This is a genomic window from Deltaproteobacteria bacterium (genome assembly GCA_020845895.1).
Lineage (GTDB): Bacteria > Lernaellota > Lernaellaia > JACKCT01 > JACKCT01 > JADLEX01.
Window position 1 is genome coordinate 1 of the sequence record JADLEX010000053.1, and the last position, 57,671, is coordinate 57,671.

45 protein-coding genes and 1 tRNA gene (1 of these 46 running past the window's edge) are annotated in these 57,671 nt (G+C 62.4%); 11 read left to right on the top strand and 35 right to left on the bottom strand.

Going from position 1 to position 57,671, the window contains the following annotated elements; translation table 11 throughout:
* Window positions 1-339 (bottom strand): MBL fold metallo-hydrolase (locus IT350_06610; GenBank protein ID MCC6157708.1); only part of this gene is annotated, 339 nt, incomplete at its 3' end.
* Between the two features lie 189 nt (window positions 340-528).
* Here IT350_06610 and IT350_06615 point away from each other — a divergent pair.
* Window positions 529-1,461 carry a branched-chain amino acid transaminase gene (locus IT350_06615; GenBank protein ID MCC6157709.1) on the top strand — a complete coding sequence of 311 codons (933 nt, stop codon included), beginning with the start codon at window positions 529-531 and terminating at the stop codon, window positions 1,459-1,461.
* A gap of 58 nt (window positions 1,462-1,519) precedes the next feature.
* Window positions 1,520-2,608, top strand: coding sequence for a hypothetical protein (locus IT350_06620; protein ID MCC6157710.1), 1,089 nt, complete (start codon window positions 1,520-1,522; stop codon window positions 2,606-2,608).
* Between the two features lie 49 nt (window positions 2,609-2,657).
* Here IT350_06620 and fusA read toward each other — a convergent pair whose 3' ends face one another.
* Window positions 2,658-4,736, bottom strand: coding sequence for an elongation factor G (gene fusA, locus IT350_06625; GenBank protein ID MCC6157711.1), 2,079 nt, complete (start codon window positions 4,734-4,736; stop codon window positions 2,658-2,660).
* 550 nt (window positions 4,737-5,286) lie between these two features.
* Here fusA and metG point away from each other — a divergent pair.
* On the top strand, window positions 5,287-7,485 hold the full coding sequence (gene metG / locus IT350_06630) for a methionine--tRNA ligase (GenBank protein ID MCC6157712.1): 2,199 nt from the start codon (window positions 5,287-5,289) through the stop codon (window positions 7,483-7,485).
* A gap of 84 nt (window positions 7,486-7,569) precedes the next feature.
* On the opposite strand, the gene IT350_06635 is transcribed toward metG, so the two are convergent.
* Window positions 7,570-9,336 (bottom strand): OmpA family protein, encoded by a 1,767-nt coding sequence (locus tag IT350_06635; protein ID MCC6157713.1) that lies wholly within the window; start codon window positions 9,334-9,336, stop codon window positions 7,570-7,572.
* Window positions 9,337-9,464: 128 nt separating this feature from the next.
* Window positions 9,465-10,826, bottom strand: a complete 1,362-nt coding sequence (locus IT350_06640) for a hypothetical protein (GenBank protein MCC6157714.1) — start codon at window positions 10,824-10,826, stop codon at window positions 9,465-9,467.
* A gap of 675 nt (window positions 10,827-11,501) precedes the next feature.
* Here IT350_06640 and IT350_06645 point away from each other — a divergent pair.
* The 4 genes from IT350_06645 to IT350_06660 are packed head-to-tail and all read left to right on the top strand — an operon-like array spanning window position 11,502 to window position 14,374.
* Window positions 11,502-12,707, top strand: coding sequence for a bifunctional 3,4-dihydroxy-2-butanone-4-phosphate synthase/GTP cyclohydrolase II (locus tag IT350_06645; GenBank protein MCC6157715.1), 1,206 nt, complete (start codon window positions 11,502-11,504; stop codon window positions 12,705-12,707).
* Window positions 12,708-12,735: 28 nt separating this feature from the next.
* On the top strand, window positions 12,736-13,209 hold the full coding sequence (locus IT350_06650; protein ID MCC6157716.1) for a 6,7-dimethyl-8-ribityllumazine synthase: 474 nt from the start codon (window positions 12,736-12,738) through the stop codon (window positions 13,207-13,209).
* An 8-nt stretch (window positions 13,210-13,217) separates the two neighbouring features.
* A complete protein-coding gene (nusB, locus tag IT350_06655; protein ID MCC6157717.1) occupies window positions 13,218-13,838 on the top strand; it encodes a transcription antitermination factor NusB in 621 nt (206 codons plus the stop codon).
* Window positions 13,835-14,374, top strand: a complete 540-nt coding sequence (locus tag IT350_06660) for a hypothetical protein (GenBank protein ID MCC6157718.1) — start codon at window positions 13,835-13,837, stop codon at window positions 14,372-14,374. Before nusB ends, IT350_06660 begins: the two co-directional genes overlap by 4 nt.
* A gap of 21 nt (window positions 14,375-14,395) precedes the next feature.
* Here IT350_06660 and IT350_06665 read toward each other — a convergent pair whose 3' ends face one another.
* The 6 genes from IT350_06665 to IT350_06690 all read right to left on the bottom strand — a co-directional run bounded on the left by IT350_06665 (window position 14,396) and on the right by IT350_06690 (window position 23,147).
* Entirely contained in the window at window positions 14,396-15,508 is a 1,113-nt protein-coding gene (locus IT350_06665; protein MCC6157719.1) for an HD domain-containing protein, read from the bottom strand.
* Entirely contained in the window at window positions 15,508-16,713 is a 1,206-nt protein-coding gene (locus IT350_06670; GenBank protein MCC6157720.1) for a response regulator, read from the bottom strand. The genes IT350_06665 and IT350_06670 overlap by 1 nt, the downstream gene beginning before the upstream one ends.
* Window positions 16,714-16,716: 3 nt before the next feature.
* Window positions 16,717-19,389 (bottom strand): response regulator, encoded by a 2,673-nt coding sequence (locus tag IT350_06675; GenBank protein ID MCC6157721.1) that lies wholly within the window; start codon window positions 19,387-19,389, stop codon window positions 16,717-16,719.
* 363 nt (window positions 19,390-19,752) lie between these two features.
* Window positions 19,753-22,086 (bottom strand): GH92 family glycosyl hydrolase, encoded by a 2,334-nt coding sequence (locus tag IT350_06680; protein MCC6157722.1) that lies wholly within the window; start codon window positions 22,084-22,086, stop codon window positions 19,753-19,755.
* 45 nt (window positions 22,087-22,131) lie between these two features.
* Window positions 22,132-22,725, bottom strand: coding sequence for a hypothetical protein (locus IT350_06685; protein MCC6157723.1), 594 nt, complete (start codon window positions 22,723-22,725; stop codon window positions 22,132-22,134).
* Window positions 22,722-23,147: a TfoX/Sxy family protein gene (locus IT350_06690; protein ID MCC6157724.1), complete on the bottom strand. Its 426-nt coding sequence runs from the start codon at window positions 23,145-23,147 to the stop codon at window positions 22,722-22,724. The genes IT350_06685 and IT350_06690 overlap by 4 nt, the downstream gene beginning before the upstream one ends.
* Window positions 23,148-23,223: 76 nt before the next feature.
* Here IT350_06690 and IT350_06695 point away from each other — a divergent pair, with 76 nt between their 5' ends.
* Window positions 23,224-23,889, top strand: a complete 666-nt coding sequence (locus IT350_06695) for a class I SAM-dependent methyltransferase (protein MCC6157725.1) — start codon at window positions 23,224-23,226, stop codon at window positions 23,887-23,889.
* On the opposite strand, the gene IT350_06700 is transcribed toward IT350_06695, so the two are convergent.
* From IT350_06700 to IT350_06760, 13 genes are all read right to left on the bottom strand, one after another.
* Window positions 23,886-25,565: a dihydroxy-acid dehydratase gene (locus tag IT350_06700; protein MCC6157726.1), complete on the bottom strand. Its 1,680-nt coding sequence runs from the start codon at window positions 25,563-25,565 to the stop codon at window positions 23,886-23,888. The two genes, IT350_06695 and IT350_06700, sit on opposite strands and share 4 nt — an antisense overlap.
* A 31-nt stretch (window positions 25,566-25,596) precedes the next feature.
* Window positions 25,597-27,033: an NAD-dependent succinate-semialdehyde dehydrogenase gene (locus tag IT350_06705; protein ID MCC6157727.1), complete on the bottom strand. Its 1,437-nt coding sequence runs from the start codon at window positions 27,031-27,033 to the stop codon at window positions 25,597-25,599.
* A 23-nt stretch (window positions 27,034-27,056) separates the two neighbouring features.
* Window positions 27,057-28,946: a thiamine pyrophosphate-binding protein gene (locus tag IT350_06710; GenBank protein ID MCC6157728.1), complete on the bottom strand. Its 1,890-nt coding sequence runs from the start codon at window positions 28,944-28,946 to the stop codon at window positions 27,057-27,059.
* Window positions 28,947-29,057: 111 nt separating this feature from the next.
* Complete coding sequence (locus tag IT350_06715; GenBank protein MCC6157729.1) at window positions 29,058-29,594, bottom strand: PilZ domain-containing protein; 537 nt, start codon at window positions 29,592-29,594, stop codon at window positions 29,058-29,060.
* A 95-nt stretch (window positions 29,595-29,689) separates the two neighbouring features.
* Window positions 29,690-31,876 (bottom strand): hypothetical protein, encoded by a 2,187-nt coding sequence (locus tag IT350_06720; GenBank protein MCC6157730.1) that lies wholly within the window; start codon window positions 31,874-31,876, stop codon window positions 29,690-29,692.
* Window positions 31,877-31,899: 23 nt separating this feature from the next.
* On the bottom strand, window positions 31,900-34,200 hold the full coding sequence (locus tag IT350_06725; GenBank protein MCC6157731.1) for a GH92 family glycosyl hydrolase: 2,301 nt from the start codon (window positions 34,198-34,200) through the stop codon (window positions 31,900-31,902).
* A gap of 10 nt (window positions 34,201-34,210) precedes the next feature.
* Window positions 34,211-35,137, bottom strand: a complete 927-nt coding sequence (locus IT350_06730; GenBank protein ID MCC6157732.1) for a hypothetical protein — start codon at window positions 35,135-35,137, stop codon at window positions 34,211-34,213.
* A gap of 115 nt (window positions 35,138-35,252) precedes the next feature.
* Window positions 35,253-35,324, bottom strand: a tRNA-Gly gene (locus tag IT350_06735).
* A gap of 80 nt (window positions 35,325-35,404) precedes the next feature.
* On the bottom strand, window positions 35,405-36,604 hold the full coding sequence (locus IT350_06740; protein MCC6157733.1) for an NnrS family protein: 1,200 nt from the start codon (window positions 36,602-36,604) through the stop codon (window positions 35,405-35,407).
* Window positions 36,605-36,770: 166 nt separating this feature from the next.
* Entirely contained in the window at window positions 36,771-37,331 is a 561-nt protein-coding gene (locus IT350_06745) for a hypothetical protein (protein MCC6157734.1), read from the bottom strand.
* A 63-nt stretch (window positions 37,332-37,394) separates the two neighbouring features.
* On the bottom strand, window positions 37,395-37,709 hold the full coding sequence (locus IT350_06750; GenBank protein MCC6157735.1) for a hypothetical protein: 315 nt from the start codon (window positions 37,707-37,709) through the stop codon (window positions 37,395-37,397).
* 272 nt (window positions 37,710-37,981) lie between these two features.
* Entirely contained in the window at window positions 37,982-39,112 is a 1,131-nt protein-coding gene (locus IT350_06755; protein ID MCC6157736.1) for an aspartate--ammonia ligase, read from the bottom strand.
* Window positions 39,113-39,282: 170 nt separating this feature from the next.
* Entirely contained in the window at window positions 39,283-40,593 is a 1,311-nt protein-coding gene (locus IT350_06760; GenBank protein MCC6157737.1) for a glycosyltransferase family 39 protein, read from the bottom strand.
* A 38-nt stretch (window positions 40,594-40,631) separates the two neighbouring features.
* Here IT350_06760 and pepF point away from each other — a divergent pair, with 38 nt between their 5' ends.
* Window positions 40,632-42,518, top strand: coding sequence for an oligoendopeptidase F (gene pepF / locus IT350_06765; GenBank protein ID MCC6157738.1), 1,887 nt, complete (start codon window positions 40,632-40,634; stop codon window positions 42,516-42,518).
* A gap of 95 nt (window positions 42,519-42,613) precedes the next feature.
* On the opposite strand, the gene IT350_06770 is transcribed toward pepF, so the two are convergent.
* From IT350_06770 to IT350_06820, 11 genes are all read right to left on the bottom strand, one after another.
* On the bottom strand, window positions 42,614-43,279 hold the full coding sequence (locus IT350_06770) for a DUF2290 domain-containing protein (GenBank protein MCC6157739.1): 666 nt from the start codon (window positions 43,277-43,279) through the stop codon (window positions 42,614-42,616).
* The gene (locus IT350_06775) at window positions 43,276-45,441 is read right to left on the bottom strand and encodes a DEAD/DEAH box helicase (GenBank protein ID MCC6157740.1); all 2,166 of its coding nucleotides are present in this window, start codon (window positions 45,439-45,441) and stop codon (window positions 43,276-43,278) included. The genes IT350_06770 and IT350_06775 overlap by 4 nt, the downstream gene beginning before the upstream one ends.
* A gap of 291 nt (window positions 45,442-45,732) precedes the next feature.
* Entirely contained in the window at window positions 45,733-47,394 is a 1,662-nt protein-coding gene (locus tag IT350_06780) for a hypothetical protein (protein MCC6157741.1), read from the bottom strand.
* A gap of 118 nt (window positions 47,395-47,512) precedes the next feature.
* On the bottom strand, window positions 47,513-48,535 hold the full coding sequence (locus tag IT350_06785) for a hypothetical protein (GenBank protein MCC6157742.1): 1,023 nt from the start codon (window positions 48,533-48,535) through the stop codon (window positions 47,513-47,515).
* A complete protein-coding gene (locus tag IT350_06790) occupies window positions 48,532-50,478 on the bottom strand; it encodes a glycosyltransferase (protein MCC6157743.1) in 1,947 nt (648 codons plus the stop codon). The genes IT350_06785 and IT350_06790 overlap by 4 nt, the downstream gene beginning before the upstream one ends.
* Window positions 50,475-51,437, bottom strand: coding sequence for a radical SAM protein (locus IT350_06795; GenBank protein MCC6157744.1), 963 nt, complete (start codon window positions 51,435-51,437; stop codon window positions 50,475-50,477). Before IT350_06795 ends, IT350_06790 begins: the two co-directional genes overlap by 4 nt.
* A gap of 11 nt (window positions 51,438-51,448) precedes the next feature.
* Entirely contained in the window at window positions 51,449-52,189 is a 741-nt protein-coding gene (locus IT350_06800) for a metallophosphoesterase family protein (GenBank protein MCC6157745.1), read from the bottom strand.
* Window positions 52,189-52,665 (bottom strand): GNAT family N-acetyltransferase, encoded by a 477-nt coding sequence (locus IT350_06805; protein MCC6157746.1) that lies wholly within the window; start codon window positions 52,663-52,665, stop codon window positions 52,189-52,191. The genes IT350_06800 and IT350_06805 overlap by 1 nt, the downstream gene beginning before the upstream one ends.
* Complete coding sequence (gene clpX, locus IT350_06810) at window positions 52,662-53,702, bottom strand: ATP-dependent Clp protease ATP-binding subunit ClpX (GenBank protein ID MCC6157747.1); 1,041 nt, start codon at window positions 53,700-53,702, stop codon at window positions 52,662-52,664. Before clpX ends, IT350_06805 begins: the two co-directional genes overlap by 4 nt.
* Before the next feature lie 20 nt (window positions 53,703-53,722).
* Window positions 53,723-54,169 (bottom strand): hypothetical protein, encoded by a 447-nt coding sequence (locus tag IT350_06815; GenBank protein MCC6157748.1) that lies wholly within the window; start codon window positions 54,167-54,169, stop codon window positions 53,723-53,725.
* Window positions 54,170-54,171: 2 nt separating this feature from the next.
* Window positions 54,172-54,807, bottom strand: a complete 636-nt coding sequence (locus tag IT350_06820; GenBank protein ID MCC6157749.1) for a hypothetical protein — start codon at window positions 54,805-54,807, stop codon at window positions 54,172-54,174.
* 113 nt (window positions 54,808-54,920) lie between these two features.
* Between IT350_06820 and IT350_06825 the strand changes: the two genes are divergently transcribed.
* Together IT350_06825 and IT350_06830 are read left to right on the top strand one after the other, a co-directional pair.
* Window positions 54,921-56,183: a hypothetical protein gene (locus tag IT350_06825; protein ID MCC6157750.1), complete on the top strand. Its 1,263-nt coding sequence runs from the start codon at window positions 54,921-54,923 to the stop codon at window positions 56,181-56,183.
* Complete coding sequence (locus IT350_06830) at window positions 56,180-57,565, top strand: hypothetical protein (protein MCC6157751.1); 1,386 nt, start codon at window positions 56,180-56,182, stop codon at window positions 57,563-57,565. The genes IT350_06825 and IT350_06830 overlap by 4 nt, the downstream gene beginning before the upstream one ends.
* Window positions 57,566-57,580: 15 nt before the next feature.
* On the opposite strand, the gene arcC is transcribed toward IT350_06830, so the two are convergent.
* Window positions 57,581-57,671 carry the 3' portion of a carbamate kinase gene (gene arcC, locus IT350_06835; GenBank protein MCC6157752.1) on the bottom strand. Its footprint extends 869 nt past the window's final position, so 91 of the gene's 960 nt are visible here — the last part of the coding sequence; the start codon falls outside the window, past its right edge — the gene reads right to left on this strand; it ends in the stop codon at window positions 57,581-57,583.

Below are 57,671 nucleotides of genomic sequence, written 5' to 3' on the forward strand. Positions count from 1 at the left end.
GCGCGACCAGTTGTCTGCCGCGAGCGGCTCGTCGCAAAAGCGCGGCGCGAGCAGATCGACGACGCCGAAGGTGTCGGCGGTCATCTCGGGCACCCAGATTTCGCACCCCTCGAAAATGACGTTCTGGCGGCAGTGATCGATGTGGGAGTGCGTGTTGATGACGCGCGCGGGCCGGTAGGTGTCGCGAAGCCACGTCGCGACCTCGGGGGAAAATCCGGTATCCACGATCGTGACGGGATCGGTGTCGATGAGAAAACTGAAGGCGTCCGGGAATTTGCCGTGAAACGGCCCGACAATCAGGAAAATCGCATCGCCCAGGGGAACCAGAACATCCAGCATTTCAAATCCCGAATCCAAATCCGCCATGGGCGGTTGCGCCGCTCTTGTCGCACGTCGAACTGCGTTTTTAAAGGGCAACCCCGATCCCTTCGAGTCGCGTTTTCTTGATTTTGTCGGCCGATTCCCATAAGTTCCTCGTGCGCGTTGCGCTTTGCTTTTTCTTGTGCGCCCTGCGTTTCGGAGGGGATCATGACGGCATTTTCGGATATTCCCGGCAGCACCAAGGTCTGGAAAAACGGCCAGTTCATCGACTGGAAGGATTCGACCGTCCACGTGATGTCGCACGCCCTGCACTACGGGTCGAGCGTGTTCGAGGGCATCCGCTGCTACGAGACGAAAAAGGGCTCGTCGGTCTTTCGACTCCCCGAGCACGTCCGGCGGCTCTACGATTCCGCGAAGATGTACCGCATCGAGATTCCTTTCGCGCTCGACGACCTGAAAAACGCGATGATCGAGACTGTGCGCGTCAACGGCTTCAAGTCCTGCTACCTGCGCCCGATCGTCTTTCGGGGCACGGGGCCCTTTGGCGTGAATGGCCTTCAGAACTCGGTCGAGACCTTCATCTGCGCATGGGAATGGGGCGCTTATCTCGGCCCGGACGCGCTGGAAAAAGGCGTCAACGTGATGTTCGCGACGTGGAATCGATTCGCTCCCAACACGATGCCCGCGATGGCGAAGTGCGGCGCGAACTACGCGAATAGCCAACTCATCAAGATGGAAGCGGTACTCAACGGCTACGCCGAGGGCATCGCGCTCGACACCAACGGCTACGTCAGCGAAGGATCGGGCGAGAACATCTTCGTCGTGCGTCAGGGCCGTGTTCTCACGCCCCCGTTGGGGAACTCGGTGCTGCCGGGCATCACGCGCGACAGCGTCATCATCATCCTCAAGGAACTCGGTTACGAGGTCGTCGAGGGCATGATCCCGCGCGAGATGGTCTACATCGCCGACGAGGTGTTTTTCACCGGCACCGCGGCCGAGATCACCCCCATCGCGAGCGTCGATAAGATCCCGATCGGCACGGGCAAGCGCGGTCCGATCACGAAGGCCATTCAGGAGCGATTCTTCGCCAACATCCAGGGCGACCTGCCCGACACGCACGGCTGGCACACGTTCGTATAAAGACGGTTACATCGTCGCCAAACGTGGTATCATGCACCAAAGCCATGCGAGGTGCGTGATGCGCGCGGTTATTCTCGCGGTCTTGGTCGTTGGGTTCGTGACGGCGTTTGGCGGAGCCGCTCCGCGATCGGCCGGGGCGGATCATCAGGCCCAGCCCCGGTACGGAATCATCCCATCCGATCCCGACATTCCGTACTGGGAACTGTTCAACCTCGTCCTCGACACGCTCGTCTCGGATTATTGGAGCCCCGACGGCAACTGGGACGGGGACATGATGGACGACGCGACGACCTTCGCGCCCGAAGCCTTGCTCGCTTGGGGATACGAGAGCGGGGACGCAGATTTGGTGGCGATGGGCGAGCAGACCTGCCTGTGGGAACTCGAACTGCTGGACGCGGGTTTCGGCGGCGACGTCGACGCGCTCCAGGAAGCGGCAATGGGTGCGCTGGCGCTGTGGTGGGGTTATCGCTTCGACGTCGATCCCGCGTTCGATCTCTACGCGCGGCTGCTGCCGCCGATCGTGAACCTGATCGCGATTCCCGTCGCCGAGGCCATGGCCGACGAGTACTGGCCCGCCTCGACGATCGTCGGATTCATGGCGCACATCGACAACGAGGTCGCGCGATACAAGCGGGCCGACGAGCGGCAACAGGCGCTCGACTGGGCGAAGGAATTGATCGACTGGGCGTACGCGGAGCAGTACGACGTGGGAAAGGGGCTCTTCGACGACGGCTACCTCATGTCGAACGGCGTGATGCTCGCGGCGACGGCCCAGTACGCGCGACTCGCCGATGACGCCGCAATGGAGCAAAAAGCGCGCGACCACTTCGACGCCATGATGGCCGAACTGCACGACGGCGACCGGGGCGCCTTCTGGAACGAGCCGGGCGACAACGTGAAGCATTTTTCGAAAAATTTGATGGCGCAGCGCGGGCTGATCGCGCTCTTCGAACTCACGGGCGAGACCGTCCATCGCGACGCGATTCTCGACAGCCTCGGGTGGATGAAGCGGGATCTCCTGGGCGAGGGACTGCTGGAACACCACTGGACGGAAGGCGTCGGCAAGGCCGGCTACGTGTGCACCGGCTGCAACTTCCTGTTCCTCGACAACATGCTGCACTGGCGTCGCGCGCTCGCGGCACAATAGAAAAACGCCGGCCACCCGGGACCGGCGTTCTTCGTCGATCTCGTTCGGATCAGCGGCCTTCGGCCTTCATGCGCTTGTGCGCCTCATCCAGCACCTTCGTCTGCATGTGCGCGGGCAGCGCGTCGTACCGATCAAGTTCCATCGAGTAGTTCGCGCGACCCGACGACACCGAACGCAGCGTCGTCGCGTAGCCGAACATCTCCATCAATGGGACTTCGGCCGAAATCTTCTGCGCGCCCTTGCGGAATCGGCGCATGTTATGGACCTTGCCGCGCCGCCGGTTCAGATCGCCCACGACGTCGCCGATGTAGTCGTCCGGCGTCGCGATTTCCACGGACATGACGGGCTCCATCAGCGTCGGCCGCGCCTTCATGAATGCTTCCTTGAAGCAGATCGACGCGCAGGTGCGGAACGCCATTTCGGAGCTGTCCACCGCGTGGAAGCTGCCGTACGTCAGGACGACGCGGACATCGACGACGGGATAATCCGCCATGATGCCGTTGTTGATCGCGTCTTCCACTCCGGTCCTGCACGCGGGAATGAACTCGGACGGAATCGCGCCGCCGACGATGTGATTGACGAATTCGAAGCCGCCGCCCGGGTTCGGCTCGACGCGCATGACCGTGTGTGCGTACTGGCCCTTGCCGCCCGACTGCTTCACGTGTTTGTACGCGTGCTCGCACTCGGTCGTGATGGTCTCGCGGTATTCGACCGACGGCGCCCCGACGACGGCACTGACTTTGAAGTCGGTCTTCAGGCGGTCGACGATGATTTCGAGGTGCAACTCGCCCATGCCCGAGATGACCGTCTCGCTCGTGCGGTCCATGACGCGCACGCGAAACGAAGGATCTTCCAGCGACATCTTGCGCAGCGACTGATGGAGCTTCTCCAGTTCCTTCGGCGTCTCGGTCGAGACCTTCACGCTGATGACCGTTTCGGGAATCGTCACCGTTTCCAAAAGCAGCGGCGAAACCGTATCGCACAGCGTGTGGCCGGTGTGGGTGTCCTTCATTCCGATGAGCGCAACGATGTCGCCCGGGCCGACCTCGGGGATCTCCTGACGATCTTTGGCGTGGATGCGCATGATGCGCGCGACGCGCTCCTTGGTGCCGTTCGTGGCGTTGAGCAGCGTCTGCCCTGCCTTGAGCACGCCCGAATACGTGCGCACGAAGGTCTGCTGGCCGACGTAGGGATCGTGAATGATCTTGAATGCCAGTGCGCAGAAGGGGTCTTTCGAAATGGGGTGGCGCGTGTGCGTCTTCTCGGGATCGTCGATGTCGACGCCGGTGATCGCCGGAGGATCGAGCGGCGAAGGCAGATACGCGCACACGGCGTCGAGGAGTTTCTGCACGCCCTTGTTCTGATACGCGGCCCCGCAAAAGACGGGAGTCACCTGCGAACGCAGCACGCACCTGCGGGTGATGCGGTTGATGAGTTCGACGGGGACCTCTTTTTCGTCGAGGTACAGTTCGGCGATTTCGTCGTCGTACTCGGCGAGTTTTTCGAGCAGAACGCCTCGCTTCTCTTCGACGAGCGCTTTGAGATCCTCGGGAACCTCGGCCACCTCGCCCTCGAGATCACGGAAGATCCACGCTTTGCCGCTGACGAGATCGATTGTCCCGGCGAAGCCTTCCTCTGCGCCAATCGGAATCTGATACGCGACCGCATTGGCGTCGAGTCGCTCGTTCATCTGGTTCACGACGTCGAAGAAGTCCGCGCCGGCGCGGTCCATCTTGGTGACGAACGCGATGCGGGGAACGTGGTAGCGGTCGGCCTGACCCCACACGGTCTCGCTCTGCGGCTCGACACCGCCCACCGCGCAGAAAACCGCGCAGATGCCGTCAAGCACCCGCATCGAACGTTCGACCTCGATCGTGAAATCGACGTGGCCGGGCGTGTCGATGATGTTGATGTCGTGACCGTCCCACTTGGTCGAAATCGCGGCGGAGGCGATCGTGATGCCGCGCTCCTGCTCCTGCTTCATGAAGTCCATCGTGGCGGTGCCGTCGTGGACCTCGCCCAGGGCGCGTGTCACGCCCGTGTAAAACAAAACGCGCTCGGTGACCGTCGTTTTGCCCGCGTCGATATGGGCCGCGATCCCGATATTTCGCCTGGTCGTCAAACTCATTGTCCTCTCCGCATCCGGTCGAACAGCGATAAAATGGAACAAGCCCCACAACCTTCCGGCCCTGGGGCGCGCGCTCTTTAGCACAAAGGGATTGGTCGTACAAGGGCGGCGACACCCGTGTACGAAGCGGGGAAGATGTCCGGGGCATCAGCGGGAGTCGATGTCCGGTTTTCCGGCGGGGTGGTTTAGAGGTGTGGGATACAACACCACAGCACCCTGGCCCGCGAGGCCCAAGCGATGGCGAAACGCGAGTGAATTCAGACGGAGATGGAGGTTGGCCGTCTGAAGCGGGAGGTGTATCCGGATTTTTCGGTTCGCCATTTTCACGAGTTCGCGGTTCGGGAGCACGGTCTGAAGTCGGGCTGCACATGGACGCTGATCGTGCTTCAACAACACGGCCTGGCCCAGAAGGCTACGCGCCGGGGACAATACCGCCGCAAAAAGGATTCCGACGCCCTTGAGGCGTCGGAAACAACCCCAAGGGATACTCCCGGTTTCCCAAACGACCGGCTTCGCCGGTCGTCAACACACCGGACATCTACGAACGCTTATGAACAGGACTTCTACCAACGCTACGGACAGTTCCGCGAGGAATCGAACGAGCGTCCCTTTTCAGGTCGGGGCATTCCGCTATGATACGCACCGTTTTCACCCAGACCCACGACGGGAGAATCCGGTGAGCGCGAAGACCGAGAAAATTCTGGTGACGAGCGCCCTGCCCTACGCCAACGGGCCGATCCATTTCGGCCACATCGCGGGCGCCTATCTGCCGGCGGACATCTTCGTGCGTCACAAGCGAATGTGCGGCGCGGACATCGTCTATATCTGCGGCAGCGACGATCACGGCGTCGCGATCACGATCAGCGCGCAGAAGGAAGGTCGCTCGCCCGCGGAGCATGTGCGCATCAACCACCAGTTGATTGTCGACATTTTCGAGCGCATCAACATCCGATTCGACAACTTCTCGCAGACGAGTCGGCCCCTGCACTACGGCGTCTCGCAGGAGTTTTTCGCCGACGCGGTCCGCGCGGGGTACATGGAGACGCGAAACGACCGCCAGCTCTACTGCGAAAACGACCGGATGTTCCTCGCCGACCGTTACGTGACCGGTGCGTGCCCGCACTGCGGATTCGTGGGCGCGCGCGGCGACGAGTGCGGCGGGTGCGGCAAGTGGCTCGATCCGCAGGAACTGCTGAATCCGGCCTGCAAGGTCTGCGGCAGCACCCCGGTCGTCCGCGAAACGACGAACTGGTATTTCCTGCTCGACAAGCTCCAACCCAAGATCGAGGCGTGGCTCGCGGACAAGCCGCACTGGAAAGACAACGTCATGAACTTCGTGCGGGCGTGGCTCGACCAGGGCCTGCAACCGCGTTCCATGACGCGCGACATCGAGTGGGGCATTCCCGTGCCGGCGGAGGGCGCCGACGGCAAGGTGCTCTACGTGTGGTTCGATGCGCCGATCGGTTACATCTCGAGCACGATCGAGTGGGCGGCGCGTATCGGTGAACCGGAACGATGGAAACGCTACTGGCACGCGCCCGACACGCGCCTCGTCCACTTCATCGGCAAGGACAACATCCCTTTCCACTGCATCGTGTTCCCCGCGATGATCATGGCGAAAAACGAGGTGCGGTCCGAGCAGATCGTGCTGCCCGAAAACGTGCCCGCCAACGAATTCTACAACCTCGAAGGCCGGCAGTTTTCCAAGAGCGAAGGCTGGTACATCGACCTCGACGATTTCTTTTCGAAGTACTCGGTGGATGCGCTGCGCTACACGCTGTGCGCCAACATGCCGCAGACGAAGGACAGCGAATTCACGTGGCACGATTTCGGGTTGCGCAACAACTCCGAACTCGCCGACATCTTCGGCAACCTCGCCCAGCGCGTGCTCAAATTCATCGAGAAGTACTTCGACCTCGCGGTGCCCGAACTCGGCACGCCCGACGCGGAGGACCAGGCTCTTCTCGACCGAGCGGCGGCGCTGCCCGGCCGGATCGCCGAGGAGCTCGACCGTTTCGAGTTCCGGCGCGCGCTCTATGAATGGATCGACCTTGCCCGCGAGACGAACAAGTACTTCGACTACAAAGCGCCGTGGAAGACGGTGAAGGAAGATCGCGCGGTGTGCGCGCGGACGCTGCACGTGTGCCTGCGTTCGTTGCAAACGCTCGCGGTGACCGCATTTCCGTTCATGCCCGAAACCGCGCAAAAACTGTGGATGATGCTCGGTCGCGAGGGCTGCGTCGAGGAGCGCGACTGGTTCGCGGGGGCGACACAGCCCTTCGAAACCGAAGCAAAACTCGGCGCACCCGAGATCCTGTTCGCGAAGATCGAACCGGCGCAGATCGAGGCCGAGGTGGCGCGCCTCAAGAGCTGGGCCCAGGCCGCCGCGCCCAAACCCGCCACGCCCGCGGTGGAGTACGCGCCGCTCAAGGATCTCGTGGAATACGAGGATTTCGCCAAGCTCGATCTGCGCGCGGCGCGAATCATCGCCGCCGAAGCGGTGCCCAAGAGCAAGAAGCTCGTGAAGCTTCAGATCGACCTGGGTTTCGAAAAGCGACAGATCGTCGCGGGCATCGCGCAGCACTTCAAGCCGGAGGATCTCGTCGGCCGGGAAATCGTCGTGGTCGCCAACCTCCAGCCGGCAATGCTGATGGGAGTCGAATCGAACGGCATGCTGCTCGCCGCGCGGATCGGCGACCGGCTGACGCTGCTCACCGCGGCGACGGAGCCCGGCGCGACCGTGAGCTGATCCCGCGCGTTCATTTCATTTCCGATACCAAAAAGAATCCCCGGCCGAGGCCGGGGATTCGTCGTTTCGGGATGTGCGCTCGCGTCAGTTGATGATGAACTCGACGCGGCGGTTCTCTTCGCGGCCGACCTCGGTGTCGTTGGGCGCGATCGGCTTGGTCTCGCCGTATCCCACGGACACGAGCATGTTGGGATCGAGGCCCTTTTCGATGAGCCACTTGCGCACGGAGGCCGCGCGGCGCTTGGACAGATCCAGGTTGTGCGCGTCGGTGCCTTCGGAGGAGGCGTGGCCTTCGATCGTCAGCTTCTTGATGTTCGCGTCGGCCTTGACCACGTCGTAGACATTTTCGAGCACCGGGAACGACTTGGACAGGATCACGTCGGAATCGTACGCGAAGTGAACCTTGCCGATCGGCACGATCTTCTTCTGCACGTCGAGAACGACGACGTTCGCCGTGTTCTTGACGACGGAGTAGGACTGCGCGGCCTCGGCCCACTCCTTGCCGCCGCCCGTGCTCACCTTGATGGACTGCGCGCTGTAGGCGCCGACGTCCCAGACACCCTTGTCGTCCGTGAGGTGCTTGGTGTCCTTGCCCGCGGCGTCGGTCAGGGTGACGAAGATGCCGGGGACCGGATCGCTCGTGCCCTTCATGCGCACCTTGATGGTCAGCGTCGTGGAATCGACCGGTGTCAGAACGACAACCACGCTCGTGGTCTTGCCGAGCGAGACGCTCAGGCTCTTGCTGCCGTCCTTGTAGCCGTCTTTCGAAGCCGTGATGTCGTACGCGCCGGGCGTCACCATGGCGTCGTAGCAGTTTTCGCCGCCGGTGTTGACCTTGAACGGCTTCGCACCCTCGACGGCGAGGTCGGCGTTGTTGATCGCGTTGCCCTCGGGATCTTCGACGCACACCTTCAGCTTGCCCTCGGTCGGGCCTTCGCATTCGGGGTAGTAGTCGAAACCCGCGATCAGGCGATAGGTCGGAGAACCGACGCCGCCGCCCATGCCGCCGCCGCCGCCGCCGATGATGCGCGGCCCGCCGCCGAACTTGTATCGAAGGGTGGCGGTCAGCTCCATCGGGTTCGCCTGAAGCTGAAGATTCGACGAGGACTTGTACTGTTGTCCCCAGTATTCGAGCGAGAAGCCGAGGCCGCTTTTCCAATCGCGCGAAACGCCCGCGCCGAACAGGTAGGCGTTGCCGACGTCGGTGCCGAGGATCGTCTTTTCCGGACGTACGAGATAACCCCCGTTGCCCGCGATGTTGAAGATCCCCAGATCCTTCTCGATGGCGAGCTTTCCGCCGAAGTTGGTGCCTCCCTCGCCGAGGAAGTGGTCGGGATCTCCGGTTGGGAATGTGCCGAAGCCCGCGAGCGCGAGGCCCAGCACGCCGTTTTTCTCCTCATTCAGAATACCGAGTTTGATTTCGCCCTTGATGTCGCCCAGCGCGGAGATGTTCTCCTGCTCCGTGCCCTGCACGCCGAGGTCCTCGATATCGTCGATTGACTTGCCGCGCGCCTGAACGTGATAAGGCACATCGACGCCGAGGCTGAGCCACGACCAGGGAGAGAACGCGAGCGTGAGGTTCGCGCTCAACGCCTGTTCGAGAACACCGGACTTGAACTCTTCGTTATCCTGGTCCTTGAGCTCGACCAGGCTGTCGGTGAAGTTGAAATAGAGCCCGAAGCCCCAGCACATGGCGTCGAGCGTCTGCGCGTCCTCGATCGCCAGGAAATGGCCGTTGAAAATGCTGGGGCGGAACATCTGCGCATCGAGCGCTTCATCGACGGCGAGAGCCGCCGTCGGAACGAGCAGCGCCGCCAAAATCAGGATCCACACCCTCGTATACCGACGCATCGAAGCCCCCTTCGTGGGAAGACGTAACGGTTTATTCGAATCCGCCCGCCCGCCGCCGAAGCGGCGGGAGTTGAGTGCGCTGGATCGGGAGGTCCGGCATGGCCGGCCTTGTCGCGACCCTCGTTATTTCAATTGCAACCGAAGTCGAAAGAGCCGCCGCCGAGCCCGTCCTCTTCCGGCGGCGAAACGGTCGCGGCGCCGTCGTCGTCATCGTCGTCATCCGCGTCGTCGTCACCCATGTCATCGTCCATGTCGTCGTCCGTATCGTCATCGGCCGGGGGCTGAGTGGTCGTCGTCGTGCTCGTGGGCACCGTCGTCGTGGTCGTTGTCGTGGTCGTCGTCGCTTCGACGCAGTACTCCGCCTCGCCGCGGATCATCGCGTTTCCGTCGATCGGGTATTCCGCATAATCCGACCAATACCAAAGGTCTTCGTCCCAACTGCCCTTCCACGAGTTGCCCGAGTCGGACGCGTCGACTCCGACGGCCTGGTTGCCGAACTCGTCCGGCGCCAATACGCCCAGGCACCACGCGCCGGCGGTCAATGGAGCCTCGAGTTCTTCTTCATCGGATATGTCTTCAATGCTCCAGGCGCCGGAAGTTCCCGGCGATGGAGTGAATTCGTCGCCGACCCAGATGGGCTTCGCTTCCGGGCCGTCTACGAGGGTACCGCGGAAAACGGCGAATTTCACGGGAGTCGTTCCCGCGGCCACATTCGGCGGATCGACGAAGAATGCGGAAATCTCCGTCAGGTAAGATGGATAGACCGTCGGCTCGATGCAGGTGACGTCGATGCTGTCGTAGCCGTAAAGCATCGTCATCGTTTCGTTAGTCCCGTCGTCGACCATCAGCGTCTCGGTCGTCGTGTCGGGGCACTCGCCTTCGATGAGGATGTTGTCGACGGCGCACCAGCCGTACTGCACGTCATCCTCCGTCTCCAGCGCGGCGAAGCGCCAGCGAATTGCGAAGTCGCCGTTGCCGTCGGCGAGCGTCGAGATGTCGAAGGGATACGACGCGTCGTTGCCCCAAATGGTGTCCACGGGATCGAATCCTGAAACGGCCGTCCAGTTCGTTCCGTCGTAAAGCTCGAACGAAATGTCGGGATCGAGAATCGCCGCCACGTCGGGGACATACCGAGCGCAGTCGGCGTCGAACGTGATTTCCACATCCGTGAACAGTGACAGGTCGATCTCGTTGCTGATGAGGTCGGTATCCGATTCCGGATAGTATCGGGGGCTGCACACATTGTCCGCTGCGGCGAATGGATACGCGATCAGGTCCCAATCCTCGCCGTTCGACTCCCACAGGCAGTAGTTGTCAGTCGTCCAACGCGGATTGTCGCCGATGTTGTCCACGACGCTCCAACCGATCGGCAGGGTACCGTTGGATGTGGTGGAAAAATCCTCCCACAGGATGACACGGGCCTGCGCGGTCTGGGCGAGCGCCAGAAATCCGAGCATTGCGAACAGCAGCAACCGTTTTCGAATCTTCATGTGTTGTCCCTTGCTCCCGGCCCGATGGAAATCGGTTGTCATTCGAACCCCGGCGGTGAGCCGCGCCGCCGAAGTGCGTGTATCCGTCCTCGAAGTGCCAACCCGAGACGGTTCACCGCGTCTCCGGCACGTTCAACCAACGCACAGCGAGTGACTTCGGCGACCCCGCGCAGACCGACGGGCACCGCTTATCCCTTCGCGAACCTGCATACGTTTCCCGTGGCGCGCCACCCGCACGACACGAAACCCACAAAAACGATTGGTTTCCTTTAACGCGTTTTTAGTACCGTTGTCAATGGAAATTCCGCTGCCCCGCTCGATCGGAGGCTTCAACCTGTTGTTTTTATTGCGTAAATTTCTTTCATTCGGTTATGCGCGCTTTGCCGCACCGCATCGCCGCGCCGGACGGTCGCGTATGCCCGCGAGTGCGGCCATCGAAGCATTTATATGATCTACGTCATATGTTCTCACGGTCGAAGTGCAAACTGACAGTTCCTAAGAAGGAGATTGTCGAGCCGACTTTCGGGGTCGGTCGGAGGTTTTGATTCCTCTCCCACCCGAGCAGTGAATGGCCGCTCATCGCGGAATGCCGTGTTTTCCCTTGCTATGGGAGGGGTCTCGGTGCTAAATAGAGCCCCGTCGGCCGCCGCCGGACCTTGGAAAGGACCCATTGAAATGCCGTTTTGCACGATCCCCGAAGCTCTGGACACCCTCCGCCAGGGCCGAATGATCATCCTCGTGGACGACGAGGATCGGGAAAACGAGGGGGATCTGTGCATCGCCGCCGAAAAAGTCACCCCCGAAGCCATCAATTTCATGACGAAAATCGGCCGGGGCCTCGTTTGCCTCGCCATCACCGAGGACCGGGCGGATGAGCTTCAACTCCCGCCGATGGTCACCTCGAACTCCAGTCGTTTCGGCACCAATTTTACGGTCAGCGTCGAGGCCCGCACCGGCGTGACCACCGGGATTTCCGCGCACGACCGGGCTCGCACGATCGCGGTCGCGGTCGCCGACGAATCGCGCCCGCACGACCTCGTTCGCCCGGGCCATATTTTCCCTTTACGCGCCAAGCGCGGCGGCGTCATCGTGCGCGCGGGCCAGACCGAGGGTTCGGTCGATCTTGCGCGCCTCGCGGGGCTCAGGCCGGCCGGCGTGATCTGCGAAGTCATGAACGATGACGGCACGATGGCCCGGCTGCCCGATCTGGAGATCCTCGCGAAGGAGCACGACCTGCCCATCGCGTGCATTCAGGATCTCATCCACTACCGGATGGAGCGCGAAATCCTGGTTCGCAGGGTCGCCGAGGCCAATCTTCCGACGGAATTTGGCACCTTCAAGTCGATCGTGTTTCAAAGCGACGTGGATGGTCTGGAGCACGTCGCCCTGGTCAAGGGCGACATTGGGGACGGGAGCGAACCGATTCTCGTTCGCGTGCATTCGAGCTGCCTGACCGGCGATGTGTTCTCGAGCCGCCGATGCGACTGCGGACCGCAGCTCCACGCCGCGATGGAACGCATCGACCGCGAAAAGCGCGGCGTGCTGCTCTACATGAATCAGGAAGGCCGCGGTATCGGCCTGACCGCCAAGATCAAAGCCTACGCGCTGCAGGAGCAGGGTTTCGACACCGTCGAGGCCAATGAACGTCTCGGCTTCGCGCCGGACTTGCGTGATTACGGCGTCGGCGCGCAGATTCTGTCTTCGCTCGGCGTGCGTCGGATGAAGCTGATGACGAACAATCCGCGCAAGATCGTCGGATTGCAGGGCTACGCAATCGAGATTGTCGAGAGAGTCCCCATCGAGGTGGAGCCGACCGAATCGAATCGGGAATATCTCACGGTGAAGGCGCAGAAGATGGGTCACATTCTGCACAAGGTCTGACCTCGTGCGGAGCGATGAGGGGGAAGTCGTGCCGAAAGTCATCGAAGGCGTGTTGTCCGCGGCGGGGTGCCGGTTCGCGCTGGTCGCCGGTCGTTTCAACAGTTTCATCACGACCAAGCTCGTGGACGGGGCGATCGACGCCATCGTCCGGCACGGCGGGCGCGACGAGGACGTGACGCTCATCTGGGTGCCCGGGGCTTACGAAATCCCCGCGGCGCTCGGTCGCGTCGTCACGTCGGCAAAGTACGACGCCGTCATCACGCTCGGCGCCGTGATTCGCGGCGGTACGCCGCATTTCGATTACGTCGCCAATGAGGTGAGCAAGGGCGTCGCGTCGGTCGCGCTCGGGGCGCCGATTCCGATTTCCTTCGGGGTCCTCACCTGCGATACGATCGAGCAGGCGATCGAACGTGCCGGAGCGAAGGCCGGCAACAAGGGCTTCGAAGCCGCCACCGCGGCGATCGAACTCGTCAACCTCTACAAGTCTCTCCAGGCGGTTTAGCGAGCTTTATGGGCAACCGGCACAAATCCCGCGAATTCGCGCTGCAGATCCTCTACGCGATCGACGTATCGGGCAACGACCCCACGCTTGTCCGTTCGCTGTTCTGGGAGTCGCTCACGGCCCCCGACGAAGTGCGCGCGTTCGCCGAGGAAATCGTCACCGGCGTGCTGCGGGATCAGGAAAAGATCGACCGCCTCATCACGCACTTTTCCGAACACTGGACCATCGACCGCATGACCGCCGTGGATCGCAACATCCTGCGAATGGCCGTCTGCGAGTTGATCTCGATCGCGGGGATCCCTCACAGCGTCACCATCAACGAAGCGGTGGAGATCGGAAAGAAATTCGGTTCCGAGGACTCGGGCGCGTTCGTGAACGGCATCCTCGATCACATCGCCAAGGACTCCGAGAAAATCGACGTCGCCACGCTTGAAGTGCGTCACTCGCCGGCCGCCAACGGTCCGAAACCGTCGGAGATCGTCCCCGAGATCGCGCCGGACGTCGCCGAGATCGAGGACGATCGGACGAGGCGCCAGCGCGAGCGCCGCGAAGCCATTGTCAAAGCCGGAAACCAGAAGAAAATGCGAGTGGGAAGCCTGATCAAGGTTCGCCACGGAGATCGCGCTTGAAGATCCGCGCCACGAACACCGAGGTCGTGCAGGTCGAGGTCGACGCCGTCGTGGTGTCGTTTTTCCACGATGAGCGCCCTCTCAAGGGCCACATGGGTCTCGCCGACTGGCGGCTTTGCGGCATGCTGTCCCGGTTCATCCTCGACGGACGCATCGACGGCGGACTCGGCGAAAAAATCCTGTTTCCGATGAACCATCGCATGAAGTGCCGGCGTGTGGTGGCGATCGGTCTCGGGTCCAGGATGGAGTTCGACGACCGGTCTTTTTTGTCGTCGTGCCGCCTCATCGCCGACACCCTCTTCCGACTCCAGATCACCGAGTTTGCGCTGAGCCTGCCGGGCTCCATCATCGACGGATTCGACGCCGTGGCCGCGACGGCCAAGCTGTGCGAGGAGATCGGCGACCGCTTCCGCGTGGATCGCCAGATGTTCAAGTCGCTCAATCTGTCCATTCTCGCCGAGGGCGGCACGCTCAAGGACATCAATCCGATCGTCGCGAAATACGAACACCGCTTCAGCGAGGAACTCGGGAACTGATCGCGGCGTCCCGCACGCCCCTTACGACCCAACCCGGTCGCCGGGCCCCATCTCGATGCTGATGCGCGCGAACTCCTGTTCGACCTGCTGGAACGCCTCGACGACAAAGAGATCGAACTGCGTCTCCCTGCCGTCGACGATCATCCGACGACAGGTGGCGTGCGGAAGTGCATCCTTATACGGTCGCCGGGAGCGAAGCGCGTCGTACACATCGGCGACGGACATGATGCGCGCGGCCAGCGGAATGCGCCGCCCCGCCAGTCGATCGGGATAACCCGTGCCGTCCCAACGTTCGTGGTGGTGCTTCGCAACGGCAATGCCCATTTTGATGAACGGATTCGCGGGATACGCCCGATCCACCTCCTGCAGGGTGCTCGCGCCATAAATCGTGTGACGTTTCATTTCGGCGAACTCATCTTCGTTGAGTTTTCCGGGCTTGAGCAGAATCGCGTCGGCGATGGCCACCTTGCCGATGTCGTGCAGCGCTCCCGCGAAAAAGATGTTGTCGATGAACGCGCGGTCGATCTCCTTCTCGAATCGACGCGTGGCGCTGAGCTGTTCGGCCAGCAACCGGCAGAACGTGCGCGTTCGCTCGATGTGCTGCCCGGTGTCGTCGTCACGGCACTCGGCGAGTTTGGCGAGCGCGACAATGGTCGCCATGTGTGCATCGCTGACTTTTTTGACCTGCTCCTCGACCGACTCTTCGAGCAACCGATCGTAATTGCTGATTCGACGGCGCAGACCCCCGCTCTTCAGATAGATGTCGACTTCCGCCAGAACGACTTCGGGGCGCAGGGGTTTCGGCAAGAATCCCACGCCGTCCAGCGAGGACTCGCGGATTTTCGCGCGCATCCGCGCGTCTTCGGCGAGAAACACAATGGGGATGTCCCGTAGGGACTCGTCGGCGCGAAAAATGTCGTAAATCTGAAAACCCGAAAGCCCCGGCATGGCGACGCCGCAAATGACCAGATCGGGCGGCGCGTCCCATGCGCCGCGGATCGCGGACGACCCATCTCGGAACGACTGCACCCGGTGCCCTTCGGCAGCGAGGATATTCGTCAATTCCGACAGGACGTCGGCGTCCCCATCGACCACCAGAACCCGGGCGGCGCGCGGGCGTTTCTTCTCGGACATCACAGAACCGTCGCCGCGGACGGCCTATTCACGAGAATCCGAAATCCCTGCGGGGCAACCGGGAACCGCCGGCGGATGAGAAGGCACAGGTTGAGTGTCAGTTCCGTTCCCCTGGCGAGAATCTTCACGCCGTCGTCGCCCATCAGATTGTCCGCGAGCACGAGGCCCGGGCGCAGTTCCTCGAGCGAAATCCACTCCACATCCCGCACTTCGGCCGGCGGTTCGGGAACGCCCGTGACAACGGGCTCCTCGGCGACGTCGCGCACGCCTTCAACGCGCGCGAGTTCTTTCACGATGGCCGGGAAGTACCGATCCGGAGCGCGACGCAATTCCTCGATCGATTCGGCTTCGCTGGAATTCTGCTCCAACCTCGTTTCGTAAGCCATTACGACGCGCAGAATCTGTCCCGCGAGAACCTCCTTGGGCCATCGCTGCCAGACGGGGTCCGCCGGCGAACCGTCGGCGATCCGCTCGACGATCGCAGCGATCTCCCCAAGCTGCGGGATATGGCTGATGACCCGCGCGGCATCCGCGAGCCCCTCCGCACTCAACCCGTCGCCGCCCTCGGAGACGGCTTTTCCGGCCGGGACCGGCGATGTCGTCACGGACACGATGGTCCCCAGATTCGCCAGCATGGCCGCGAGTTCGAGTTGGTGAAGATTTTCCATCGAAAACGCTTCGGCCAGTTTCCGCAAATCCTGCGAAACGCGGATCGTGCGCCGCTGCGCCCCGGGAAACGAGACGCCGACGAGTTCGTTGAACGCCTTGATCGCGCCGACAAGCGTCTTGCGAAGCAGTTCACTGGTCTGCCTGCGTTGCTGCTGAAGCTCGATGTGCGTGTTGACGCGGGCGAGGACCTCCTCGGCCTGAAACGGTTTGACGATGTAATCGAGCCCGCCCGCCTCGAACGCCTTGACCTTGTTAAAGGTTTCGGTGAGCGCGCTGATGAAAAGAATGGGGGTCTGCGAGGTGGATTTTTGCGCACGGAAACGCGCGCACGCTTGAAATCCATTCATGAGGGGCATGTCGATGTCGAGCAAAACGATGTCGGGCGGCGAAATGTCGGCTGCCTTGAGCGCGGACTCTCCGCTGCGAAACACGAGCGCCTTATGGCCGGCTTTGTTGAGGATTTTTTCGAGCAAACGCAGGTTGTCGGGCTCGTCGTCGACGATCATCACCCGGGCGGTCGTGGACGGCGTGTCCATGGTTCAAAGCTCCTTGAGACGGGAAACGATGCGATCGAATTCGTAGGTTTCGACTAGCAACTCCAACTCCTTCGCCAAGGCCGGGTTTTGTGCCGCCACCTCCTCGCCGATGCGCCGGCGCAGCAGATCGGCGTCTCCCGTGGTCGCTGCTTCGATTACGCCATCGATGACTGTCGCGGAAACGCAGTCCCGCCCGTTCGCGGTCGCGGCCGAAACGCTCGGCGCGGAGTTTCGCACGATGGCGTCCGAGTTCGCGGTGGCGGCGGGGCCGTCAAGCACTTCGCGGACCTTCGCGAGAAGGTCCTGCTGGCGAAGCGGCTTGGCGATGAAGTTGACGCCTTCGTCCAGAACGCCTTGGCTGGCCATGGCGTTACCCGTATAACCCGACATGAACAACACCTTGAGTTCGTGATGCGACCCGCGAAGTCGCTCGACCAGCTCACGCCCGCCCATGCGCGGCATCACGACATCGGTCAGCACGAGATGGATCGCGGAATCGCCCCGTTCAAACTCGAGAAGCGCTTCGTCACCGTTGGGCGCCGTCCGTACGAAGTACCCGGCGAATCTCAGAATTCGTTCGATCAGCCGCCGGACCGCGTCCTCGTCCTCGACGACCAAAATGGTCTCCCCGCCGCCGCGCGCGCGACTGACCGCCGCGCCGGCGATGGTCGCCACCGGCCCGACGACGCTCGAACGGCGCGGGAAGAATACGCGAAACGTCGTTCCCCGGCCGGGCTCGCTGTATACGTGGATGCTGCCTTCGCTCTGCTCGACGATTCCGTAGACGGTGGAAAGTCCAAGTCCCGTGCCACGATCGGGGCTTTTCGTCGTGAAAAACGGCTCGAAAATCTTCTTTCGGGTTTCCTCATCCATGCCGATGCCGTTGTCCGAAACGGCGAGTACCGCGAATTCCCCGGGACGAATCGTCGGATGCTGCTCGGCGAAGTCTTCGTCGACCACGAAGTTGGACGTCTCGATCGCGACTCTTCCGGCGGACGTGATGGCATCCCGCGCGTTGACGACGAGATTCATGACGACCTGTTCGACCTGCCCGGGATCCGCGAAGATCGGCCACAGCTCGGGCGCGAGCGCACAGTTGATGACGATGTCCTCCTGCACGAGCCGGTTCAGCATCTTCTCCATGTTCGAAACGATGTCGTTGAGACTCACGACTTTGGGCTGCAGCACCTGCTTGCGGCTGAAGGCCAGAAGCTGGCGCGTGAGGGAAGAGGCCCGTTGCCCCGCGCGCGACACTTCCTTGAGAAGCTCGACGACGCCGCTCATTTCGCGAACCTCGTCGAGCGCCATGTCGGTGTATCCCATGATCGCCGACAGGTAGTTGTTGAAGTCGTGCGCGACCCCGCCGGCCAGTCGGCCCACGCACTCCATGCGCTGCGCGGCCTGAAGCTGTTCCTCGATGCGTCGCTGTTTGGTCAGATCGATCAGAATGCCTGTGATTCCGACCGGGAAACCGCTTTCGTTGACCGCGCGAAGCGACGTGCGCACGTGTCTCACCGCGCCGCTTTTGTCGATCAGTCGGATCTCCCGAACATCGGCTTTGCCGTCGGTCGTGCGGACGAGCGATTCGTCGAACGATGTCCGGTCGTCCGGATGCACGAAATCCCGGGCTCGCCGACCGACAATTTCGCCTCGCTCGTATCCGAACCGGGCGATCGACGGACCGATATAGTGCACGATTCCATCAAGGGTCGATGAAAAGACGACGTCGTCGAGATTTTCCACGAGATCCCGATATTGTTTCTGGGACCGTTCCAGGTCACTCAGAATCTGAACCTTTTCCATGGCGACGGCCGTGGAGTTGGCCAAAGCCTGGAGAATGTGAACTTCCCCGGCTGTGGCGGTACGCGTTCTGGCCCAATAGGTCCCAATCGCGCCGATCGGAGCGGCCACGCGAATCGGAACCATCACGAGGCTCTTCACGAATGTGGGGCGATATGCGTCGTGGGGAATCCGTTCGTCGAGATAGATATCATCGATCACCGCCGGTTTCTTGTGAATCATCGCCCACCCGCTGATACACGCGCTCATCGGGAATCGGCGTCCCTTCCAGAGCGGGGCGATCGCATTTTCGTCCACGTAATGGCACATGTCTCCGTCGCGGAGGACGAAGGTCGCGCCGTCCGCGTCCGTGAGACGGCGTGACGCGATTCGGACGACATCGATGATCGCTTCGAGTGACTGCGCGTGGGACAGGTCCTGAATCACTTGGAGCAGCATCTCGAGTCGCGCGGCGAGACGGAGGACACCTTCTTCCGAGTATGGCTGCCGGGGAACCGGCGGCACGGGCTCGCCGAGGTTCGCGACCGGTCCGGAAGGAATCGAGGCGGAGAGAATCATGACGCCGACCGCGACCTTTTCGATGGAGAATCGGTACCAGGTCGATCTGCCCTCCGGTCTCTCGACGGGCGTCATCAATCGGCGCGGCTCTCCCGATTGCAGGCAATCGCGGATCGCCTCCATCAAGACGTCCGAATTGTTCGAATCGTCGGAATGGATGACGACCTGCCCCACGGGAGATGTCCCGGAAAAAAGCCAATCCGACTGCGCCGGGGCGTTCGCGTAAAGACAGACTCCTTCGGGATTCACAACGACGCACGATTCGATCAGGCCATCGAGCAACGGCCCGTAGACATCGAGCCACGCTTCGGGCGTCACGGACGGAGAGTTCCAACGACTCGTGGTGCACTCCATATTTCCCCCTTCGTCACAAAGTCGCAAACACCCGTCTGCAATGCCGTGCCGAGGTGCCCAACACCCCATGATGATCCGGGGCGGTTTCGGCAACTCTCCACCGGTACTCCAGTGAAAGCGACTTCGACGTGAGCGCAACGCCAAGCTCACGCCCACACCCGCTGCGATCTCTCTTGCTGTATGATTGTAACGAGATCAACGGGCGACTTCAAACTTTTTCTAGTGAAATATCAAAATTTTTCGATACCTCTGAACCGATTTCACCTAATTCGGTGGCATTCGGCCCATCGTGTTTCCCGAAACGTGCCCTAGGCGACCACGACGGTGTCAGGGTTGTCTCAGAGCATGGGTCGGCGTGTCGCCCATGACGAATTCCAGCGTCCCGCCGTTCGCGATCCGGTCGTGCGTGAACCACGGGTCGTCGAGCGGCTCGCCGTTCAGTGTGACGGACTGGACGTAAATGTGGTCCTCGTCCGCGTTCTCGGCGACGATCTCCAAATCGCCGCCCGGCATGTGCACCACCGCGCGCGGAAATTTCGGCGAGCCGATCACGTAGGTGTTGGTGCAGGGCAGCGGGTAGAACCCGAGCGCCGTGAAGACATACCACGCCGAGAGCGAACCGCCGTCGTCGTTGCCGTCGAGTCCGTCGGGCTTGGTGGAATACCGGTGTTTCGCGACCCAACGCACCCAGTCCTGCGTCAGGTCGGGCCGCCCCGCGAAATTGAACAAATACGCGGCGTGCATGTCCGGCTCGTTTCCGTGCCAATACCACGGCTGAACGGATAGCTGCGTGCGTTCGCGCATGCCGTTCACGAAAAATTCCTCGAGTCGATCGACGAAGATTTCGGGGCCGCCGAACAGTTGGACAAGGTCCGGGGCATCGTGGAGAACGAACCACAGCCAGTGCCGCGCGTTGCCTTCGGTGTAACCGTTCAGGTTGAAAATCGCGGAACCCGGACTGAAGGGCTCCTTAAATGATCCGTCGGAATTTCGCGGGCGGAAATATTCGGTTTCGTCGTCCCACAGATTGCGGTAGTTGCGGGATCGCGCGAGAAAAATATCTCTATCCGTCTCGTATCCCAGCGCATCGGCCAAGCGTCCGAGACAAAAATCGTTGAGCGCGTACTCCATCGTTCGCGAAACCGATTGGTCCTGATGATCGGCCGGTACGTAGCCGAGATCCATGTAGTCGCCGAGGCCCACCCGCTCCGCCAGCGCCGCCTCCACGAACGCGTGTTCGCGCAGTCCGGGATAAATCGTCTCGATTTCGAGATCGGTATTGCCCTTCAGATAGGCGTCGGCGATCACGGTATCGGAATGCGTGCCGATCATGACCTGCGTCTCGCCGATGCCCTGCGCCCACATGGGATACGCGCCACCCTGTTCGTACATGGCCTTCGCCGAAAGCGCGACGTCGCGGTTGATCTCGGGCCGGATGAGCTGCATCAGCGGGTGATAGGTGCGGAATGTGTCCCACAACGACAGGTCGCTGTAATACGTGAAACCTTCCGCCGCGTGCTCCTCGCGATCGAACCCCATGTACGTCCCGCCGGATTCGACGAGATTCGTCGGCAAAACGTCGAGGTGCATCATCGCCGTGCGGAAGATCTGTCGCTCGGCCGCGTTGCCGCCCTCGATCTCGATCGCGCCTAGCCGTTCGCGCCAGATGTCGCGGCTCTCTTCGAGCACGGCGAAAAAGTCGAGATCGCCGATTTCCGATTCGAGGTTCGCGCGCGCCTGATCGACGCCGATGAGCGAGATGCCGACCGCGACATCGACCACGCGCGTGCCCTGCGCGAAGCCCACGTAGGCCGCGATATCCCTGCCGCTCTGGTCGGCGACTCCGGCGAAACGCTGCGCGTTTTTCACCGTGCCGAAGTCGGCGACCGGTTCGGAGAATCGTGCCGCGAAATAGATCGGCATGCCGCCGTAGGAGTAGCTGAATCCGCCGTGCTGATCGGTGTATCCGAAAACCTCGCCCGTCGCCGCATCGACGTGAATCTCGCCGCCCCAGCTCGCCTCGATCGCCACCGAATGGCTGGAGTCGATGACGACATAGGGCGCGGGGCCGTCGTCCGGAAACGTGTAGCGGTGATAGCCCGCATTCATCGTCGCGGTGAGCTGCGCGTCGATGCCGTAGCGTTCGAGAAACACGCGGTAATAGCCGGGGCTTGCGTCCTCGTTGGCGTGCGAGAATCGGGATCGATAGCCTGTTTGCAGAGCTTTCTCGTCGGACATGCCGAGGACCGGCATCACGAGGATGTTGCCGAGATCGACGATGCCCGTGCCGGGCAAATGCGTGTGCGAGAAGCCGCGGATCGTGTTGTCGCCGTACCAGTAGCCGCCCGCGTGGAACAGGAAGATGTAGATCCAGCCCAATCCCGTGTCCGGCCCGAGCTTGACCAGACCGTTCGGGCGCATGGGCCCCGGCTGCATGAAACCGAATCCCCAGATCGGCATTCCGGCCGTTCCAATGAAGGGATTCACTTCGTCGAGAATGTCCGCGGGGGCCGTGTCGTCGTCATCGGCGAGGTCGTCATCCGAGCCCGCGTCGTCGTCCGGGCTCGCCGCCGCTTCCTTCGGCTCGTCGCCGCCCTCTTCGTCGAACACGCACCCGAACGAAAAGACTCCGACGAGCATCAGGAATGCGAGGAAACGCATGACTCCTCCGTCAGCGGGCGCGGTTCGGATCGATCCAGCGCATCCCTATTCTTTCGTCTTGACGTCCAAACTCCGGCAGAATTCGAGGAACGCCGGCTCGAATTTCGACAGATCGTCGTACTTCGCCGTCAGCTTGACGAAGACAGTCACGTTTCCGTGTGTGGCGAGGGCCGCGAAAAACGCGCGCTCGGCGAGTTTGGGATTTTCCATGCGGTAGTACTTGAATGACCCGAACTTCATCTGATCGGCTTTGCCCGCCGCCTCGATCTCGGCGGGCGTCATCGGCGGCAACTCCACCTGCTTGCGCCAGCGCGTGATGTTGGCTTCCAACCCTCCGGCCTTTCCGACGAGTTCCGTGATGGCCGCGTCGGCGGTGACATCGCCGATCTTGATGTCGAAACTCGCCGCGCGCATGCCCTTGGCGGGCTTTTCCGTCCAACCCTCGGGCAGCGTCCACGCATAAGTGTTGAGGGTTTGCGGTTTCTGGAGTTCCCGCGTCGTACCCAGCATCCGGGCCGCGCCCTCATCCATGGCACTTTTCTTCGCGGGTTTCTCTTCCTCGGGTTTGTCTTTAGGCCCGCAGCCGGCGGCGACCACGATCAACGTCAGGCACAGCACCGCGATCACACAGGATTTCATGACTTGCTCCCGTCAGGATGTTGATTGTGCGTTCGATTCTTGGCTGAACTCGCCTGGCGCGCCGGCGATTTCGGTTTCGGTTTGGACTTCGCACCAACGGTGCGCAGGGCCGCGTCCATCGCCGACCCTGCCCAGCGAGCAAGTTCGTCGGGATCGTCCAGCGCACCCTCGGGGCATGCGAAATACGACATCTCCATGCGCCGACCGTTCGCCTCATAAACAAAGGGGCCTGAACCCGCCTCGATGAAGGCGTCTTTGTTGCGCGCGTCGACTTTGAGATAGAGCACGTCGTCGGCCACGAGCCCGAACATGAGGTCGTGCCGGTAAATGCCATGGCCGCCGAACATGGCGCGGGCGCGGACGCCGTCCACTTGGCGCAACTGGTCCAGCAGGTACTCCACAAAGGCGCTCTTCGACGCCATGATGTCTCCGGATAATTCGAGGCATTTTGAACCGGTGCGGGACGGTTATCAATCACCCGCGCGGCCGAGGTTGTTGTTGAACCGAATCCCCGAACCGAACGCGATCATGGACGAAGCCGAGCAGGCGCTCGCCTATACGCGCGCCGATTTCGCCGACGTCAACCGGCGATTCGTGGATCGATTCGTCGAGCACTTTCCGGACTTCGAACCGGGCCGGATTCTGGATCTGGGTTGCGGTCCGGCGGATATCCCGATTCGTTTCTGCCGCGAAATGCCGGGCGTGACCGTCGTCGCCGTGGACGCCTCGCCCGCCATGATCGAACTCGCTCGCGCGGACGTCGGAGTTTCCGGCATCGCCTCGCGAATCGAGTTGCGGCTCGGCATGGTGGACGGTGCTGCGATCGACGGCGCGCCGTTCGACGCCGTTGTCAGCAACAGCCTGCTCCATCATATGGACGATCCGCTGGAGTTTTGGATGGCGATCGCTGCGAATGCGCGGTCCGACGCGCCGATCCTCGTCGTCGATCTGTTTCGCCCGCCGAGCCGCGAAGACGCGCGACGCATCGTGGACGCCGCGTCACCGAACGAGCCCGAAATTCTGCGGCGGGATTTCTTCAATTCGCTGCTGGCCGCGTATTCGCGCGAGGAGATTCGCGATCAACTGCACGGATCGGGGTTGGCGCACCTTTCGTGCGAGATCGTCAGCGACCGTCACGTCGCCGTGTGGGGGCGTGCGCTCTAGCAGAAGTCCAGATCCGCGCCGAGGTGCGCCTGCGTGACGTGCCGGGCGTGCAGCCAGCGATAGCCGCGCGCGGGCGGATCGGGCGGTCGCCACGATTCCCGCCGACGCGCGAGATCAGCATCTTCCACGAGCAAATCAAGACGGCGATTCGAAACGTCGAGGCGGATGGGGTCGCCGTCGCGAACGAGCGCGAGCGGCCCGCCGACCGCCGCCTCGGGCGAAACGTGCAGCACAATCGTCCCGTACGCCGTTCCGCTCATACGCGCGTCGGACACGCGCACCATGTCCTTGACGCCGTCGCGGGCCAGATACTTCGGGATCGGGATCGCTCCCGCCTCCGGCATGCCCGCCCCGACCGGTCCCGCGTTGCGCATGACGAGCACGTGGTTCGGCGTGATGCCGAGCGCGGGATCATCGATGCGCCGCGCCACGTCGTCGGGCGATTCGAAGACGACGGCGGGTCCCGTGTGCGCAACCAAATGGGGTGACGCGGCGGCGACCTTGATGACCGCGCCCTCCGGCGCGAGGCTGCCGCGCACGACGGCGAGCGCTCCGGTCGGCCCCAGTGGCGTGTCCAGGGTGCGGATCACCGACTGCCACTCGGCGGGCCCGGCCGACGACGCGAGGCGATCGCCCAGCGTTCCACCCTCGACCACGCGCGCTCCGCGGCGAAGCAACGGCTCGAGCGCCTTCAGCAAGACCGGCACGCCGCCCGCATGGTGGAAGTCCTCCATGTAGTTCGCGCCCGCCGGCTTGCAGTCCACGAGGAGCGGCACGCGCACCGACACCGCATCCACATCGGTGAGCGACAGGTCCGCGCCCGCGCGCCGGGCAATGGCGAGCAGGTGGACGATCGCGTTGGTCGATCCACCGAGCGCGAGCAGCACCGTGAGCGCGTTGAGAAATGCGTCGCGCGTCAGAATCTCGCGCGGGCGGATTGGCGTGCGCGCCCGCGCGACCGCCATTCGCCCGGTCGCCACCGCGTGACGCAACCGATCGCCGGTCACGGCGGGCGGCGTCGCCCCGCCGGGAAGCATCATGCCGAGTGTCTCGGCGAGACTCGCCATGGTCGATGCCGTGCCCATCACCATGCATGTCCCGCCGGTGGGGCACAGGTTGGGTTCGATGGCGGCGATGTCGTTCTCATCGAGATCGCCCGCCCGATGCGCCGCCCAAAGGCGTCGGCAGTCGGTGCATGCGCCCAGGCGCTCGCCGCGCCATCGGCCGGTCAGCATCGGCCCTGTCACCTCGATCAGTGCGGGTACGTTTGCCGAGGCCGCGGCCATGAGCTGCGCGGGCACGGTCTTGTCGCAACCGCCGACAAGCACCACCGCGTCCATGGGGTGCGCGAGGATCATCTCCTCGGTCTCCATCGCCAGCAGATTGCGAAAGAGCATCGTCGTCGGCGACATGAGGATCTCGTGCAGCGACGACGTGGGAAACACGAAGGGAAGCCCGCCCGCTTCGAGCACGCCGCGTTTCACCGCGTCGATGATCTCGGGCATGTTCCGGTGGCAGGTCACGTAGTCCGACGACGTGTCGGCGATGCCCACGATGGGCCGATCGAGATCCTCGGCGTCGAAACCCACCGAAGCGAGAAACGCGCGGCGCATATACCGCGAAAACGCCTCGTCGCCCGTCGTGGCGAGATTCGCGTTGATGCCTTTTCGACTCATGACCGCTCCACCGAAGTCGCGACGAATTCGTCTACAGGAGGAAGTTCACGTACTTCGTCACCGTGTACGCCTCGATGCCCTCGTTGCCGCCCTCGCGACCGAAGCCCGATTGCTTGATGCCGCCGAAGGGGATCTCCGCCGCGGCGATGACCATGTTGTTTATGCCGACCATCCCCGCCTCGATCCCCTCCGCCGCGAGAAACGCCGTGCGCGTGTTCTGCGTGAAGACATATGCCGCGAGGCCATATTCCGTGTCGTTGGCGAGCGCGAGGCCGTCTTCGAGATCGGTGAAGGTCGCGATCGGCGCGATCGGGCAGAACGGCTCGTGTGTCAAGATGTCCATGGTGCGGTTCACGTCGGTCAGCACCGTCGGCAAAAAGAAAAACCCGCGGTCACGACCCGGCGGGCGAGTTCCCCCGCACGCAACGCGCGCGCCCTTGCCCACCGCGTCGGCCAACAGCGCCTCGGTGGCGTCGAGTCGTCGCCTGTTCGCAAGCGGCCCGACCTCCGTCGCGTCGTCCATGCCGTCGCCCACGCGCAGCGACTTGGTAATCTCCACGAACCGGCGCGTGAATGAATCCGCGACGCGCTCTTGCACGAAGAACCGGCTCGCGCAGATGCACACCTGCCCGTTGTTGCGAAACTTCGCGCGCGCGGCCACGGTCGCCGCGTGCTCGATGTCCGCGTCGTCGAAGACGAGGACCGGCGAATGCCCGCCGAGTTCCATCGTGACGGGCTTGATGCCTTCCGCCGCGAGACGCAGCAGCTCGCGCCCCACGGGCACCGAGCCGGTGAGGCTGACCTTGCGAATGATGGGCGAACGGATGAGGTGCGTGCTGATCGCGGCGGGATCGCCCGTGACGACGTTGACGACGCCCGGCGGAATTCCCGCGTCTTCGCACGCCTTGGCGAGCGCGAATGCGGTGAACGGCGATTCCTCCGCGGGCTTCAGGATCACGGAGCATCCGGCTGCGAGCGCGGGCGCGATTTTTCGCGACGGCAGCAGCGCGGGAAAATTCCACGGCGTGAACGCGGCGACGGGACCGATGGGCTGGCGGATCACCATCAGCCGATGCGCCCGCGAATGGCCATCGATGACTCGCCCGTAGATGCGCCGCGCCTCGTCGGCGAACCAGTCGAACTGGTCGGCGGCGGCGTGAACCTCCGCGCGGGCCTCAGCTAGCGGCTTGCCCTGCTCCGTGGTCAACGTGCGGGCGATGTCCTCCGTTCGCTCGCGGATCAGCGCCGCCGCGTGGCGGATTTTTGCGCTGCGCGTCCAGGCGTCCACATCGCGCCACGATTTCCACGCGTCGTTGGCCGCCGCAAGTGCGCGATCCAGATCGTCCGCCGTCGCGACGGGCACGCTGCCGACCACGTCTTCCGTCGCGGGGTTGAGCACATTCATCCGCGCGCCGCTAGAGGCCGCGGTCCAGCATCCATCGATAAACATTTCCGTGGGCGCATTCATGGCCGCCCTCCCCTCGTGCGAAATCAGAGTCCCAACTCGTGACGCAACCGCTGCGTGTCTTCAACCCAATTGCCGACGTTCCAGCGCCCGAACGCGCCGAGCCCGCCCAGTTCGTTCGCGCCGCAATAGACGGGCACGTGAACGAGCGAGACGCCATCGAATGCGAAAGCCTCGTCCAGCGCGCGGCGCAGTTCGTCGGGAGTTTTCCCGCCGAAGATCGCCCGCACGCCGCCGATCGCAGCGCCCCACGCCACGTAGTCCACCGCCACGCGGTCATTCGTCGCGTGGTCATGGCCGTACTGCGCCCATTGCAGGCCCGAGATCGCCGCCATGCGACGGTTGTCGAGCACCACCACGCACCCCCGCGCGCCGTGTTGCACGCCATCGCTAAGCGCCTGCGGGTTCATGGTGAACGACCCGTCGCCCGTGAGCACGATGGAATACGGAACCTTTTTCGACAGTGCGGTCGCAAGCAGCGCCGACGTCGCGAAACCCATGTAGCTCGCACCCGTTTCCGTGAAAGTTCGACCCGGGCGGTCATCCTCGACGAGCTGAAACCCATTCGCCTGCACGTCGCCCGCGTCGAAAAACGTGATCGCTCCGCGCTCTCGCGCGAGATCGGTGATGAGCTTGATCGCGGCGGGCTGCGTCAGAACGGGCTCATTCCAGACACCGTCGTGCAGCGTGGGCGCATCGTAGCGGGCGCGTTTGAACGCCTCCCACTCCGCCCGCCTCGCTGCGCACGCATCGAGCCACGCGGCGCGTTCCTGCGTTCGTGGAATTGGGTCCGCTTCGAGCAGATCGCAGAGCCGATCGAGCGTCGGACCCGCGTCGCCCACCAGCGCCGTGGTGCGGCTGTAGTGCATCGCCGCGCGCGCGTCGGTGTTGATGTTGATGACGTGCCGCGCGTTCAGGTAGCCAGTTCGCGAACAGTCCGACTGGCACACTGCGCGCGATCCCAGCACGACCACGAGATCCGCCTGCTCCATCGCAAAGTTGCCGCTGATGCTGCCCTTCGACCCGCCGACCTGCATGTTGCGCGGATGTGCAAAGGCAATCGCGCCCGTGCTGCGCGGAGACAGTGCCGCCACGGCGTGCGTGAGATCCAGAAAGCGTGCGATCGAATCACCGGCGAAACGCGCTCCCGCACCGATCTTCAGCGTCACGCGGCTTGCGGTGCGAAGGACCGATACCGCTTCGCCGTACGCGACCTCGTCCTGCGACGCACCGAGCTTGGGCGGCGCGCCGCACGGCAACTCGTCGAGGTGAAAGCCGCGCAGTTCCGCGGGCTGCGTGTTGAGGGGCATCAGCAGGTAGAACGGCCCGGGAGAATGCGGATCATCCACCCGCGCTAGACCGCGACGCAGCGCGGTCGCCAGCGCCCAGGGCGTGTGAAGAGAGTATGCGTCACCCATGGTTGCGCATAGCCGCGTGAAAAGCCCCTGCTCCTCGCGCGGGATCTGCTGCATGTTCGGGCCTTCGTCTTGCGTGGTTTCGTCGCCGAAGAGGTACCACACGCCGAGACCGTCGCTCGCCGGCGCGATCGACGCCGCGAGCGCCTGAAGCGCGCCCGGGCCGATCGACGTCACGACTGCCGCTTTTTCCCCCGTTACCCAGCGTAGCGCCGCCGCCGCATGCGATGCCTCGACCTCGCTGCGCACGCCGAAGGTCCGCAGCAGCCCGGCGGACTCGTAGATCCGCAGAACCTCGCCCAATTCGGTCGAACCGTGGCCGAGAACGGTGACATAACGGGAGACGTTCTGACGTAGGAGTCCGAGAACGATGAGCTCGGCGAGCGTCGCGTCGATTCTGACCGGAATCGCGCCCGATGAGATCGCGGCGTCCAGACCGCCGGCCCGAGAGATGGCAAATGCACGCTCAATGCGCGCGCGGGCGATCGACTCCCCACTCATGCACGGCCCCCGATGAATCCAGAGCAAACCCGACCGCGAAGGCGCGGCGGGGTCACGTCATGATAGGAGGAAGCGCGACGGGCCGTAAAGCGAAATGGAACGCGGGCGAAGCTACGCGTGGGTCTCGACGAAACGTTCGATGCGACTCGTCTCATCGTCGCCGAGATGCTGGAACTCCACGCCGACCAACAAGCCGTCGTCGTGGCCCGCGAGGTGGGCGATGCGTCCGTGCATGACCGTCCCGGACAGCGGACCGTCCGAGAGGCCAAGTGTGACCGTGTGTTCGCCCATGGGGATCGAGAGTGTCTGACCGACCACCCGAATCCGCGCGCCGCCGCGCGACACGTCGGAGATATGTGCTTCGTAAGGGCCGTATTCGTGTCCGTTCACCACGGAAACGCGCCCGTTCCACTGACAGTTCACGCGGCGATGCCTCCGGCGCATCGGCGTCGATTCCTCGAGCAAATCGTACGGAATGCCGTGGAAGCTCATGAAACGCAGAAGGTTGGCGAGCGGAATGCGCCGACCGCTGCCGTTGGGCAGACGGAAGCCTTCGATCTCGCCGTCGTCGAACCACTTGATGACGGTGTTGATGTTGATGCCCAGAAGCCTGGCCACCTCGCCCGTCGTGAACACCTTCTTGGTCATGCCGCGTCCCATCCATTCGAAGAAACAGAAGCAATTGGATTATTGCAAATTTCCAGACCCTTGGCAAGGGAAATTACCGGAAATTTTCCGACCTTTTACAAATAGGACTCCGGTTCGAGCGGGAAGAACCGGATTTCGGGCTTCCCATCAGCAGCTTCTATCGCCCAAGCGTCGATGCGATGGGGGGTCCCCTTCGCCGAATCGACGATCCAATATCGAAGAATTACACGGACTTCCGCCGGAATTCGAACGGAAATGACCGACCGGTCGTCCGTCTGGGGAAGCGCCGTCAGGCCGGTGTCGAATGCCGCCTGACCGCGCTTCTGAGCGCCGAGGTGAATCAAATTGACGCGTTCGAAGCCCACCTCGTCCTTGCCGTAGCTCACGAAGGCGTTGAGTTCGATCGGCAACTCCGCCAGCGCGTGGAACTCGGGCTTGCCGGGCAGCACGGTCATCGTCAGGGGTTCGGGTTGCCACGAGACGGGAACGGTCTTGTGGTAAACGTCCAGCACACTCTCCTCGTCGATGTAATCGAGGAAAAACTCGGTCCCCTCTTCGGCAACGCGCACGGCGTTCGCCGGATCGGTTGCGAGTCGTTCCAGATCGACGGCCAACGAGCGGAATCGCCCGGAAAACGGCATCTCGGGAATCGGCCTGGCGAGGACATCGGCGAACTCCGAACGGACCCACGAATGCTCCGCGACGCGCGGCGAGGCGCCTTTGCCCAGCAGGGTTTGCGCGACAATCGCGGACTCCACCCGTTTCCGGCCCCAGCGCAGTTTGTCGAAAAGCGGCGCGTATCGCGGCCAAGGCCGGAACCGCGAAAATTCGCCGCGATAGAACTCCGAGTAAGCGACCGCGTCGCTTTGATAGACGGGTTTTCGCTCGCGCGAAGATTCGTCCGAAGCCGCATCCCATCGCGCGACAAAAAATCCCCACGCGAAAACCACAATCGCGCAGCCGAATGCAACCCCCCACCGGCGACGAAGGTGGTCGCGTTCCATCACGCTCGCGATCCCGGCGGCGATCCAGACGACCAGCGCGGGGAACGCCGAAACCAGAATGCGCAGCTTGTCCGCCTCGATCCAGTCACGCTGCGTCGCGAGGACGAAAGAGATCGGAAGAAAAACGAGGATGGGAATGGTGAAATGAGCGTTGCATCGACGCTTCAAATCGACGCACCCGGCTAGCGCCAGTGCGAGCGCGGCGACGCCGAGAAAACGAAGAAGATGCATTCCGTACCACGCCGCATTCGGCAGCGGTACGAGCGGTGTCCTTGTGGGGTGCGCCAGCAAATCCCACGCCAGCTTCCACGCCGGGGTCGTTTCGCCCAACGTGTGCAGACCGTGCCACGTGAGATGCGGCAGGTTGAACGCGAAAGTCGCCGCCGCGACAACCGCGAATCCCGCGAACGCTTTCCACGAACGTTTCCGAACGACGAAGACGAGGGCGATCGGCAAGGCGCCCACGATCCACAAGAAGCGCAGCCCCGTTCCCGCGCACAGGCCGAACAGGAGTCCCAGGAATCCGACTCGTTCGTCCCGTGTCCATGCCGCATGCAAGAGAGCCGCGCCGAGGGCGAAGGCGATCACGTTTCGGTCGAGCACCTCGATCCAGAGCATGTACGGGCTGAGCGCGACGAACGCGGCCGCCACCAACGCGGCGAAAGATTTTTCGGTCCACGCACTCGCGAGCAGGTATGAGAACCAGAAAACGAGGACCTGGAACACGACGTACATGATGTGAAACGTATGGCGACCGAGGATCGGAAAGAACGCCGAGGTAAAGACGACATTCCCGGGCGTGCTGATGATGTCGTACGCCTCGCGCAGCGAGGTGCGCAGCCCGCCGGGATGCAAGGCGCCGACGAGCTTGAACGTCTGCATGTAAAAGCACTCGGCCTCGCCGCGCTGAAGATACGACGCGAGAGCGAGAACGAATTCCGCGTCGTTGTAGTGGCGCCACGCGACCGCGGCGACGAGCACACCGATCGCCAGCGCGACGCCATTCCAACGTGTCATCGGGCCAGTACGGCAGAACTCACACCGGCGACGCCACGCGAGAAGACCGAAGAACGCCGCCGCGAGGACGGTCGCAACCACAATCGAGGTATTCGTGATGAACGCCGGCGCGAGGAATGCATGCGCGACGACAAACAGCGGAACAAGGCCGATGCCGAAGAGCAACGAATACGCAATCCGCTCGACGAGAGTCGCTTTCGGCGCGAAGGAGATCGCGGCGAGATACCCGATCGCGAGCCAGACGAACGGAACGACGAACAAGGGCGCTCCGGGACAGTCAGTGTTCAGTTCGAACGCTTTTGGCCCCGATGGACCTTTGGGTCAACACCGGTGGGCGATGAGGTCATCACGAACCGGAGTTCACCTCCGTGCCGGATTTCCTCGTGGCGCACCCAGGTGCGTGCGAGCGGCGCGCCATTCCATTCAACACGCGAGACGAAGGGACGATTCGGAGCCTGATTCTCGGCCACAATGACCAGGTCCCCATCCGGCAGATGCAAAACAGCCCGCGGGAACAGCGGGGTGCCGAGTTCATAATTCCCCGAGCACGGATCGAGCGGATAAAGACCGATCGCGGACCAAACGTACCAGGTCGACAGCGTGCCCGCGTCGTCGTTGCCGTCGAGACCGTCCGGGGTGTCGTCGTACTTGTTCTCCATGATCCAGCGAACCCACGTCTGCGTCAGATCCGGACGTCCGAATCGATTGAATAGATACGCCGCGTGAATGTCGGGTTCGTTACCGTGCCAATACGCGCGATCCGGGAGCATCGTGTCGCGCGCGCCGACGCCGGATTCGAAGAAGCGGTTGAGTTTTTCCGCCGCCGATTCCCGCCCACCGAGCAGGTCCGCTAGCCCCTCCGGGTCATGGGGGACGTACCACCTCCAGTGTTCGGCGCTTCCTTCCACGTAGTCGCGGTCGAACACCCACCGACGCCGAAACGGCCGCGTGAACGATCCGTCCGAGCGTCGCGCACGAAAGTAACCGGTTCGATCGTCCCAGACATGCCGGTAGTTTTCCGAACGATTGCGAAACACGTTCGCGAGTTCGCGTGCTCCGAGCGATTTGGCCAACGCGGCGACGCAGGCATCGTCGAACGCATATTCCAAGGTCTTTGAGACCGCTTTTGGGGTACGATCCGCGGCGCAGTATCCGTGCGTCACATAGTGATCGGCGTCGTCGCGATCCGGCCGGGCGTCGTTGGTCATCAAGTGCAACGCAAATCGCAGATCTTCGTCTCGCATGCCCTTCACCGCCGCTTCGGCCACGACCGCGTCGGCGTGGGTCCCGATCATGCACGCACCGTCACCGCGTCCCATCGGCCAGACCGGAAACCGGCCGGTTGCCCGCGCCATGGCGACGAGCGACTTCACCAGATCGCGGTTCAGATCGGGATCGATCAGGTTGTAGAGGGGGTGAACGGTGCGAAACGTGTCCCACAGCGAAAGATCGGAGTGGTATGTGAAGTCGTTCGCACGGCGGGTCTGCCCATCGAATGCACGGTAATCGCGCCCACTCTCCGTCATCAAGGTCGGCATGCGAAATGCGTTGTACAGCGCGGTGTGAAAGATCCGGCGCTGCCGCGCCGTTCCGCCGCTGATTTCGATGAGATCGATTTTCTTCGACCAGTGCTCGCGCGCACGCGCGACGGTACGATCGAAGTCGAACCCCGGCAGGTCTTCGTCGATGTGGGCGCGCGCGTGCGCGACGTCGATGTACGAGATTCCGACGGCGACCAAAATGTCGCGGGCCGCGAACTGGGCGTACGCGCCGGACAACGCGCCCGACGCCTCCGTGTCGCCCTCCCGCACCCGGCCATCGGCAAAAGTGTCACAGTCCGCGAGCGGCTCGGAAAAACGCAGGGCGAAATATGTCGGCAGCCCGCCGTAAGCGCCGCTGAATCCTCCAGCGAGATCGATGACGCCGCGAATCTCGCGCGCCTCGCGATCGACTTCCACCTTCGCGCCGCGCACGTGGCCGGGAACGATGGCCGCGCCCGCATCGACGATCACGGTCGGCGGTTCGGAAGTGCGTGGATACGTGAATCGATACAGCGCCGCCCGATCGCCGGGTGCGATCTCCACATCGATCCCGCTCGGTTCGAGCACGACGCCGTAGTATCCAACACGCACGCGTTCGCGGTCGTGGAAGAAGCGCTGGCGATACCCCGCCTCTCCTGTTTTCGACCGATCGAATCCGTGCGTCGGCATGATCCGAACGACGCCCTGATCGTTGAGCCCCACGCCCACAAGACGGGTTTGCGAGAATCCGCGGATGTGCGTGTCTTCGTGCCAATATCCCGCGAAGTGCTGCCACGGCCATGCCACATGATCGAACGACGTGTCGGGACCGGGGCGAATCATCCCCTTCGGCGTTTGCGGCGCGGGCGTCATGCTTCCGGCGCCGAATCCCCAACCCCCGGAGCCGATCAACGGATCGACCCAGCCGAGTCTCGGATTACCCGCCGTCGCTCCCGAAATCGAGGCGGACCTCGATTCCCCCGCGCCGCGATCGAATGCCATGCCCGTGCGCGCGAAAAACTGCGTCGCGATTGCGGCAAGAAATAGAAAAACGAGACGCTTCACGCGACCGTCCTCAGCTCGCCGTGATCCCATGAACCTCGAACGTCACCTCGAAAGCAGCCGATTCCCCCGGCGCGAGCGTCTTGATCGGATACGCCCCGGGCATGCGTTCCACCAGATTGTACCCGTCATTCGCGTTGGCGGCCGGCTCGACCGCGACGAACGATCTTCCCACGGGCGAGTACACGACGAGATGGTCGAACCAACCCGCCGGGGCGGTATGGATGCGCAGCGAAATCCCCGTCTTCGGCCAGTTCAGGATCGCGCGACCGTCCCATCCACCGAAACAGTGATCGAGACCGAACGGCGTGAACCGCGACCGCCGAAAATCCAGTCCGCGCGCCCTCGCGTCCGCGATGGCGACGGGCAGCGGCGTACCCGGCTCCATGTCATAGATGTGCGGCGCGTGAAAACGGAGCTGAAGGTCATCGCCGATTCCGGCGGGATCGCGCGAAAAGTACGGATGAAATCCGCCGCCGATGGGCATGGCGCGATCTCCCACGTTAAGGATCCGTCCGAATCCGCGGACCGCGCCGCGCGTGGCGAGCCAGGTGATCGAAATCGTCATCGGAAAGGGATAGTTGAAGTCGGAGAAATCACGAGAGTCGAATACGAATGAGCAAGCGGCCGGACGCAGCGACTCGGGCTCAACCGGAACGATTCTCCACGGGCGTTCGCGAACGTCGCCGTGAAGCGCATGACGCTCGGCGTCACGCAGTTGGTAGGCAACCCCTTCGAACGAAAAACGCCCGTCGCGGATGCGATTCGAATAGGGAAACATCGAATAGCTCGCGGCCGAGGTCGATCGCGTCAGATCCGGCGGGCTCGGGCGCGTGAGGGAAATCCACGCCCCGTGACGCAAGACCGCGAGGCTTCGCCAGCTCGCACCCAAATCGGGTTCGATGTCCAGGCGGATCGTATCGTCACCGATGGAGATCATGGGCCGCCCTCTCGGCTGTCAGGGAGTGTCGTCTGACGAATTCGACGCGAAATCCGGGATCGCCGTCAACAACGAAAAATCCCCGGAAATCCGTCGATTTCCGGGGACCGAGATGAGCGGGAAACGGGATTTGAACCCGCGACCCTCGCCTTGGCAAGGCGATGCTCTACCACTGAGCTATTCCCGCGCGCCGCGAAGCCTACGCGATATAGCCAATGAGCCCCGATTCGTCAAGCGCACTTATCGGGCCGACACCGTCTTCGGACATCAGTCGGTTCCGCCCTTCGCAGCGGGAGAAATCAGGGCTCGCGAATAGCCGATCAGATACGCCGCGAACGCCGCCGACCACAACGCACCGGACCATCCCAGGAGATCGATGTAGTGCGCCGGAGTTACCATCGGTCCGGCGACGCGAATGACGGCCGCGACCGTGATGGCGGCATAGGCAAACAGCATCGCCGGAGACGACTTCACCGGGCGACCTGTGTGCGCGAGCCCGACCCATCCCATCATGCCGAGCGTGAGCGTCCCCAGTGCGCCGACGGTCAGGGCGTGCGTGGCCGATGAGGGCGTCCCTCCCCCGACGAGCGCGAACCATCCGCGCAGAAAAAATCCGATCGGCAACCAGAGATAGGCGATATGAAGGACGAGCAGCATCGGACTGGGCGCCGCGCGCCACGGCTTCCAAAAGTAGAGACGAAGCAGATTCGCGGCGGCGGCGACAAACGCCATCGCACCCACCCACTTTTCCGCGCGCGCGAGCGAAAGAACCGGCATCGCGCCGACCGCCAGAATCGCCGCCCAATCGAGCGCGGGAAACGACCGGATGCCTTCGGCTTTCAGGTGAAAGCGCGTGAAATTGGGAATGATGCGACCCGCGATGATGACGATGAGCAGGAGCGTGATCGCCACGCCGAGCGTGGAAATCCGACCCGGTCCGCCCTCGACGCCCCGTGCCGCGAGGCCGTGCGCCACAGCGGAAAGCACGCCCATCACTGTCAGCCATGCGGCAAAACCGAGGTCGCCCAGGCGCCGCGCGGCGTGGAGCGGACGCGCGATGACGATCGCGACCGCGACCGGGAAGGCCAGGTCGAAAATCGCCGGCATCCACCACGGGAGAACGGCGGAAAAGGCGCCCGTGAGCCGTCCCGCGATCCACAGCGCGAAAATCGCCGCAAGCCTGCCGCCACGTGCGGTTTCGCGTCCGCCGGACCAGTGACGAACCGCCGTCAGAAGAAAGCCCGCCACGACGGCCAACGTGTAGCCGAACACCATTTCGTGACTGTGCCAATCCGACCCAGAAAAACGGGAATTCGGAAACGGAGCGCCGTGCAACTTGCCGATCCAACTGAGCACGCCGACGCATGCGAGAATCGCCGCTCCAAAAAAGAACGGTCGAAACCCAGTCCGCCAGATCGGCGTGGGCAGTCCGGCAGACGCATTCGTTCGCTGAAATTCGATCGACAATGGGTGACGACTCCGTTCAGGGTGTGAAGCCGCGCCGGCGAAGTCATCCGCCCGCGCGCCGACGCGCATCTTTCACGATTGCCGGAGAAACTGTTTGATCGAGGTCAACAGACGGGGAAAAAACCGAATCGCGCTTCGAGCGCCGGGCCGAACGCGCCCGGGATGCTCAGACGAGAAGTACGGGGTTGGGTCCATGCGCGACGAACGCGCGGGCCTGCAGCGCCTGAAGCGTGGCGATGACCGGATACTTCGCTGTCGCGGAATCCTGTCGAACGCCCTTGTCCTCGAAGAGTTTTTCGAGCAGGGACATCGCGCGCCGCAAAGGTTCTTCGAAACCCGCGCCGTCGATCGAAGACCACAGACGGGCCGCCTGCGCCGTTAGACCGGCGTGCGAAGGCGCGCCTTCGTCCCCGGTCGCCGCCAGTCCGCCGTCCGCATTGCGACGCTGGGTGAGCGCGTGCCCGGCGTTGAGGAGTTGCCAGTACTTCGTGTCGGCATGCTGGAGGAGTCCTTCGACCGCGAACACGATGTCGAGCGTCGAAACGCTTTTGCCCGCCGGATCTCCACCCAGCAACGCCGCGAATGAAGCGCCGGACGCGATACCGAGAATCGCCGAGGCCTCGGGTTCGGGCAGATAGGGGTAGATCTTCAGAAGATCGGGCGCGACGCGATTATTCCAGGTCTCCGGAACCGCGTTTCCATGCGTCGCCGCGACCCCCGCCGCCATGGCGCGCGCTCGATCGGCCGCTTCGAAGTAAGCCGGCCAGTCAGCCTCGTCCGGCGCGGCCTGTTAAAAACGCCAAAGCGACTGAAGCGCGAGCAGCGTGTCGAACAGGTAGATCGCACCCTCCGTGCCGAGGCCGCCACGCAGGGAGATCAGGCGCTGCAGGGATTTGGCGAGCCGGCGCGCCGGGCCCAGAGCGCCCGCGTCGTCGTAAACGCGATAGAAATACACGCACGTCGAAATCATGTACGCGGACGACAGACCGTCCGGCCGCGCGGACTTGTGAATCTCGGAGCGCAGCAGGCCCGACGAGGTGTCGAACGCCGCGTTGGTCAATCGGTCCAGAAACTTGGCGACGACTTTCTTGGTATCCGGTATCATGCATGCGCCCATCGTATCGACGCGACCGGAGTGCCGGGCAAAACACCCGTCTGGGCCGGTCAGCGTGAGTTTTCGAACCGAATTCCCGGAAACGAGTCCAGAAAACCGCCTTGCGCGGCGAAATGACCGCACTCCGCCGTGTTCTCGATATAAAGGTCTTGGAAACCGGAAGTCAAGGAACGGTGAGAATTCCGAGGCGATCGACGGACGCTCACCCGACAAAAGGGACCGGCGTTTTGGCGGTCCGCCGGTCCCTTGTCCTGTCTTCGCGACTATTCGAGGACCTGAATATTCTTCTTCGCGCACATCTCCTTGAGGACCTTCGGCCACACCGTCACGCTCACCTCGCCCAGGTGCGCCTTGCGCAGGAGCAGCATGAGCGTGCGCGCCTGGCCGATTCCGCCGCCGATCGAGAGCGGCAACGTGCCGTTCACGATTCCCTCGTGATAGGGGTAATTCAGGAAGTGGAGCTGGTTCGTACGTTCGAGCTGCTCGCGCAGGGTTTGCGCGTTGACGCGGACGCCCATCGACGACAGCTCGTGACGCCGTTTCGTGACGGGGTTCCACACGAGGATGTCGCCGTTCAAACCGTGCATCGGGTGGCCGGCGGCGGATACCGTCGGCGTGACCCAGTCGTCGTAATCCGCCGCGCGCATCTCGTGCGGATACCCATCGGCGAGCGTCCAGCCGATCCCGATGATGAACACCGCCGGGAATTCCTGCAGAATCGCAGTCTCGCGCTGCTTTCGCGGCAGATCGGGGAATCGTTCCAGGATCTCCTCGGCGTGCAGGAAAACGAGTTCCTCCGGCAGTTCCGGATACTTGCTCTCACGCAGCTTCGGGAACTGCTCGAGCACGTGGACCTCGGCGCCCTTCAGGACCTTCCAGATCTTCTTCACGACGTCTTTCAACAGATCGAGGTTGCGGTCGGCCTCGATGATGACCCGCTCCCAGTCCCACTGATCCACGTAGCTGCTGTGGTCGTGATCGAGGAAATAGTCCTTGCGCACGGCGCGCATGTCGGTGCAGATGCCCTCACCGCGACCGAGGCCGAACTGTTTGAGCGCCACGCGCTTCCACTTCGTCGCGGCCTGCACGACCTGCGCGTTGATGGGGTTCTTGCCGTTGTCGTTGTTGATGCGAAACGTCACGGGCCCGCGCGATCCGTCGCGGTCCAGATAGTCGTTGACGCCGCTTTCCTCATCGACGATCAGCGGTACCGTGACCATCATGAGGCCCAGCTCTCGGCAAAGATTTTCCTCGATGTAGTTTTTCGCGACGAAAATCGCGCCCTGCGTCTCGCGGGGCGAGAGCGGCGTCGAATAGTCGTCCGGCAGCACGTTCCACAGGTCCTCGTAGTTGCCGATTCCCGGTCCGGCCAAGTCCGCGCGTTTGTCGAGCATGTGGTCCTCCGAAAAAAAGATCGCCAGATTGGAGACTCGTGGCGTGATGGACGTGCGTTATCAAACGATCAGCGGCGAAGGGGGGGCGCCGCGCGGATCGGAATCTAGCACGTTAAAACCGGGCGTCAACATAAATCGACATGAAGCTCGATTGGGTTTGACGCAGACCGTCAGAGCGCCCGCAACCGGGGGAAGAGCCGGTCGGCAATCGCGCCCAGCGCAACCCCCCACAGAGCGCACAGTCCAAGCGCCGGCAATAAAAACACCTTGGGGACGATCCATCCCGGTGTGAGTGTTGCGACGACGAAACCCGCCCACAGGAATGAAGCGGTCGCGAATGTAACCAGCAACCACGAGCCCTTGCGGATCGCGCGATACCCTCCGACTGCCGTCAACGCGACGCAGACCGCGACGACACCGAGTTGAAAGCCGGACGGCAACGGCAGTCCGCCGAGCTGATTGAGCGGCCACGGGTGAATCGCGACGCCGACGAACGGCATGGTGGCGACGTACGCAAGCGAGTCGGAACGCAACGTGCCGAGTTCGCCGCCGAGCGCCCGCAGGTGGCCCGTGGTCATCTCACGCAACGCGAAGGCCGGATCGGTCCACAACAGCGGATGAAACGCGGCGAACACAACGGCGGCGACGGCGGACGCGATCGTGATATCGCGCCATCGCCGCCCGGCTGACGAATCCCCATCGAGAATCCGCGTCAGGGCGAACACGACGAGCAGCGGGATCGCGTAGAGCTTGCACCCGATCGCAAGACCAATGAACGCGCCCGCGATAGCCGACGCGAGACGCGTGTCTCCACCGCGCATCGCGGCCCTCGAAACGCGGTGCGTGAAGAGGAGCGCCGCCGCCGCGAGTGGGATCATCGGAGTCTCAGGAAGAATCGACACCTGCACCGAGCGAAAGACGGGATTGGCGAGCGACGCCGCCGCGCCCAGCCACGCCGCGGTCTTCGACCCCGCCGTCTCACGCGCGAGCATGAACATCAACGCGACGCCGAGCGCAGACCAGAGCCCGTATACCACCCGCAGAAAAACGATGCGTTTGTTCTCGGCGTCGAAGCCGATCGCGCGCGCGGCGAGATCGTGCGCGCCCAGAATCATCGGGCCGATCCGCGGGCTGGGGCTCCCGTAGAAAGAGTCGTTCTCGCGCCAGTAGGGGTGGCCGAATTCCCCTCGCGCGAAGTGCGTGAGGGCGCGGATGCCGGCGTTCGCGAATCCCTCGTCGCCCTCGACGTGATCGGGGCGGAACGGAACCGACGCGAGGATGACGACGGCCGCGAGCACGAACACCGCGCCCGCCGCGCGTCGACTCTCGCTTCGTTCCTGAGGTAGCTTCCCGTTCGTCGCGCCCACGTTCCCGCCGATGCCGTCGGGCTCATCTTCCGCGATGTCCGCGCGCGCGTCGAGACGCCCCGGTGGGCGCGAGCGCCCCCATTGGCCGAAGAGGCGCGATCTGATAAACGCCATGAATCTACCGAGAGCTTTGCGTCCAAGGAGCTTCGCCCATGCTTCGAACGTCCGTACGCCGGATCGCCGTCTTCGTCCTTTGCGCGCTGATCGTGACGACGGCCGCCCACGCGGAGGAAAGAAAGGACATCGCCGTGAAGGACACCTGGAATCTCGCCGATCTGTACCCCACCCTCGACGAATTCAAGAAGGCCAAGGCCGATTTCGCCGGGAGGATGGACGCGGTCTCGGGCTCCGCGGGAAAGCTGGGCGAATCGGCCGCCGCGCTGAAACGCGCGCTCGACACCTACTACGCACTCGAAGGCGATCTGCGACGGCTCGAAAGCTACGCGGGCCGCCTGTCGGACCAGGACACGCGCGACGCCGCCGCCAAGGCGCTGGACAATGAGGTCAGCCAAATGCGGGTGAAGTTCGGCGCGGCCGCGTCGTACATCGATCCCGAAATCCTCGCCGTCGGGGAGGCGCGCGTGAACGAATTCCTCGCCGCCGAGCCGGGGCTGCGCGTTTACGAGCGCCCGATCCGCGAGACCTTCCGACGGCAGAAGCACATCCTTTCGGGCGATCAGGAAAAAATTCTCGCCGCCGCCGGGGACGTCGCTTACACGGGCATGTCGGCCTTCGGGCTGCTCGCCACCGCGGATCTGCCCCGCGTCGAGGTGACGCTTTCCGACGGCACGGTCCTCAAACTGAACGACTCGAGCTTCGTGAAGCATCGCCGCACGCCCGTGAAAGCCGATCGCGACAAGTTGGCCGCCGAGTTCTTTGCCCAATACGCCGCCTTCGCGCGCACCTTCGGCGAACTACTCTACTCCCAGATGAAGAGCCACAAGTTTTTCGCCGACGCGCGGGGATACGCGAACACGCTCGACGCCGCCCTCGACCGCGACGAGGTCGATCCGGCGATCTACCACAACATCATCGAGGCCGCGCACAAAAATCTGCCGACCTTCCACCGTTACCTGAAGCTCAAGGCGCGCGCGATGAAGGTGGAGCGTCTGGACTATCAGGATCTCTACGTGCCCTTCACCAGCAGCACGAAGATCGACGTGCCGTACGCCGAAGCGCAGACGTTGATCGCCAAGGCGCTCGCGCCGATGGGCAAGGAATACGTCAAGACCGTGCAGCGCGCCTTCGCCGAGCGGTGGATCGACGTGTATCCCGCGGAGGGCAAACGCAGCGGCGCGTACGCCAGCGGCTGGGCCTACGGCGTGCACCCCTACATGCTGCTCAACTACAATGGCCAGTTCAACGACGCGCTCACGCTCGCGCACGAGCTGGGCCACGCGATGCACTCGTATTACTCCAACGAAGCGCAGCCGTTGCCGACCTCCGATTACTCGATCTTCGTCGCCGAGGTCGCATCCACGTTCAACGAGAATCTGCTGAACGACTACATGCTCAAGGCCGTGAGGAGCGACAACGAGCGTTTCTTCCTGCTCGGCGATTTTCTCGACGGCACCATCAAGGGTACGTTCTTCCGCCAGATCCAGTTCGCCGAATTCGAACTGCGCGCCCACGAAACGGTCGAGCGCGGCGAGTCGCTGACCGGCGAGGAGCTGAGCCAGCTGTATCTGGAGATCACGCGCCAGTACTACGGCCACGACGCGGGCGTGTGCAACGTGCCCGACGTGTTCCAATCCGAGTGGATCTACGTGCCGCACTTCTACTACAACTATTACGTCTTCCAGTACTCGACGAGCGTGGCCGCCGCGAGCGCGCTGGGCGACCGCGTGCTGCGCAAAGAGCCGGGGGCCCTCGACGCCTACTACGGATTGCTGCGCGCGGGTGGTTCGAAGGGTCCGGTGGACATCCTGCGCGACGCGGGCGTGGACATGACGAAGCTCGACGCGTATCAAGCGCTCATGGACCGCGCCAACCGATACATGGACGAAATGGAGAAGATCCTCGCCGCGAAGGGGATGTAATTTTTTAACTACCAAGAACGTTTAATCTTAAATGTAGTTCATATGTACCTTTTTAATTATAATTTTTCATTAACTTCTTTTCACTCTTCACTTCATCACGGAATACACATATAAACGATACTCCTCTCCTCAGAAGTCATCGTTTCGCTGAATGTCTCAACGAATTTTGTCAATTTTTTACTATACATTCCAAATGCCGTGTTGTAGAAATTTCTTAGAACAAATTCAATAAAAATACTCGGAGTCAACGGAGAAGTCACGGGGATTCTGCAATTTTTATATTGCCCCAACGTCAAGTGAGACGCTGAATGTGTCATCCCATTATCTGCATTGTCACTATTATAATCAAACCTAAACGGAAAAGGAATTATATTTTTCATCACGATATCTGCATATATCTCATCCTCTAAATACACGTTCGGTTTGTTTTGAAACTCTTCCAAATAGGGCGAAGGGAAAAACCCCAACCGGTGTGCGGCAATGACGTCTTTATCAAATCTGTACATAAGTTGCAATAACGCGCCATCAATCATTTTAATATTGTATGTTTTACTCGACAACATTTCATCATATTGAGTTTTATACGGAATATTTCGCAACAATGAGCTTATGCCTGAACTGCCAGAAATGCCTATCTCGATCTTCCCCCTCCCAATTTTCGTCATAGAGGGAAACTGCTGGTCATTACATAGACTAAAGCCGATTAGTTCGGAAGTGAGAATTTCAACCTGTTTTTGAATGCGGCGCGGTGTAATTGTCATTTTTTCTTGGCTCGTTTTGCTTCTAACAAATTACGAAGTTTCTCAACTTGCTCAGACCCTAAATCCTCAACATATAAACGTCCCGCACTCAAATCTTCAATTAATGTCGCTAGTTCCTTTTTTCCTTTTTTCACTTTTTGTATTTCTGTTTCGGTCATGTCTCGGTTAACTATGTTAATTTTTTTCCTTTCATCCTCTGTTGGATACCTGAATGACAGTTTATATAGATTCTTTTTGACTCGTTTATACTCACGCTCAAGGTTCGACATTCCCACACCGACTCCACACACACGCACCCACGCTTTAGTTCTTGTTATAGCAGTAAATATACGATTTCTCACCGCTGCCAGATTTCCAAATGAATTGAAGCAGTCGTGAGCGTTAATAATGTATACCATACCGGCCTCGTTTCCTTTAGCTCTAAATATGCCGGTAAATGCTATTGATTTCTTGTCTGTATCAAAAAAAACATCTGGTGTAGTGTCTACGCCCGCCAAATGTGTATTTACTCCTCTTTCAAATAGCAATTTTCTAAGTGGGCCAACAGCGTCCCGAGTGGTCAGTGGCTCCGGATTGATCACAACAATGTCGTCAGGCCGTAGCTCATCTTCATTCAAATTTTTTTCTATCTCGTCCGCTATCCATTCTGCCTGCTCATCTGGTGTATTAAAGGTTTTAAACACAATCAGATCGTCAGTTTCAGAGTGGCTCTCCAGAAATTTCGGGCTGCTCTCCTCGGTGCGTACAAGCGTGACCTCAAGTCCATCAGCAAGCTCACCTCTCTCGACGCTGTATCCGACCTCCAACCAAAGCTCTGTGTGATCAAAGATCTGGACAAGACCGGTTCCGACCTCAATGTCTGCATCCCGATAAATTCCAAACCCTAGGGCGTGAGCTGTCACCAATAACGGCCTAGAGTTGCGATAGCACTTTTCCAATATAATGTCCTGATGAGGTATGCCAATTTTTTGCGTTTCAAATTTAACGCGAGGCGAGCCGTCCGAATTTTTACCAAATATTATTTCAGGAGGCGGCAGCGCTTGCGAAGCCAAATTCTGCAGTTCGTCATAAGCATAAACGAGTCGTCTTTTTGCGGTAGTAAGTTCATAACATATCTGTAAAAAGCTAGGTGGAAAATCTTGCGCTTCGTCGATTAAAATAGCGTCATATATCCCGACTGACTTTTTTATCTGCTGAAGAGCTCTTTCGCAAGCGCCATTAAATTCATTCCGACTTCCGAATTGACCTCTAGCGGAATTGAAATCATGGTATTCGATCCCGTGTAATTGCGAAAATACATAATACAAACCATTGCGATCACCACCGCCCGGGGCACCCCAGGCATGAATAACTTGAATGTTGTCCCAGTCTGGTTCTTCGTTCGTCTGCTCAATTGTAAATGTATTTATGAGTTGTCTGAACTGTCCTTTTAGCGATCTAGTATTAAAGGTGACTGCGATTTTCCAGTCCGGATGTTGAGCGTGAAGATAGGCAGCTTTCAACGCGAGCACAATTGTTTTCCCGGACCCCGCCAAACCTCGAATTCGCTGCACGCCCTCAACCGTTTCTATTACCGCTTGTCCTTGCAGATTATCCAAATTTGCAATCGAGTCTTCCAATTTTTTTAATTTGGCTCCTCTTGAGTCTTCTTTTTTGACTTCTCGTTTCTTTTTTCCTTTTCTGATACTCGAAATTGACTGTAACACCGCCAATAATGAACCGTAAATAGTTGAATTTTCCCAACTTAATTTGTCAATATAGCCTTTTAGTGTTTGCTCTGTGCACACAACATGATCATCATTGAGGTCTGTCTTAAATCCCGCGACAGCGGATCCAAAACTTACAACATTAATTGGTACTTGGAGATCTCGCCCTTTCATTAACGATTTATGCCCTTTTAGTTTGGCTTCAACTTTATTTGCGCAATCATCTTGAATTTCTATAAAATTACCTACGTTTCTCCCCTCTATAATATTAAATATTACCAGACCTTTTTCTGGAGAAATCCACAATGCGTCGATAGGGAAAGCCCCTTCCGAGGTTCCGATTATGGGATATCCGATATAGAGAAAGCCATTATAACCATGATGTTTTGCAAAGAAAAGCGTCAGACGACTGCTCGAAACAGGCTTATTTGTTGTCCCTAAAATAATATTAACCATTTAATTCCCCCTAAATTGAGTCGCGCCAAGCGAAATATTGTTTACAAATGAGGAGTAAATGTAGGCTACTTTTATAAGATCATCTATGCGGACTGGAGCCCGAGAAACCGGTCGCGCGGGAAATCGATCGCGCTCGAACGTCACCATCTCACATATCAAGAAGTCCTTCAAAGACACGCCAAAGCCCTTTCTAGCTGCAGTTCATCCAAATGCTGTGCATTCTCCAAATAAACACTGTCGTAACATCTAGCTAGTTCCCATTGAGCTTCCAGCGAGCCAGTGTCCAGTCGACTATAGGGTGATTTCGTCCCCTGTCAATGCCACCCCCGCCGTCAGATCGTCCAGATCGACGAGCGACCAGATCAGCGACGTGCCGTATTCGCTGAACGTGGGATCGCCCATGCCCTTCCACGTCGAGACGACGCGCGCGAATTGCAGCACATTGTGGTCCACCACCGTGCCGTTCACCTCGAAGTCGTCGTGGAGCGTCATCGTCGATTCGACCAGGTAGTTGCCGTAACCGTAGGCGGCGGTGCCCATCGGGTCGCTCCAGCGCCACGGCGTGTTGATGTCGGCTACATGCAGCTCGAGCTCCCCCACGAAGTGGCTCGAGTAAACGGGGTGGTCCTGCATCCACTGCTCCGAGTCGGAGTCGGTGAAGCTGTGCGCGAGCAGCAGGTTGAACGTGCCCGGAATCGGTTTGACCGAAAACTCGCCGAACTCGGTCTTGTCGATGACCGGCACGGCCTGCTCGATGTCGCCCTGAACCCAGCAGCCGTCGTCGGGACCCGTGTAATACTGAATCGACTGATACGCCGTGGGCGATTCGATATCCGCGAGATTGATGTAGGCCAAGTAGAGCGCACTCGATCGGTAGTTCGGATGCGAACCGACTACGCACGGACCCGCGTTCGGTTGCGCGTCGGCGAAGCTCACGGTGTTGGCGACGGGCCGGCCGCTGCCGTACACGACGAGCCCGCGTTCGTGCGCCTCGCTCCACGGCAGCGGGCACTCGTCGGGATCGACCGTGTTGTCGCGCTCGACCAGCATGGGCGCGGTCTGGATGAACTTTGGCCCGGCCCACGGCGAGATGTACCGCCAGTCGCCTGACACGACATCCATCGCCACGAGGTGCGACTGGTCGCAAGCGGTGTTGTTCACGTACTTGCCGTACCAGTAATAGATCGTCTCGTCGTCCACCTGCGCGACGCCGGTGGGAACGAAGAATCCCACCTCGTGATCCGTCGGCTCTCCGCCCGGGAAGATGTAGGCGCGCTCGGCGTCGTTGAAGAGCGTGGTCGGATCGCCGTCGCCGTCGAAAGCGACATACGGCGTCACCGACTGATACTCGGGTACCGCGCCGCTGTTGCCGGAGATCGTGTCGATCGCCGCGTCGCCGTCGGTGTCGAGCCCCCATGGCACTCCGAGCATCGGTCCGGATTCCACGTCCTTCGACTCGTCCACCGGGTGCGTGTCACCGAAGAAAAAGTAGGTGACATCGCCGACCAGCACGTTGTTCGCGAGATCCGTTCCCGCAATCACGGCATCCCAATGTTCGTCGGCATCGTAATCGAATCCACCGGGGAAAACTTCGGAGGTCAGTTCGTCGCCAGGGTCTTTCGCGGCTTTTCCGGCGAGATCCACTCCGTAGTACTGGCAAATGCCGACCTCCGCCTTGATGCCGTTCTCGTCGAAACACTCGGCGTCGTCCCACGAGGTTTCGTCGTCCCCGTCGTCATCGGCTGCATCGTCATCCGACGCGTCGTCGTCCGAAACATCGTCGTCGGAAGCGTCGTCATCGGTCGCGTCGTCGTCCGTGACGTCGTCATCGGACGCATCGTCGTCGTCCGCGTTCGTCGCGTCGTCTTCATCGCCCGCGCATCCCGTGAGGATCAGGCAAACCGCGAATCCCGCGTGCGTGAACAGACGAAAGCCCCGGCGCATGGCGAGCATGGACCCCTCCATGGATCGATGAATACTCCACTATTCGGCTGTCCGGGTCCGAACATTGAGGGAAATTCGAGAAGGAGTGGATCCACCGACGCAATACGAAGGTGCGTTACCCGCGCGGTCAGTCCAGATACACCTCGACGAACCACGCGCCCCAGTCGCGGCCGGCGGCATCCTGAGCGCTCTGGCTTTGGACGATGGGTTTGCCCGGTTCGAGCGCCTCGTCGAAGCAGAAGCCGTCGTCCACATAGGACTCGATGACCAGGCGCGCGCACAGGTGCAGGCGGCGGCGTTCGTCGCCCTCGTCGGTCGAGACCGTGCGCGGCACGAACACTCGATACGCCGTCATCGTGAGGTCGAGCGACGCGCGCACCGGCGGCGAATCACCGAAGGCGTCGCGGTCGACCGCGAGATCGTGGTTGCGATGAACCACCGTTTCGAAGTCGCGCACGACCATGCGCGGCAGACGGATCGGCTGCAATTGCGCGCGGCGCGCGACTTCGCCCGCGAGTACTGCCTCGCGCACGGCGGGATCGGCCAGATCGGGAGGCGCCTGGCCGGGCGCAAGCGGCGGCGTGTCGGGCGACGGCACGTTGTGCGCGATCGAGATGCGCAGACTCGACTCCGCGCTCTCGGCGGGCAGTGGAAATGCGGGCGGCGCTTCGGACTTCTGCAATTCGTCTCCCGCCGCGCTGCGCCGCGCGAGCAGCCGCCCGGTTTGCGCCTTGATCGCGTCGATCAGCGGGTCGTCCGCGTACGGCTTGATGGTGACGGGCACGAAACGCTCGGCTTCGCGGCGATACCAGTGCCACGCGCCATCGGCGTCGGCCGCGCCGAACGCCGCGCGCACGCCGCCCTCCGCGTACTCCGCGCGCACCGAACGGCCCTGAAATACCCAATGCGCGACACGCACGGCGTTCGCCTCGTCGGTGATGGCCGCGGCGAGGGTCTCGCCGTTCGCGCGAAACTCCCACAATCCGCCTCCGTCGGTGAGCGCTTCATCGAATAACGAGGGCAACGCGGGAGGCGGGACCGGCGCGGGCTTTTTCTTCGCGGCGACGGGAGACGCGACCGCGAACACCACGAGCGCGATGAGCGCCGACCAGCCGCAAATCCGCCAGCCGTGAATCCGCGCACGCGTCATTCGTCGCTCCGAAGTTTCGCCACAACCAGCCGGATGTCGCCCATGCGAATTGTGAAAGTGCGTTCGGCGACGTCCAATGCGCCGGAAACCGAACGGATCGCGCCGCCGAGGGCTCGCGAATAGTAGCGACCGATCCGGTCGGCCAGCAGATTCGGCGTGACGACTTTGCCGACTTTTTCATCGCGCAGCACGTCGAACCCCTCTTCGCGCAGCAACCGCGCGAGCACCGCGCCGGTGTAGAAGCGGTCGTGATCGGAAATGAACTGCCGCCAGCGCCGGCCCGCGATGCGCCGCGCGAGGGCGTCGTAGGCCGGGATCTCGATCAGCAGCGCGCCGCCGGGCGCAAGAACGCGGCGGCATACGGCAAGCGCCGCACGCGGGTCGGCGAGGTGCTCGAAGACATGAATGAAACTCACCACGTCGAACGCGCCGCGCGGGATGGCCGCGGACTCGAGCGTGCCGACCGTGACCGAAAAGCCGAACTCGGCCTCGGCGCGCGCGGCGGCCGACGCGACCGGTTCCACGCCGCGCACGTCGTAGCCGAGTTGCTTCGCGGCCCCCGCGAAGCGGCCGTCGTAGCAGCCCACGTCGAGCGAACGGCGGCCATGACCGGGCAGCGTCGCCTCGAATCGGCCGAGCCGGTCGCGCGCGTTGGCCAGATAAGCCCCGGGCGAGTCGGTGAACGCGGGCGGCAGCGCCTCGACCGGCGGCGGGCTGACCGAAAACACCATGGCGCACGCGGCGCACCGAGCCACGCGGCCCGAGCGCGTGCCGTCGTATTCGCGCGTCTTTTCCGCCGCGCCGCACAACGGGCACGGCATCGCGTGCTGCGCGGCGGTGAGGCCCGTGCGCGCCTCGCGATACGATTCGAGCGTCGCATCGGCAATCGCGCCCCAGCGGTAGTGACGAAGAACATGCTGGGCGCCGCGCTTCGCGAGTTCGCGCGCCGTTTCAGAATCGCGCAGAAAATCCGCGAGGGCGTCGCGAATCGCCGGGGGAGTCGCCGCCTCGGCGAATCGTGCAAGCACCCTGCCCTCGCCATCCGTCGCCACCTCGCGCGCGGCGGGGATATCCGTGGCGACGACTGGAACGCCGTAACTCATCGCCTCGAGCATCGCGACCGGCAGCCCCTCGTGTTCGCTCGGCAGAACGAACGCGCAGGCGTGCGTGTAGAGTTCGGCGAGTGCCTCCGTGTCCACGTAGCCCGTCATCACCACGCGCGGATCGTCCGCGGCGAGCCGCGCGACCTCATTCTCGAAAGGCTCGCCGTGCGACGCGCCGCCCACCAGCGCGAGACGCATCGGCGTGTCGATTTCGCGAAACGCGCGCAGCAGGTGGTGCGGACCCTTTTCCGGCGAGATTCGCCCGACGTAGAGCAGATATTCACCCGGCGCGAGTCCCCATCGCGCGAGCGTCTCGCCCGCCGGGCGCGGCATGGGATCGGACACGCCGTTGGGGATGAATGACGACCCGGAATGCGCATCCGCCATTTCGCGGCTCACGCAGATCAGCCGATGCGCGAACGTGCGCGCCGCCAACTCGCCCGCGTGCAGCGCAAGACGCGCGAACGCGCCCCACTTGCCGCGCAGGTAGTCGCGCGAGTGCATCGTGACGATGACGGTTCGCCCTGCGATGCGCGGAATCCACGCAAAAAGCGCGGGGCCGATGCCGTGGATGTGCACAATGTCGAAGCGACGCAGCGAAGCATCGACGCACGAGAGGAGCGTGTGGATCGTCGCGTCGAGATGCTTGGAGTGAACCGTGGGCAACAGGCGCAGCGCGATGCCGCGCACCGGAGTCGGTGACGGCGTGTAATGCGGGCGGACATACGCGGTGACCGATTCGCCACGCTCCGCGAGCCGCGCGGCGAGTTCCTCCACGTGGCGCTCGACGCCGCCGTGGATTCCGGGCAGCCCCTTGAGCCCGATCATCGCGATCTTCATGACATCAGCAGCTTGTGCCGCGCGACCCACGCCGCCACTCGCGGCAGATTCTGGCGCATGATCGGCGCGACCGTGCACGTCATCCAACAGTGCTCGGTGCAGTTCGCGACCTGGTCGAGCATTTTCGGGTTCGACGCCACGATGCGCTCGTAGCCCTCGTCGAGTTGCCCGACGGACCAGTCGAGCACGTGGCACGTGTACACCTTGCCCGTCGGGTCGAGATAGAAAAATCGCGACAGCGCCGTGCAGTCGATGCGCCGGCGCTTGCCGGTCACGTCGTCCACCACGCCCGCCGTGAAGTACGAGCGGAACCAGTTTTTCGGTTTCGCGCTGCGCATCTGCCGTCGCTGGAGTTCGCGGAACGCGTGCGCGGCCTTGTCGGGATCCGGCGTGTTGTCGCTTTGCTCGCCGAAGAAGATGGGCGACGAATGCACGACCGTGGACGTGAACTGCCAGCCGTTCGACATCGCCATGTCGTAGGCGGGGATCATCTCTTCCTCGTTACCCCTCATCAGCGTGTAGCCGATGCCCAGATCGCGCACGCCCATGCGGCGCATGGAATCCAGCGTCTCCATGCACTTCTTGTAGCCGCCGGGGATTCCGCGGATGCGGTCGTGCGTCTCCCCCAGCCCATCGATGGACACGCGCACGGCGAGATTGCGCGTCGCCTTCAGCATTCGCGGCGCCATGTCTTCAAGCCGCTTGGTGTGAAAGCCGTGCGTGGAAAGGATGATGCGCACGCCCGGGCAGCGCTCGGCGATGACGGCGACAATCTCGGGCAGGTCCTCGCGCAGCGTGGCCTCGCCGCCGGTCAGGTTGACCGTGCGAAGCGTGCGCGGGAGGTGGTAGTAGTAACTGGGCTCGACCTCGTACGTGCCGTCGTGCTGCCAGATGTCGCACATCTGACAGCGGGAATTGCACCGCAACGTCACGGCGATGATGGCTTCACGAACGGTCATGTCGCGTTCCGTCAAATGCCCCGATAGAGGCGGCGTGCCAACGAGTCGCCGAACGGCAGAGCCCGGATGCGCTCGGCCGTCTTGTCGATGTCGAACGGCACGCGGAAGAACGACACCTCGGCGGCCTCGGCATCATACACGCAAAACGCCGCGCGCGGGTCTCCGTCACGGGGCTGACCGACCGAGCCGGGGTTGATGAGATAACGTCCGCCGGGGCGCAGGACGAGTTTTTCGGCCTTGGTACCCGCGTACAGGTTGTTGCCGTCGTCTTCGTAATAGATGCGCCGGTGCGTGTGGCCGAAGAACGCAACGCGCAGCGTCGGGTACTGCTCGGCGAACGACTCGAAGCTGCTTTCGATTTCAGGGCGAAAGAGCAGATACTCGTCGCGGTCGCGCACCGAGCCGTGCACCATGAGGATGGATTCGTCCACGATCAGCGAGTCGGGCAGCGCGCGAATCCACTCGCGATTGGAATCGGTCAAAGTCTCGCGCGACCACAGCACGGCGGCGGCGGCCGTGGGATTGAAATACACCGGCTCGACGCGCCCACACGCGACGACGTCATGGTTGCCCATGATCGAGGTGATCGCGCGCGCGCGCACGGCGTCCACGCACTCGTTGGGCGACGCGTAATAGCCGACAAGGTCGCCGAGGTTCAGCACCCGATCGACACGCAGCTCGTCGATCTTCTCGAGCACGCGCTCGAGGGCTTCGTGGTTCGAATGCACGTCACTGAAGATCGCGTAACGCATCACACCACATTCCCGGCCCGCTCGGCGGCCACATCGGCCAGGACCATCAGATACGCGTGCCGCCCGGGTCCATAAAACGACGGCAGGAGTTGGCGGGATTCGTATCCCAGGCCGCGATAAAACTCCTGCGCCGAGGTGTTGCCAACATACACATGCAGATACACCTTGGAAAGTCCGATTGCCCTCGCGGCGTCGGCGACGCGCCGCATCAGTTCGCCGCCGATTCCCTCGCGCCGCGCGTGGGGGTGCACGTCGATCGTCGCGACGCACGCCAGCTCGGGCGGCTCCGGTTCGAGGACGATGAAACCGACGAGCCCCCGCCCGTCGTCCACAGCCTTGATCGCGATGACGTCGGGATTCGACATGAGGTAATCGAACGTCGAGCGCGCGAACCGGAACGGCGGCTCAAAGCACAGCATGTCGAGCCGGTACATCTGCTCGACGTCGTTGTGATCGGCCGGGACGTAGCGGATCATGAACGCGCCAGGCGCGAATCGACGAAGTCGGCGTCGATGACGACGGTCTGTCCGATGCGCTCGGGCGCTTCGAACGCGAGATCGTGGAAGAGTTCCTCGAAGATCGAGCGCAGCCCGCGCGCGCCGGTCTTGCGTTCCTGCGCGTGGCGCACGATCCGCGCGAGCCCTTCGGGGCGCAGGTTCAGGCGGATTTTCTCGTAATCGAATAACTCCTGATACTCGCGATAAAGCGCGTCCGGCGGGTCGGTGACGACCCGGCCGAGTTCTTCGTCGGTCAGCGGGCCGAGTTCCGCGACGACCGGTAAACGGCCCAGCAGTTCCGCGATCATGCCGTAGCTCTCCAGGTCGCGGAACGTCACCTTTTCGCGCGCTTTTTCGTCGGCCGACACGCCGGTGAAACCGATATCCGACTTGATCGTCCCCCGCCGCATGTCGCTGAACGTGCCCGCGCAGATGAACAGGATGTCCGTGACGTCCATGCGCACGAAATCGTGCTTGTTCCAGTGCTGCGTAACGTTGAGCGGCACGAACACGGCGTTGCTCTCCAGAACTTTGAGCAGCGCCTGTTGCACGCCCTCGCCGCCGATGTCGCGCCCGCCCGCGCCGGTGCGACCGCTGTCGCCGCGCCGGGCGATCTTGTCGATCTCGTCCACGAACACGATGCCGCGCTCCGCGGCGCGCACATCGCCGTTCGCCGCGAAGAGCAGCTCGGCGATCATGACCTCGACGTCTTTTCCGTAGTACCCGGCCTCGGTGTACTCGGTGGCGTTGACGACCACGAAGGGCACGGAAAGGATGCGTGCGAGGCACCGCGCCAGATGCGTCTTCCCGCTGCCCGTGGGTCCCACCATGAGGATGTTGTTCTTGCGAAGAAGATCCCCATGCTGGCGGATGCGCTTGAGGTGATTGTACGCCGCGATCGCCAGCGTGCGCTTGGGCGCGTTCTGCCCGATCACGAAACGGTCGAGATCGTCGAAAATTTCGCGCGGCGTCACGTCGAGCGGCGGCGCCGTCGCCCGCGACTCGACCTCCTCCAGATCGTCCAGGGATTTCGTTTTCAATCGGACTCCTGCTTCAAAAGGTCGTCGAGCGCCTTCTGATCCTGATCCGTCAGATCCGATGAGGTCTTGGGAATCGTGGTGGTGGTCGTCGGTTTCGTCGTTGTGGGTTTGACCGTCGTGGTGGTCGTTTTCACGGTCGAAGTCGTGGTCGTCGTCGAGGTCGTGGTGGTCGTCGCCGCGGGTTCCGGAGTGGTTTCGGCGCTCCCGGCGGCCTCGCGCAGCAGGGTACTCATGTCGGCCGGCGACGGGGTGGCCTGCGCCTCGCCGGTGCTTTCACGAAGCTGTTTGGCGGAGATCTTTTCACCGAGCGGACGCCAGCCGTAGCGCGACTGACCGATTGCCAGCACGCCGCCGACGGCGATCGCGAGGATCGCGAGACGCACGATGACGCCCGGCCAGTACCGCCGACGCGACCGATCCGTTTCCCAGGTATCGCGCGCCATCGTCAGTCTTCCGTCCCGCCGGTCCCGTGGGAACGTTCACCGAAGATCGCCAGGGAGAGTTGCGGCGTCGGCGGCTCGGCGACGGGCTTCACGTCGGATTCGCGCAGGTCGGTCCCGCCCGAGCCTTCGCGCCACGCGCCGCGCACGAACGCACGGACCATCGCGACGGACGCGTCGCCCGGCACCTCGCTGGGCCACGAATCGCGCGCGAGCGAGGCCGCCTCGCGGTCGAGATACACCGTTTCGATGCCGAATTTCGCGAGCATCGCCTCCGCTTCCTCCGACTTCTCCGGGCTCGCCTGACTGTAGAACAGCACCTTGCGGACAACCGCCGGAGACAACCCGTAGCCGATGCGCAGCGCGTCCACCGCGTCGTCGGAGAGCGCCTCGGTCACGCCGGCCAATAGGTGCGAACGCAGCAGACTCGGCGTCAGATGCGCGCCGGGATTCCACCACGCGCGAATCGCGCCCACGACCGCCTCCGCGAGGCTTCCACCGCGAATCCGCAAACCGACGACATCGAAATTTTTCACGACCGGCCCGGCCTCGGACACCCCCGCCACGCTGACGCCGAACGCGGCGAGATAGCCCTGCGACGCAAGGTATCGCTTGACCAACGCTTCGGCGATCCGTTCCACACCGGCTCCTTGCGCGAAGTGTATGCGCCGCGCGTGCCGCGGGTCAATCGGCTCGGCGGATTCGAGCCGCGGAATTTCCAGACGTCCTGACAACGCCGCGCGATCCCCCTAAGATGCTGGGGCGCATGACACTTCAAAATCCCAGGGGTTGGACGCGAAGGATCCCCAAGCCTTCGGCGCGCGTCATCTGGAGCTGGCCGGCGGCCTTCGCGCTGACGCTTTGGATTTTCAAGAACGACGAGGACGTTTCGCGCCACATGGCGCAGGTCGCCATCGTGTGGCTGCCGCTGCTGCTCGTGCTGTTCCTGCCGGAAATCGTCCGTTACTGGAGGAAGGCTCTTCTTGTTCTTGCGTCCACGGCGCTCGCGGCGGGTGCGGTCACGCTCGCGGGACCGACGATCCTGCAGCGCGTCGTCATGCCGATGTACTACCTCGATGTCGATCACTGGCCGCGTCCCGGCACGTATTCGCTCAACAGCGACGGCGTGTTCGGCCCGGAACCCGATTCGATCCGCGACGACGATTTCGTCATCATTTTCCTCGGCGACTCGTACACCGAGGGCATGACGCTCTCGCGCGACATGGCCTTCCCGACCGTGATCGAAAAGCGGCTCGCCGCCGAAATGCCGAGTTCGCGCATCGTCGTCCTGAACATGGGGTGGGCGTCGTCGAGTCCGCTGACGCAGCTCCGCCGGTTTCAGGCGATCGGCGCGAGGTACAAGCCCGACCTCGTTCTTCAGTTCTTCGACATGACGGACTTTCACGATGACATTCAAGGGCTCTACAAACTTCGTGAAGGGGGGCTCGACAAACCCACCGACATGTCGATCTGGGAGGCGATTCTCGTGCGGTTCAGCGTGTCGCTGGGCGTGGCGCGCTTCGACGAGTGGGTGCGCTTCAATCGCCCGGGGTGGGAGCCGCTCGTTCCTGAAACGCAGATTCCCGTTCCGACGCAGCGTTACTTCGCCCTGTTCGAGCCGCTGGCGAATACGGAGCCGCTGCTCGATCCGACCTGGGGTTTCCTGACATCGCTCGCGAACGAATCGGCACAACTCGGCGCGAAGTACATGCTCTTCGTCTACCCTCGATATCAGCAGTATGACCCGGCCGAAAGCCCGAACGACTGGGAAAAGGGGTACTTCCCCACCACGCCCGATCATCTGGAAGAGCCGTTCAAATGGTTTGAGCGCAGAGCCCCTTCCTCTTCTTTTCCGATCTATTCGATGCTCGGCGACTTCCGTTCGCGGGCCGACCGCACCCCGCTGTGTCAGGAAAACGATCCGCACTGGAACGAAAAAGGCCACGAGTTCGTCGCGGACGTCGTGATCCGCGAACTGCGCGTCCGAAACCTGCTGCCTGTGTCGGGGACCCCATGAACGATTCCTTCGTTCCGCTCGATCTTCCATCGGAAGGTCTGTTGATTTGGGAGCAGCCCGGGTTTCCGCAGACCGACTACGCCGCGTTCGTGCTGCTCGGTCGCCTCGACCCGGGCGCAATGGACGATGCCCTCGCGGGTGTGCTGGCGACACGACCGACGTTTACCTCTCGCCTCGTCTGGAGGCGAATTGGTTGGTCGATGCGACCGGTTTGGATCGATGGCCCGCCGGGGCGACCGGGGTTCGCACGGCGGGACTTTCGCGCCGAACGGGCTCCCGCTGATCTCGAAGACTGGGTTCACGACAAAATGAAGCCGGTCACGACGCGGATTCAGGATCTCGCGACCGAACCGCCGATTGCTTTCGAATTGTGGCACATCGACGACGAACGCTGGGTTCTCGTCATCGTTTTTCATCACGTCGCCACCGACGGCGGCGGGCTCTACGACGTGTTGCGCGAACTTTTTGCCCGGTATCACGAGCGCGTGATGGGTATGCGTCCGTCGTGGGCCGACGTGGCGGGGATTCACGCGCAGGTCGGATCGAGTCCGCCGATCGCCCCGGTTTCCACGCCGCGCATGGTGCTGCGGACCCTTCGGATGGATCAGGACTACCCGGGATCGCAGGTCGCCCAACCGTGGGGCTCGAGCGATCGGCCGAGCGGGCGGCGGATGATCCGGTACAGGTACGACGATCCGGCGCTCCTGCGGGGACTGCGTCGTCGTGCTGCCCGCTCCGGCGGTTCGATGACCGACCTGTGTCTGGCGGCCTCGAAATTGGCGATCGAGGAATGGAACCGGGCGCACGGCGCGGACGCCGACGTGTTTCTGCACGGATTTGCCGTCAACCAGCGGGCTCGGCGCCCCGCTGCCCAAATCGAAGGTCAGGGCAACCCCATGTCCGGTTTCGCGATCCCGAGCCGCGCCGTCGAGCGACGCAACCCCGAGACGGTCTTGCAACTCGTCATCGCGCGGCGCAAGGCGGGCATGGATCAGGGCTACGACATCGCGATGAGCGAGATGGGGCGCAAGCTCCAGCGCATCGGCCTCGCCCTGCCGCGTTCGGGTCGGTACACGGCGCTCCGAACCATTTTCGACCGGAAGATCTCGTTCTTTCTCACCAACCTCGGCGTCGTCTGGCCGGTCATCCGCGACGGCCGCCCGACGGGCGAGACCGCCATCCGCGAGGTCGGCCGCGCGGTGCTGCACGACGTGCACAGCAGCGTCGGCGGCACGGCGAACAACCCCGCCGCGATGATTCTGCGGACATTCCTCGGCCGGTTCTACATGGTGTTCACACTCGGCGGGCAGCGGTTTCGCGACGACGAGGCGCGCGGTTTCGCCGACACCGTGGTGCGTCGCGTTTTCGACTGGCTCGACTGACGCGCGATGCCGCGATTAAGGGACGATCGTCGTCCCGTCCTTGCCCTCAATGGCCGCGGAAAGACGATCGGCGCTTGTGATGAGCGCTTCGCGGCCGCCGCGTTGC

What these genes read in the sequence shown, in the direction of transcription:
- IT350_06615 (MCC6157709.1), top strand. Translation starts at nt 529, where the DNA reads ATGACGGCATTTTCGGATATTCCCGGCAGCACCAAGGTCTGGAAAAAC.
- IT350_06620 (MCC6157710.1), top strand. Translation starts at nt 1,520, where the DNA reads ATGCGCGCGGTTATTCTCGCGGTCTTGGTCGTTGGGTTCGTGACGGCG.
- fusA (MCC6157711.1), bottom strand. Translation starts at nt 4,736, where the DNA reads ATGAGTTTGACGACCAGGCGAAATATCGGGATCGCGGCCCATATCGAC.
- metG (MCC6157712.1), top strand. Translation starts at nt 5,287, where the DNA reads ATGAACAGGACTTCTACCAACGCTACGGACAGTTCCGCGAGGAATCGA.
- IT350_06635 (MCC6157713.1), bottom strand. Translation starts at nt 9,336, where the DNA reads ATGCGTCGGTATACGAGGGTGTGGATCCTGATTTTGGCGGCGCTGCTC.
- IT350_06640 (MCC6157714.1), bottom strand. Translation starts at nt 10,826, where the DNA reads ATGAAGATTCGAAAACGGTTGCTGCTGTTCGCAATGCTCGGATTTCTG.
- IT350_06645 (MCC6157715.1), top strand. Translation starts at nt 11,502, where the DNA reads ATGCCGTTTTGCACGATCCCCGAAGCTCTGGACACCCTCCGCCAGGGC.
- nusB (MCC6157717.1), top strand. Translation starts at nt 13,218, where the DNA reads ATGGGCAACCGGCACAAATCCCGCGAATTCGCGCTGCAGATCCTCTAC.
- IT350_06665 (MCC6157719.1), bottom strand. Translation starts at nt 15,508, where the DNA reads ATGTCCGAGAAGAAACGCCCGCGCGCCGCCCGGGTTCTGGTGGTCGAT.
- IT350_06670 (MCC6157720.1), bottom strand. Translation starts at nt 16,713, where the DNA reads ATGGACACGCCGTCCACGACCGCCCGGGTGATGATCGTCGACGACGAG.
- IT350_06680 (MCC6157722.1), bottom strand. Translation starts at nt 22,086, where the DNA reads ATGCGTTTCCTCGCATTCCTGATGCTCGTCGGAGTCTTTTCGTTCGGG.
- IT350_06685 (MCC6157723.1), bottom strand. Translation starts at nt 22,725, where the DNA reads ATGAAATCCTGTGTGATCGCGGTGCTGTGCCTGACGTTGATCGTGGTC.
- IT350_06690 (MCC6157724.1), bottom strand. Translation starts at nt 23,147, where the DNA reads ATGGCGTCGAAGAGCGCCTTTGTGGAGTACCTGCTGGACCAGTTGCGC.
- IT350_06700 (MCC6157726.1), bottom strand. Translation starts at nt 25,565, where the DNA reads ATGAGTCGAAAAGGCATCAACGCGAATCTCGCCACGACGGGCGACGAG.
- IT350_06705 (MCC6157727.1), bottom strand. Translation starts at nt 27,033, where the DNA reads ATGAATGCGCCCACGGAAATGTTTATCGATGGATGCTGGACCGCGGCC.
- IT350_06710 (MCC6157728.1), bottom strand. Translation starts at nt 28,946, where the DNA reads ATGAGTGGGGAGTCGATCGCCCGCGCGCGCATTGAGCGTGCATTTGCC.
- IT350_06715 (MCC6157729.1), bottom strand. Translation starts at nt 29,594, where the DNA reads ATGACCAAGAAGGTGTTCACGACGGGCGAGGTGGCCAGGCTTCTGGGC.
- IT350_06730 (MCC6157732.1), bottom strand. Translation starts at nt 35,137, where the DNA reads ATGATCTCCATCGGTGACGATACGATCCGCCTGGACATCGAACCCGAT.
- IT350_06745 (MCC6157734.1), bottom strand. Translation starts at nt 37,331, where the DNA reads ATGGCGGCGGGGGTCGCGGCGACGCATGGAAACGCGGTTCCGGAGACC.
- IT350_06750 (MCC6157735.1), bottom strand. Translation starts at nt 37,709, where the DNA reads ATGATACCGGATACCAAGAAAGTCGTCGCCAAGTTTCTGGACCGATTG.
- IT350_06755 (MCC6157736.1), bottom strand. Translation starts at nt 39,112, where the DNA reads ATGCTCGACAAACGCGCGGACTTGGCCGGACCGGGAATCGGCAACTAC.
- IT350_06760 (MCC6157737.1), bottom strand. Translation starts at nt 40,593, where the DNA reads ATGGCGTTTATCAGATCGCGCCTCTTCGGCCAATGGGGGCGCTCGCGC.
- pepF (MCC6157738.1), top strand. Translation starts at nt 40,632, where the DNA reads ATGCTTCGAACGTCCGTACGCCGGATCGCCGTCTTCGTCCTTTGCGCG.
- IT350_06770 (MCC6157739.1), bottom strand. Translation starts at nt 43,279, where the DNA reads ATGACAATTACACCGCGCCGCATTCAAAAACAGGTTGAAATTCTCACT.
- IT350_06775 (MCC6157740.1), bottom strand. Translation starts at nt 45,441, where the DNA reads ATGGTTAATATTATTTTAGGGACAACAAATAAGCCTGTTTCGAGCAGT.
- IT350_06780 (MCC6157741.1), bottom strand. Translation starts at nt 47,394, where the DNA reads ATGCTCGCCATGCGCCGGGGCTTTCGTCTGTTCACGCACGCGGGATTC.
- IT350_06785 (MCC6157742.1), bottom strand. Translation starts at nt 48,535, where the DNA reads ATGACGCGTGCGCGGATTCACGGCTGGCGGATTTGCGGCTGGTCGGCG.
- IT350_06790 (MCC6157743.1), bottom strand. Translation starts at nt 50,478, where the DNA reads ATGAAGATCGCGATGATCGGGCTCAAGGGGCTGCCCGGAATCCACGGC.
- IT350_06795 (MCC6157744.1), bottom strand. Translation starts at nt 51,437, where the DNA reads ATGACCGTTCGTGAAGCCATCATCGCCGTGACGTTGCGGTGCAATTCC.
- IT350_06800 (MCC6157745.1), bottom strand. Translation starts at nt 52,189, where the DNA reads ATGCGTTACGCGATCTTCAGTGACGTGCATTCGAACCACGAAGCCCTC.
- IT350_06805 (MCC6157746.1), bottom strand. Translation starts at nt 52,665, where the DNA reads ATGATCCGCTACGTCCCGGCCGATCACAACGACGTCGAGCAGATGTAC.
- IT350_06815 (MCC6157748.1), bottom strand. Translation starts at nt 54,169, where the DNA reads ATGGCGCGCGATACCTGGGAAACGGATCGGTCGCGTCGGCGGTACTGG.
- IT350_06825 (MCC6157750.1), top strand. Translation starts at nt 54,921, where the DNA reads ATGCTGGGGCGCATGACACTTCAAAATCCCAGGGGTTGGACGCGAAGG.
- IT350_06830 (MCC6157751.1), top strand. Translation starts at nt 56,180, where the DNA reads ATGAACGATTCCTTCGTTCCGCTCGATCTTCCATCGGAAGGTCTGTTG.